A 57,671-nucleotide genomic window follows, 5' to 3' on the forward strand; every position below is an offset into this window, starting at 1 on the left:
GCAGGCCGCCCCGCTGCACGCGATACGGCAGGGGCGGCCTGCGGCCGCCCGCATTATGGAGGTCGAATCATGACGGAACTGGAATTGAAATACGGCTGCAACCCCAACCCAAAGCCCGCCCGTATCTTTATGGACTCCGGCGAGCTTCCCATCAAGGTTCTCAACGGCAGGCCCGGCTATATCAACTTTATGGACGCCTTCAATTCCTGGCAGCTGGTCCGGGAGCTCAAGGCCGCCACCGGCCTGCCCTCCGCGGCGTCCTTCAAGCATGTCTCCCCCGCCGGGGCCGCTGTGGGCACCCCCCTCAGCGACGTGGAGCGGAAGATCTATTTTGCCGAGGATATGGACCTTTCTCCCATCGCCTGCGCCTATGTGAAGGCCCGCGGCGCCGACCGGCTGTGCTCCTACGGCGACTGGGCCGCGCTCTCCGATGTGTGCGACGCGCCCACCGCCCGCTACCTGGCCATGGAGGTCTCCGACGGCGTGATTGCCCCCGGCTATACCGACGAGGCGCTGACGATCCTCAAGGGCAAGCGCAAAGGCGGCTATAACGTGGTGCAGATGGACCCGGACTACGTGCCCCGTACCATTGAGCGCAAGGATGTGTACGGCGTCACCTTCGAACAGGGCCGCAATCATTTTGAGATCAACGAGGCCCTGCTGGAAAACCTCGTCACGGACAACCGCGACCTGCCCGGGCAGGCCAAGCGTGATCTCGTTCTGGCCCTGATCACGCTGAAGTACACCCAGTCCAACTCCGTGTGCTACACCAAGGACGGCCAGGCCATCGGCGTGGGCGCCGGCCAGCAAAGCCGCATCCACTGCACCCGTCTGGCCGGCAACAAAGCCGACAACTGGCTGCTGCGCCAGCACCCCAAGGTGCTCTCCCTCCCCTTTGTGGAGGGGATCCGCCGGCCCGACCGGGACAACGCCATCGACGTCTACATCTCCGACGAGTACGAAGACGTGCTGGCCGACGGCGTGTGGCAGAACACCTTTAAAACCAGGCCCGAGGTGCTCACTGCGGCGGAAAAGAAGGAATGGATCGCCCGCCAATCCGGGGTCAGCGTGGGCAGCGACGCCTTCTTCCCCTTCGGCGACAATGTGGAACGCGCTCGCAAGAGCGGTGTGCAGTATATCGCCCAGCCCGGCGGGAGCATCCGGGACGATCATGTCATCGACACCTGCAACAAGTACGGCATCGTCATGGCCTTTACCGGGATGCGTCTGTTCCACCACTGATCGCCGGGCGTTCCCGAAGGCTTTGACCCCTGTCGATCCCAGACCGCCGTGCCGCGGGGCGTTTCGGGCGGTCTGCGCCCCCGCGCCCCTGTGCGGGAAGGCGAACATTCTTCCACGCAAAGCGAGGTTATATGATGAAAGTACTGGTTGTCGGCGGAGGCGGGCGGGAGCACGCCATCTGCTGGAAGCTGAAGCAGAGCCCGTCGGTCCATGAACTCTACTGCGCCCCGGGCAACGGCGGCATCGCCTCCATCGCCCAGTGCGTCCCCATCGCCGCCACCGATGTGGAGGCCATGGTGGCCTGGGCCCGGGAACACGCGATGGATTTTGTGGTGGTGGCTCCGGACGACCCGCTGGCCCTTGGCATGGTGGACGCACTGGAGGCGGCCGGCATCCCCGCCTTTGGCCCCTGGAAAAACGCCGCGGTCATCGAGGCCAGCAAGATCTTTTCCAAGAACCTGATGGCCAAGTATCACATCCCCACTGCCAAATACCAGGCCTTTACCGGCCTGGACGCGGCGCTGGCCTATGTGGAGGCCGAGGGCGCCCCGATCGTGGTGAAAGCCGACGGCCTGGCCCTGGGCAAGGGCGTGATCGTAGCCCAGACGGTGGACGAGGCCAAGGCGGCGGTGCGCGCGATGATGAGCGACGGCAAGTTCGGCGCCGCAGGCGCCAGGCTGGTCATCGAGGAGTGCATGACCGGCCCTGAGGTAACGGTGCTTGCGTTCTGCGACGGAGCGCATCTTCTGTGCATGCCCTCCAGTCAGGATCACAAGCGGGCCTTTGACGGAAACCAAGGTCCCAACACCGGCGGCATGGGCGCCATCTCCCCTTCCCCCCACTACACGCAAGCGGTGGCCCAGCGGTGTATGGACGAGATCTTTCTGCCCACCGTTGCGGCGCTCCAGGCGGAGGGACGGCCGTTCCAGGGCGTGCTCTACTTCGGCCTGATGCTCACCCCCAGCGGGCCCAAGGTGGTGGAATACAACGCCCGCTTTGGCGACCCGGAGTGTCAGGCGGTGCTCTCCCTGCTGGAAAGCGACCTGTTGGAAATTTTTCAGGCATGTCGGACGGGCACGCTGGATAAAGTGGATATCAGGTGGAAGTCCGGCGCGGCCTGCTGCCTGGTGCTGGCTTCCGGCGGGTACCCCGCCGCTTACCAGAAGGGGTACCCCATCTCCGGTCTGGAGCAGGCCGGCCGGTCCGCCGTGGTCTTCCACGCGGGGACCCGGCTGAGCGGGGACGGCACGGTCCTGACCAACGGCGGGCGGGTGCTGGGCGTGACTGCCACGGGCCTGGACCTGGAAGCCGCCATCCAGGCCGCTTACGCCGCCGCAAAGGAGATTTCCTTTACCGATATGCAGTTCCGCACCGACATTGGGCGGGTATAAGCAACGCTTTCGGCGGGGGCAGGCCCCCGTCCTACGTGGGAAACCACTTGAAGTAGGGCGGCGGCCTGCCCCCGCCGCGTTTTGGAGGCAGATCCATGAAGAAAAAAATAACGCCGATGCAGATCTCCGTACTCTTTACGGGCAGTTTCCTGGGAGCGGGCTTCCTCTCCGGGCAGGAGCTGCTGCAGTTTTTCGGCCGGTTCGGCGCCTGGGGCCTGGCAGGCATGGTGCTGGCCATCGCGGCTTTCTGGCTCTTCGGCTGGATGGTGCTGGACATTGCCAAACGCACGGGATATACAGCCTTTGACAAAATCATCCTCCACGGAACGCACCCCGTCCTGCGCGGCTTTTTTTCCGCTGTGTTTCTCCTGTTCCTGTTCGGCTGCATGATGGGGATGATCGCCGGGTCAGGCGCCCTGCTGGAGCAGCTGTTCGGTATCCCCGCCCTGTTGGGCGACGCGGCCATGACGCTTCTCGTGCTGCTGGTAGCCGTGACCGGCGCGGCCGGACTGGTGGCCGCCTTTGGCGTGGTGGTGCCCCTGCTGGTGGGCGCCGCCGTTGTGGTGGGCGCCCTTGCCGTCCTCCGGCTGCCCACGGAAGGGCTTCCCGCCCTCCCCTTCGCCAGCGGCAACCCCCTGCTGGGCAACTGGCTGTTTTCCGCCGTATCCTTTATCTCCTACAATATGATGGCCGCCATTACCATCCTGGTCCCCCTGACCCAGGAGATGGAGGATACGCGCGCCATCCGCAGGGGCTTGGGGCTTGGCAGCCTCCTGCTGGCGGTCATTTTCATCTGCATCCTGCTGCCCATGATCCTCTTCCGCGCCCTGGTGGGGGGTGCGGAACTGCCGATGCTGGCTCTGGCCTCTCAGGTCTTTCCCGCCCTTGGCGTGCTCTATGCGCTGCTGCTGCTGTGCGGCATGTTTACCGCCGCCCTGTCCAGCCTGTTCGGTATCACCTCCCGGCTGGAGGTGCGGCTGGGCGGCCGGCTGTCCCGGCGGTTTCTGGCCCTGCTGTGCGCCCTGGCCTTTGTGGGGAGCATCTTCGGCTTTAAGAATGTGGTCAGCTACGTCTACCCGCTCTGCGGCTATGTGGGCTTTTTTGCGCTGATCGGCGTGGCCCTCCATTTCCGCTTTTTGCACAAAGCCAGCGTGGCAGAGAACGCGCCCGCACCATAAATGTACCAAAATATTGCACTGCCTCCGCTTGTATGATAGAATCAGAAGGAGATACAACAAAATTGGGGATCCCCGCAGAGGACAAGGAGGCTCCGTCATGACGCTGCAGAAACAGATCCTGATCGTAGACGACGATCCGGTCAACCGCGCCGCCCTCCGTACCATTCTCACGCCGGAGTATCGGGTGCTCGAGACGGAAAACGGCGCCCAGGCGCTTGGCGTACTGCGGGAGCGTCCGGATGAGATCGCGCTGATTCTGCTGGATCTGGTCCTGCCCGGGATGGACGGGTGCGCGTTTCTGGCCCAGGCAAAGGCGGAGCAGGCGCTCGCCTCCATCCCCGTGATCGTTACCACCCGTCAGGACAGCGAAGCCGCCGAGATAGCGGCTCTCTCCGGCGGCGCGGCGGATTTTGTGGTCAAACCTTACCGGCCTCAGGTCATCCTGCACCGGATCGCCAACATCATCCGCCTGCGGGAGACCTCCGCCATGATCCGTCAGGTGCAGTACGACCGGCTGACCGGTCTCTACAGCAAGGAATTTTTTTATCAGCAGGTCAAGCAGCTGCTCCTGCTGCACCCGGAACAGGAATACGACATCATCTGCTCTGACATTGAAAATTTTAAGCTGATCAACGATATGTTCGGCGTCCCCACCGGCGATTGTCTGCTGCGGGGCGTGGCGGAGCTGTATACCGGCCTGGTGGGAGACCAGGGCATCTGCGGCCATTTCAACGCGGACCGCTTCGCCTGCCTGCTCAAGCGTCAGGCGTGCTACACCGACGCGCTGTTCCTCCGGTTTGGCGCCCAGGTCAACACCCTTTCCAACGCCAAAAACGTGATCATGAAGTGGGGCATCTATCCGGTGACGGACCGGACGCTGCCGGTGGAGCATATGTGCGACAGGGCCCTGCTGGCCGCCCGCAGCATCCGGGGCCAGTATGGGAAGCATTTCGCGCGCTACGACGACGCTCTGCGCAGTCCCCTTCTGCGGGAGCAGGCCATTACGGACAGCATGGAGGCGGCGCTTGCCCAGGATCAGTTCCAGATCTATTTGCAGCCCAAATACAACATCAAGGACGACCGGCTGGCCGGGGCGGAGGCATTGGTCCGCTGGCAGCACCCGGAATGGGGCCTTCTGCTGCCGTCGGAGTTCATCCCTCTGTTTGAAAAAAATGGTTTTATTACCAAGCTGGACCAGTATGTGTGGAACAAGGTCTGTTCCGTACTGCAGGCGTGGAGCGGCGCGGGCGGGGTACCGCTTTCCATCTCGGTCAATGTATCACGGGCCGATGTGTATCAGGCGGATCTGATCGAGCTTTTGACAGCCACCCTTGAAGCATACGGCCTTCCCGCCTCCAGCCTGCATCTGGAGATCACGGAGAGCGCCTACACGGAGCATCCGGACCAGCTGGCGGCCACGGTACGCCGGCTGCGGGAGCTGGGCTTTGTCATTGAAATGGACGACTTTGGAAGCGGCTACTCCTCCCTGAATATGCTCAATCAGATGCCGCTGGACATTCTGAAGCTGGATATGAAATTCATCCAGAGCGAGACGGCCAAGCCCGTGGATCAGGGGATCCTGCGCTTTATCATGGATCTGGCCCGCTGGATGAATCTGAGCGTAGTGGCCGAGGGCGTGGAGACCCGGGCGCAGCTGGAGCGTTTGCAGGAGATCGGCTGCGACTACGTACAGGGCTACTATTTTGCAAAGCCCATGCCCTGCTCCGCGTTTGAGGCGCTGCTGCGCAACCAGCAGGAGGCCCCGCCCCCCGCGGCTGCAAGCGCCGCTCCTTCGGAACGCCGCACCCAGATCCTGTTGGTGGCGGACGAGGATGCGGCCTACCGCTCCCAGGTACGCAAAACCTTTGGAGAGAGCTATCATGTGATTGAAGCCGCCGACGGCCATACGGCGATGGGCTGTATCGCCCACCGGGAACAGCAGATCGCCGCCGTTGTTCTGAGCCTGACTCTGCCCAGGGCCGAGGGGTTTTCCGTGCTGGAAGTGCTCCAGCGGGAAAAGGCGGTGTGGAAGATCCCCGTGGTGGCCACCGCTCCCGGAGACGCCCGGCTGGAAGAACGGGCCCTGGAACAGGGCGCGGACGACTTCGCCGCCAAACCGCACACGCAGAGGAGCCTGTGGAAGCGGGTCATGCGCGCGATGGGCGTCACCTCCTCCCGGGAGCGGGAACGGGCGCTGGAGGATGCCGCCTGCCGGGACTATCTGACCGGCCTGCTCAACCGCCGCGGCCTGCACACCGCGGCGCTGGCCCTGCGGCGGGAGGATTTGCCCGCGGCCGTCTACATGTTCGACCTGGATAATCTCAAGCAGATCAACGACACCTTCGGCCACGCGGAGGGGGACCGGATCCTCAAACGCTTCGCCTCCGTGCTGCGCAGGCAGACCCGCGGCAGCGACATTCTCGTCCGCCTGGGCGGCGACGAATTTGTGGTGGTCATGAAGCAGATGCCCTCGCCGGAAACCACCCTCAAAAAGGGCTGCTCCATCTGCCGGGCCTTTCGGCAGGAGGAGGGCTGCGGCCCCTTCCCCGCCTCCTGCTCGGCCGGCGCGGTCATCTGCACCCGGGCGGAGACCCTGACGGCGGAGACCCTCGCCTATGCCGACGAGGCCCTGTACCGTGCCAAGTCGAACCAGAAGGGCGGCTGCTGCCTGTGGACGGGAACGCACGCATGATGCATCCAAACGGCCGCCGGGCGGAAGGCTCATCCAGCCAGGCCCACCCCTCCGGACAGTCTCAGTCAGGCTCGCTCGGATCGTATGCTCTGAGCAGAGCGGTGAAAGCAGAGGTGCGCAAACTATGACGCAGCAAGGCGTCTCTCCTGCCCCCTCCACCGGTCAGTTGTCCGCCGTACTGGACCACGCGCCCGTGGCGATCTGCGTCAGCGCGGCGGACAGCCGGGAGCTGCTGTATGCCAATGCGCTGGCAAAGCGGCTTTTTCCGCACGAGGGTACCCTTCAGGGGATCACCTGTTATCAGGCCGCAGGCTTTGACGCCCCCTGCCCCTTCTGCCAGGCCGACCGTCTGAGCGACACGGAGCTGCCGGTGCGCCGCTTCCGCCACCCAGACACACAGCGTCTGTATCAGTTCAGCGGCAAACTGATCGACTGGGCCGGCCGGAGCGCTTACATCGAATACATTCTGGACGTGACGCAGACGCAGCGGGAGGAGGAGCAGTCCAAGGCCCTTCAGGCCGAGCTTTGGGCTATCTTCAGCAATATCCCCTGCGGTCTGTGCGTCTACCGGTCCGACGGCGCCCGGCTTATCCCGGTATTCCGCAACCCGGCTTTTTATGAGATCATCGGCTGCAGTCAGGAGCATATCCAAACGCTGGAGGACCGGGTCGGCGTTCTGGGCGTTCACCCGGAAGATCGGTCCGCCCTCTATCGGGTCATGGAGGACGCCCTCCGGCAGGGGAATGCCGTCCTCCAGCATACCTACCGGCTCTGGAATGACCGCAGGCAGGAGTACCGCCGGATCCGCCTGGACGGCTCGGTCAAGTCCCAGCCGGATGGCAGTCGGCTTTTGTACGGCGTATACAGCGACATCAGCCCAACGATGAACCTGGAGCTGGAGTTGACGCGCGCCAGCGAAAAGCTCCAGGACATCGTCAACGCCATTCCGGGCGGCGTGGTGATCTACAGGGCCTCGGACCGCTTCGAGGCCGTGTACTTTTCCGACGGCGTTCCAGCCCTGACCGGCCATACTCCGGCGGAATACGCCCAGCTCATCCAACGGGATGCCACGGAGCTGGTTTACCGGGAGGATGCCCCCATGGTGATCGCTCAGGCCCGGATGGTCCTCGAGACCCATCAGCTCTCCACCTTTGAGTTTCGCAAGCTGCACCGGGACGGCCACATCGTATGGGTCCGGGTCCTGGTCAAATGGCTGGGCGAAGAGGGGGGGCTTCCACTGCTCCACTGTGTGTTCCACAATATCTCCGACCTGAAGGAAGCCCAGCTGGAGATGGATCATCTGGTCAATTCCATCCCCGGCGGTATCGCCAGCTACCGGCTGGAGGGGACACGCCTGATCCCCACCTTCTTTTCAGACGGCGTCCCCGCGCTCTCCGGGCACACGCGTGAAGAATTTGCGGCGATGGTCCGGGCGGACCCCCTGGGCACGGTCTTTGAATCCGACCGCCCCCGGGTCTTGGCCGCCGCCAGGGACGCGCTGGAGCGCGGTAAGCTGCTGGATATCTCCTATCGGATGCGCCACAAAAACGGCGAGCTGATCTGGCTCCATCTCAACGCACGCAGGTTGGACCCGCTGGCCGAAAGCATCCGCCTTTACGCGGTCTTTACCGGCATGTCGCCGGAGACCCGCCTGTTTCAGAGCATCACAAACGAGGCGGCGGACGGTGTCTACGTCATCGACCGGGAAAATTACGACCTGCTCTACGTCAACGAGTCCCGGCGGCTGTTCGGCAGCGGTCAGATCTGCATCGGTCAGAAATGCTACGCGGCCCTTCACGGACGCGTTTCTCCCTGTGAGTTCTGCACGCTGCAGGGCCACGCGCCGGATGGCGTCGACCACGAGATGGTGGTTGGAAACCGGTTCTACAGCACCCGCTTCCGGGAGACCGTTTGGTACGGCATCCCGGCCTACGTGAAATACGTCCGGGACGTTACGTGGACCGTGCGCGCCCAGCGGGAAAAAGACCGGCTGGAGCAATATTTTCAGACGATACTCAAGCACCTGCCCGGCGGCGTGGCCGTGGTGCGTCTGCATCCGAACGGGCATATGACGCCGGAGTTTCTGTCCGAAGGCTTTGCCGCGATGACCGGCATGACGCCGGAGCAGGCCTGGCAGCTGTACCGGGACGACGCTACGGCCGGGGTGCATCCGGACGATCTGGGCCGATTGGAGGAACTGACCTCCAATTTTCTGTCCAGCCGGAACAGCCATTGCCAAGCCGTATACCGCCTGCAAAAGGGCGGCGGCGGCTACCTCTGGGTCAAAATCAACCTCACCCTGATCCAGAGTTCCGACGGCGAGCGCCGGATCTATGCCGGCTATCACGATATCACCCGGGAGCGCGAGGAGCAGGAACGGCTTCGCCAGCAGTACAACGAACTGATCCTGCAGCACTACCGCACCCCCGGCCCAAATACCCTGATCGCAGGTCACTGCAATTTGACCCAAGACCGGCTTGTAGAGCTCATCGACTATACGGACGCCGGCCTGTCCGTCTCCACAGGCCCGACCCGCGAGGATCTGTTTCGCGCATTGGCCCGCTTTATCATGGATGGCGAGGAGCGATGCGACTTTCTGGATACATACCGGAACGCGCCTGCCCGCGCGGCATTTGCCCGGGGAGAGACGGAGTTGGTACGCACCTGCTTTATCCGGTTTCCTCAGGAACGCCAGGGACGTTACGCCCAGTTCAAGGTCCATCTGGTGGAGACTCCGGACACGGGAGACCTTACCGGTATTCTGACCGTCACCGACGTCACCGAACAGACGGTATCCGAACGCATTCTGCATCAGCTCTCGGTGGCCAGCTATGATATGGTAGCGGACGTGGATCTGCAAAACGACCGCTATACCATCCTGACCGCCGCCGAAAGCGCCAGCGATCTCTCCGCCCGCAGTGGCTGCCATTCCGAGCAGGTGGCGCATATGCTGGCCCACCAGGTACTCCCCAAGGATCAGGCCCGCACGGAACAGATGCTGACTCCGGCTTATCTGCTGGGCCGGCTGGAACGGGAGGGCACCTATTCCTTCCCCTATTCTATCTTGAGCGAAAGCGGCGCGCTTCTGACCAAAAACATGACGGTCTTTGCCGCCGACCTGCGGCTGAAGCGGATCTGTCTGGCCCGGACCGACATTTCGGATTCGGTCCGGGAGCAGCAGGGCCTGCTCAACGTGATCGCCTACACCTTTGAGCTTCTGGCCCTGGTCAGCCTTGACACGGGACGTCTTACCCTGTATACCCGTCAGACGATATTGGAAAACCTTCCGCCTCTGGTTCTGGAGGATTACAGCAGCGCGGTGGAGCATTTTTTCACCGCGCATGCCCCCGACGCGGAACGCGAGACCGTGAGACGCCAGCTCCAGCTGGATCCCCTGCTGCAGAGACTGGCCCGGACTCCTCTGGGCTACGACTTCGTCATGCCTTACCAAACCAAGGGCGGGCTTCGGTACAAGCAGATCAATGTTTTGTGGGGGGACGCCAACCGCAAAACGCTGTGCATGGTCCGGGCGGACGTGACGGACATGCTCTCAGCCGAGCGCCGGAGCAACGCCGAGCTGGAAAAAGCCCTTGCGCTGGCCGAGGCGGCCAACCGGGCCAAAAGCGAGTTTCTTTCTTCCATGAGCCACGACATCCGCACCCCCATGAACGCCATCATGGGGATGACCGCTCTGGCTTCGGCTCATCTGGACGACCATACGCGGGTGGCAGACTGTCTGCGGAAGATCGACCACGCCTCCCAGCATCTTTTGAGTTTGATCAACGATATCCTGGATATGAACAAGATCGAACACGCCAAACTCGCCCTCAGCATCACGCGGGTCTCCCTCCCAGACCTGGTAGAGCAGCTTTTTGCCATGCTGGAACCTCAGGCGCAGGCGGCAGGACTGCACTTCGTCCTGCACAGCGCCTCGATCCGTCACTCGTATTTTTATGGGGACGCGCTGCGGATCAACCAGATCCTGATCAATCTTCTGGGCAACGCCATCAAATTCACGCCGGAGGGCGGACAGGTGGATTTCCAGGTGGAGGAGGTACCTCCGCTCCGGCCGAAGGGACGCTGCCGTTACCGTTTCACGGTCCGGGACACGGGCATCGGGATGCCGGAACCGTTCCTGCAGCATCTCTTCGAACCCTTTACCCGCGGCCGCTGGAGCGCCCATGTGGAGGGTTCCGGGCTGGGGCTGAGCATCACCAAAGGGCTGATCGACCTGATGGGCGGCACGATCTCCGTGGAGAGCCAGGTACGCCGCGGAAGCGTTTTCCGGGTCGAGCTGGAAGGGGAAGTCGCCGCGCCGCCTCTCTCCGCCGTCCCGGAGCTTCCCGCGGGCGGCGCGGAACCCGCCCTGGCCGGACGCCACTTCCTGGTGGCAGAGGACAATCTCATCAACGCGGAGATCCTCTGTGAACTGCTTCAAATGTATGGGGCCCAGTCCATCCGAAAGGCGGACGGCATCCAAACGGTACGCGCCTTTACCGAGGCCCCGCCGGGGACGTTCGACGCGATCCTGATGGATATCCGAATGCCCGGAATGAACGGGTACGAGGCGACCCGCGCCATCCGGGCGCTGGAGCGGTCCGACGCCGTAGGCATCCCCATCATCGCCATGACCGCCAACGCCTTTCCGGAGGATGTTCAGGCTGCGCTGGATGCCGGGATGGACGCCCATGTGGCAAAGCCCATTGACTTTCCCCTGTTTTTGGCCACGCTGTCCCATCTGCTGAACGGGTGAAGCGGCTGCGGCGCCTGTCCTGTCCCATCGTTTCTCTGCGTTTGTATCCCTTCAAACCAAAGGGCGCGGGATTCTTCCCGCGCCCTTCGCCGTTCCGTTTAACCCTGCCCCCAAAAAGCGCGCACCTCGGCCAGACGCTCCCGGCCCTGGTCGCAGCCGTCCTGCCACAGCGCACGGATCTTTTCCACGTCCCGCTCGGTACGGGAAAAGCCCCGGGTGCTGTGCGGGGCAAACACCAGCGCCCGCCCCTCCCGTTCCAGCTGAAACAGCTTCTCCCGTGCCGCATTGTAGGTCTCCGCCCGACGGCGCATCGTGTCGCAAAAACGGGGGTATCTCCGATAGGTCTGCTCCAGCAGGGTCTGGAGCTTCTCAGGGGCGCGCCGGTAGTCCCGCTCCCGGGTAAGCACTACGACCACCCGGTCGCAGCCCTGGTCAAACGCACGTTCATAGGGGATGGCATCCGCCGCGCCGCCGTCCAGGCAGGGCCTGCCGCCGATCGTGTAGACCGGGAACAGAAGCGGCAGGGCGCAGGTCGCCTGCAGGACCTTATCCTCGTCGTGCCCAGGAGGCACCGGCAGATATTCCGCCCGCCCTGTATCCAGATTGGTCACCACGGCCTCCACCTGCCCGGGATAAGCGGCATAGGCATCGTAGTCAAAGGGCACCAGCTCATCCGGTATGGTCGTATAGATGAACTCCAGCCCGAAATAAGAGCGGTTACCCCGCCGCAGCAGGTTGTAAAACCCCATATAGCGCTTGTCGTTGACAAAGCGTGTGAGGATCTCCAGGTTACGCCCCCGCTGCCGGGAAACATAGCTCACGCCATAGGCGATGCCCGCGGAGACGCCGACTACGTAATCGGGCAGCGCCGTATCCAGCAGCGCGTCGCACACGCCGCAGGAAAAAATGGTACGGAAGGCGCCGCCCTCCAGCACGATTCCCGTCTTCAAGCCAATCACTTCCTCTTTTTGATTATACGTCCGGGTATCTCCATGTGTAAAGACTCTTTTGTACGGCACGGCGCAGCTGCACCCGCGCCGCAGTACCGGTTTGCCCGGCACAGGTCTTGACTTTTGGTGGAAAAGGGTTATAATAGTTCTCGTTTGAATCGTTCTTTTTTGAACTACACGGAGGTGCGCCATGTCCGACCCCTGCGACCTGCTGCAGCTGTTCCAGCTCTGCCGCCGCCGCTATGCCGCCGCCCTGCACCCGGTGGAGCGGACCTGGGGGCTGACCCGCAATGAAATCGATGTGATCCTCTTCCTCTCCAACCATCCGGGGCTGGACACCGCCCGGGACATCGTGGCGCTGCGCTCCCTGTCCAAATCCCACGTCTGCAAATCGGTGGACCGTCTGACCCGGCGGGGCTTTCTGGCCGGAGCACAGGACGCGCAGGACCGGCGTTACATCCATCTGCGCCTGCTGCCCGCCGCCGCCGGCGCAGTGCGGCAGGCCCAGCAGGCCCAGCGGAGCTTCTTTCAGGCGCTGTTCCAGACGGTAGCCCCGGAGGACCGGCAGGTCCTGAACCGGGTGATCGGGCAATTTTTTCAAAATATGAAGGAGGCCTCTGACGTATGCTCCTCAAATTGATCGTCTGTATCATCGCCGGCCTGGGGGCCGGTGTCGGAACGGGACTGGCGGGCCTGTCCGCCGCCGCGGTCATCTCCCCGATGCTCATCACCTTTCTCGGCTTTCCGGCCTACGAGGCAGTGGGTATCTCTCTGGCCTCCGATGTGCTGGCTTCAGCGGTGTCCGCCTATACGTACGGAAAACATAAGAATCTGGACATCAAAAACGGGCTGGTCATGCTGCTGGCTGTTCTGGTGTTCACGCTGGTGGGCAGCTGGGCCGCCTCCCGGATGCCCAATACCGCCATGGGCGGTTTTTCCGTGCTCATGACGCTTCTGCTGGGCATCAAATTTATCGTGCGCCCTGTCATGACCACGAAGGAGACCCAGGAGCATAAGACTCTGCGGCAGAAAGTGGTCCAATCCATCCTCTGCGGAATCCTAGTGGGCTTCATCTGCGGCTTTGTGGGCGCGGGCGGCGGCATGATGATGCTGCTGGTGCTTACCAGCGTGCTGGGGTACGAATTGAAGACCGCCGTTGGCACCAGCGTATTCATTATGACCTTTACCGCCTTCACCGGCGCGGCCTCCCACATGGTCATCGGCGGCGCGCCCGATCTGTCCGCCCTGATTCTCTGCGTCATCGCCACCCTGGCCGGAGCCCGCGGCTCCGCGCTCTTTGCCAACAAGGCCGAACCCAGAACCCTCAACCGCATTACCGGCGTGGTCCTGGCCGCCCTGGGCGCGGCCATGCTGATCGTCAAATTTCTGACCTGATAGGCGTTTGCTCCCCCAAACACAGGCAGACGCCGCATCCCATGGCGCAGGCGCGGAAAACGTCCGGCGGACCATACACAGGTCCGCCGGACGTTTTTTACAGAGCGAGCAGATGCCTGCGTCTCCAGGCCCGTCTGTGCCAGCGCCAGAGAAACAGTAGCGCCCGCAGGCACTCGCCGCGGGCCATGGCGATCCACAGCCCCGCCGGTCCTGGTATGGATCCGGGGTAGTCGATCCCTTCCCGGGCCAATGTTGCGCGGATATGGGGCCTGCTCCTGCATGGAAGCGGCGATAAACAGCTCACGCCGATTGAAAATGGTCGGCACCGCGCGGCCCTCCCCGCTGGGATCCATTCAGTTTCCCGTCCCGAATTCGCTGAAGAAGCGGTCGTGGATGACCTGGACCGCCCGGTCGGCATCGGCCAGATCCACCAGCACGGAGACCTTGATCTCACTGGTGGAGATCATATTGATATTGATGCCGGCGTTATACAGGGCCTCAAACATCTTGGCGGCCACGCCGGGGTTGTGGACCATGCCCGCGCCCACGATGGAGATCTTGGCGATCCGGTCGCTCACGTCGATGTGGTCGAAGCCCAGCAGCTCCACATGATCCTCCAGCAGCTTCTTGGTGCGCTCCATATCCTGCTTGCCCACGGTGAAGCTGATGTCCTTGGTATTGTGGCGGCCGATGGACTGGAGGATAATGTCCACGTTTACGTTTTCCTTGGCCAGCAGGGAGAAGATCTTAAAGGCGATACCGGGCTGGTCGGCCAGGCCCACCACGGCCAGACGGGCCACGTTTTTATCCTTTGCCACACCGCTGACGTGCATTTTTTCCATGGTTTTTGCAACCTCCTTGACTTTGGTGCCGGGCTTTCCGGAAAAGCTGGAGAGCACCTCCAGCTTGACGCCGTAGCGCTTGGCCATCTCCACGCTGCGGTTGTGGAGCACCTGGGCGCCCAGGGTGGCCAGCTCCAGCATTTCATCGTACGTGATCTCGTCCAGCTGGGCCGCGCCCTCCACGCTGCGGGGATCGGCAGTGAAGACGCCGTCCACGTCGGTATAGATCTGGCACAGATCCGCGTGGAGCACGGCCGCCAGGGCCACCGCCGAAGTATCCGAACCGCCCCGGCCCAGGGTGGTGATATCGTCGTATTTATTGATCCCCTGGAAGCCGGTGACGATGACGATGGCCTTTTTGTCCAGCTCGGCCAACACCCGCTCGGTATCGATGCGCTTGATGCGTGCGTCGCTGTAGACGGAGTTGGTGCGGAAGCCCGCCTGCCAGCCGGTCAGGGAGACCACCGGATAACCCATCGCCTCGATCGCCATGGCGCACAGGGAACAGGAGATCTGCTCGCCGGTGGACAGGAGCATATCCATCTCCCGCTTGGAGGCATGCGGATTGATCTGAGCCGCCTTGGCAATCAGGTCATCGGTGGTATCCCCCTGGGCGGAGAGCACCGCCAGCACGTTATGGCCCCGGCGGTAGGTCTCGGTAATGATGCGGGCCACGTTGCGGATGCGGTCGGCATCCGCAACGGAGGTGCCGCCGAATTTCTGTACAATGAGTCCCATTGGTATATGTACCCCCTATTAGGAAAATGTGATCGTCTTTACGGGGCCCGGCATACGCCGGGCCTTACGCCATCTTATGCCCTCAGTCCAGCACCCGGAACACGCAGACGCAGTCCAGGCCGCACAGGGCCTGGTCCAGCATTCCCCGGGTCAGGGCCGTTCCGGTGAGGAAGGCGCACTCCCCCTCCGGCGCGCCGGGACGGGCCAGGAAAACGGCCCCGGGGAACGCGGCGCGCACCTGGTCCGAAGCGGCGTTGGCGCGGACGTACCACACGCTCTCCACCCCGGCGGGCGGCACGGCCACCTCGGCCCCGCCCGGCCCCCAGCCCAGGTATTTCTTGGTCTTCATGTGCTTTGCCGCGTCGATCACATCGGCCACTACAGCGGACGCGGTGGGCAGCTTGCCCGCGCCCCGGCCGTAGAACATCACGTCTCCGATGGCGTTGCCCCGGACGGTGATGGCGTTGAACACGTCCTCCACTCCGGAGAGCGGGTCCTCCAGATCCACCAGATGCGGGGCCACGAAGGCGCAGACCCTGCCGTCGGGGCGGTGGATGGCGCGGCCCAGCAGCTTGATTTTTTTGCCGCAGGACTCGGCATACGCCACGTCGGCCAGCGTCACGCCGGTGATACCCTGGGTAGGCACCTGATCGGGATACACGTGGCGTCCAAAGGCCAGCGAAGCCAGGATGCAGATTTTGCGGCAGGCGTCGTGCCCTTCGATATCGGCGGTGGGATCCTGCTCGGCATAGCCGTTTTCCTGGGCCTCCTTCAGCGCCGCAGCAAAGCTCAGCCCCGCCCGGATCATGCGGGTGAGGATATAGTTGGTGGTGCCGTTGAGGATGCCGCAGATCTCGGTGATCTCATTGGCGGCCAGGCATTGATTCAGCGGGCGGATGATGGGGATACCGCCCCCCACGCTGGCCTCAAAGAGATAGCTCACGCCGTGCTCCTCCGCCAGCTTCAGCAGGTCATAGCCGTGCTCGGCCACCAGCTCCTTGTTGGAGGTCACCACGCTTTTGCCCGCCTTCAGCGCCCGTTCGGTAAATTCCCTGGCCACCCTGGCCCCGCCGATGGTCTCCACCACGATATTGACCTCGGGGTCGTTCTCAATGATGGAAAAATCGTGGATGACCTTGTCCGCAAAGGGGCTGTCCGGGAAGTCCCTCACATCCAGGATGTACTTCAGCCGGATCAGGTCCTCCACCTTGTGATCGATATGCTCCCCATTGGTAGCCAGCACCTCCGCGACGCCGGAGCCTACCACGCCGAAGCCTAAAATCGCCACATTGACCATTTCTCGTTTCCTCCCTTTCGTCTGCGGGACGTCCTTATCCCGCCAAAATCTCACACCGGAGCACACCCTCCACCTGAAGCGCCAGCTGGAGCAGTTCCTCCATGGACACCGTCAGGCCCGAGGTCTCCGCCCCGATGGTCACCGCGGCACAGCCGCTGACCGGAATGCCCTGATTGATGGTCAGAATATTCCCGCCCTGTTGGGCAAAGATATTCAGGACCGAGGAGAGCACGCCCGGTTCATCCTTCAACAGGATCTGAAACGTGACGATGCGCCCGTGGAGCATGTCGTTGAAGGGCCGCACCGTGTCCTTATACTTATAAAAGGCGCTGCGGCTGATCCCCACCCGCCGGGTGGCCAGATTCACCGTATCCACCTCACCGGTCTCCAACAGGCGCTTGGCCTCCGCTACCTTGAGAAAGACTTCCGGCAGTGCACCGGCTTCCACGATAAAATATGCGGGTGTTTTGCCCATCTTATGCACTCCTCCCTCCGCATGTCCGTGCTGGAAAGTCATTTGTTTACCGTGTGAAGCCTATTGTAGCACACCCACCTGCCCGGCGCAAGCCAAAATCCGCCCTCGTTCCCCCCAATTTCGTCGATCCTGCCAAGGGAATTCCCGTCATTTTGTACATATTTTTCGGAAGGGGGGCTTTTATGCCGAAGGACAGGCACGCGCGCTTCCTTCTGGGGCTGCTGTATGCCGGGTTGGGCGTGGGCGCGCTTTGGCTGTGTATGCGTTTCCTGCTGCCCTGGCTGGCGCCTTTTCTGATTGCCCTGGCATTGGCCGCCCTGCTGGAGCCCGGCGTACGGCTGCTGTCCCAGCGGCTGCATCTGCCCCGCTGGGGCGCCTCGGCCCTGTGCGCCGGGCTGCTCTCCCTCCTGCTGCTGGCCGGGCTGGGGCTTCTGCTCTGGCGGCTTGGTTATGAGGCCGCATTGCTGCTGGGCCGTCTGCCCACGCTGCTCTCCGGTCTGCCCACCCTGACCCGCCGGCTGGAGGGATGGCTCTACCGCTTTCAGGTCGCCCTTCCGGTACCGTTCCAGGAATACGCACAGCAGCTGATGGAGCGGCTTTTGGAGCAGGGCATCGCCCTGCCCAACCGTCTTTACGACACGCTGTCCGGAGCGGTGAGCAGCGCGCTGGCCGCCCTGCCTGCAGCCGGGCTTTTCCTGTTCACCACGCTGCTTGCCACCTATTTCATCAGCGCAGGGCGGCCGGAGCTGTGCGCCGCCCTGAAGCGCTCGATCCCGGAACGCTGGCGGGAGCCGGCCGCCCGGGGCGCCACCAGCCTGAAACAGGCCCTGGGCGGCTGGCTGAAGGCGCAGGGCCTGCTCATGCTGATCACCTTCGGGGAGCTGGCGCTGGGCCTGCTGCTGCTGCGGGTGGATCTTGCCCTGGTGCTCTCGGCTCTCATTGCCCTGGTGGACGCGCTGCCCGTATTGGGCACCGGGACGGTCCTGGTTCCATGGGCCCTGGTCTCCCTGCTGGGCGGGAACTGGAAGCTGGCGCTGGGACTTGCGGTGCTCTACGGGGTGATCTGGCTGGTACGCAGCCTCCTGGAACCCCGGCTGATCGGCTCCCGGGTCGGCCTGCCGCCCCTGGCCGCCCTGCTGAGTCTGTACGTCGGCTTTCAGGCGTTCGGCGTGGCCGGAATGATCCTGGCGCCCCTGCTGGCTGTGTTGGTACGGCAACTGTGGAGCGCGCTGCGCCCGCACGCCGCGAGGCCCCCGGCGTAGGGCGCCGGGGGCCTCGCCTTGTCCGCCTTTCAGCAATGCCCGCAGCCTGTTCGGCCGCCGCAGCAAAGCGGAGCCCCCGGCGTTCTGCGCCGGGGGCTCCGCTTTGCTGCGTTTTAGTGCGCCCCGTCCGCGGGGACGTAAGGCTCGTCCGGGGGCGGCGTCTCCGGCTCCGACGGTCCCAGCGGATAGTCGGGCTGCTGCGGGGGCTCCGATGGCTCCGGTGACTCCGTTGCCGGGGGCGCAGTGGGAATGGTGGGATAGGTGCTCGGGTTGGCCGGATCAAAGCCCGGCCACTGTTCCTGGGTCGGCCAGGTGGAAGGATCGGTCACATCGAAGAGATACGGATCATACTCCTCCGGCGGCGCCTCGATGGCCGACGTATGCACATCACAGGTCCCCTGGGCCTCCAGATAGCCCAACAGATACTGCCCATCGGCGGCCGCCTTGCCGCCCATGTTCTCCCGTACATAGTCGAGCACGCTCACGGTTTTCACCGAGGCCTGCTGATCCAGCCCCCCGCTGCCTTCCCGGGGGCAGAATTCGCCCGCCAGATGGTACAGTCCTGCGATCGGGCTGCCGCTGTCGTCCAGAATAGGACTGTCGGTGCAGACCTCCACATCGGCATGAAGGCTGCAGTCCTCCAGCGGCGCATCGCTGCGCAGGATAGTCGCCGTGGCCACCCGGCTGCCCCGTACATCGTGGGTGCAGGCCTCGGTGGCCCGCATGCCGCTGTCCAGACAGTACTGCACGGTGATCAGGTCGTCGGGCTTGCTGCCCAGTTCCCGGTTCTCCAGGCCCGCGTGGACCTGGCTCATGACCTTCTGCCACAGGACCGCCGCCGGGTTGCTGCCGCCCGCCCGGATGCGCTCGGGCAGTTCATACCCCACCCAGACGGCGGCGGTATAATAGGGGGTGTAGCCCACAAACCAGCGGTCGTTATTACTGGTGGTGGAACCGGTCTTGCCCGCCACGGTCATGCCGGAGATCTTGGCCTGGGTGCCGGTGCCGCTCTGGACCACCTGTTTGAGCAGATTGTTGATATACCAGACGGTAGAGGTCTTGAGCACCGGCGTGTCCTCCCGCTGGCTGTTGTCCAGCAGGATATTGCCCGCATCGTCCGTCACCCGCAGGTAGGTGCGGGGCCGGACATACAGCCCGCCCCGCTGGAAGACCGAGTACGCCCCGGCCATCTCGATGACCTTCACGCCGTCGGTCAGGCCGCCCAGGCCCAGCTGGGACAGACCCAGGTCGCTGACCGTCTTTCCGTTCACCTCGCGGCCCTGCTCCAGGGTGGTGATGCCGAAGCGCTGGGTCATATACTGGTAGGACTCAGCGGGCGTGACTTCCTGGAGCACGCGCACAGCCACCGGGTTGGAGGAGTCCTCCACCGCCTCGGTCACCGTCATCCTGCCCCGGTAGCTCAGATAGGAATTGGCCGGCCACGCGGTCCCGCCGAGCATCTGCACAGGATAGTCGTCAAAGGTGGAGATCGGGGAGATCAGCCCCATCTCCAGGGCGGGAGCGTAGACCGACAGAGGCTTGATGGAAGAGCCGGGCTGCCGGGTGGAACGGCTTGCAAAGTTCCATACCCGGTTGCTCTCCTTCTCCCCCATGGCGCCCGCCAGGCCCACCACGTTTCCGTCGGAATCAATGATGACGATGGCAGACTGGATCTGCTGTCCGGAATCGGAGGTGAGCACCAGGTTCTCCCGGTTGGTGTAGACCTCCTCCACGACAGCCTGGATGTCCGGGTCCGCGCAGGCGTAGATCTTCAGTCCGCCCGAGGTGACCATATTGGAGGCCAGGGTATCGGAATAGCCGTACTTGGCCGACAGGTCCTGGATCACATCGGTGATCACCTGCTCGTCGTACCAGTTGTAGATCACCGCGGGCTTCTCCTCGTCCACGCCCAGGGTAAAGTTCAGCTCCTCGGCCACGGCCGAGCGATACTCCTCCTCGGAGATCATGCCCAGATCCCACATTTTCCAGAGCACCAGTTCCTGCCGCTCCTTGTTGAAGTCCCGGGCGGTCTTTACCGCACCGGTGTCCGGGTCGGTAACACGGAGGTTGGAATTGGGGCCGTATTTGGAGGGGTTGTTGGTGATGCTGATGAGACTGGCGCATTCCGCCAGAGAGAGCTCGTCCAGTTCCTTGCCGAAGTAGTTCTGGGCGGCGGTAGCCACGCCGTAGCAGTTGTCGCCCAGATAGATATAGTTCAGGTACCACTCCATAATCTGTTCCTTGGAGTAGGTCTTGTCAAACTCCAGCGCCCGGAAGATCTCCAAGATCTTCCGCTTGACCGTCACATCGTCATACTGGGTAAAATTTTTGATGAGCTGCTGGGTAATGGTGGAGCCGCCCTGGATATCCTTGCCGGTAAACATCAGCAGCACGCCGTTGATGGTGCGCTTCCAGTCCACGCCGGGGTGGGTCCAGAACCGCTCGTCCTCAATGGCCACAGTGGCGTTGACCAGATTCTGCGGGATCGCTTCGAACTCCACCAGTTCCCGGTTCTCCGTTCCGTGGAGGGAGAGATGCTCCACATACTCCCCGGCGGAGTCCTTGTAATAAATGGTACTGGTCAGGTTCATGTCGAAATTGCCGTCCAGATGGGCGTTTGGAATGATGTAGGTCTGCACGTAGACCACGGCGAAGCAGGCCATGATGGCGCAGGTGATGACGCCGATGAGCACGAGGGTACCCAGCACCTTGCCCACCACGGCGGCGGCGGCAAATCCCGCGCTTCGCTGCCGCCGGTGTTTGCCGTGCTCCGGGTGATTGGTCGTTGCCAAAAAAACACCTCCGAATTCTGGTGGAAAACAGCTTCCAAGACGAGTGCCGAAAACAGCATCTAAAATAACAGCTTATATTATAACATGAACTTCCAACTTGTCCACCCTAATATTTTACATTTTCTGGTCTTTGCCCCTTTCGTAAAATTTTGGCACGTCCTGCCCTTGCATTTTGCCGCCTGTGCGGTTACAATATGGATGAGAAAAACAGTCATTCAAGAAAGCGTGGTATGCGGAATGAGCGAGGGATTCGGACCGGATTTCATTACCATTACGGATGAGGACGGCAATGAATTCGAGCTGGAGCACCTGGACACAATAGAATATAACGGTCAGACCTACATGGCCTTTTTCCCTGCCGTGGAGGACGAAGGCGGCGAGGCTGTGGAGGATGTGGACCTGGACGAGGAATACGGTCTCATCATCCTGAAGGTGGTGGACGTGGACGGCGAGGAACAGCTCTCCACCCTGGACAGCGAGGAAGAGTTGGAGCTGGTCTATCAGCAGTTTATGGATGTTTTGTTTGACGAAGAGGGCGAATGATCGTTCCCCTTCCGCCGAGGTTTTTCCTGCTCGGTGCGTGACGGGCCCTATTTAAACCCACATCTCTGAAACGGGACGCCCCCTCACAGTGCGGACCGCAGGCCTCCCGGCCCCCTTCGCGGGGCGGCCGGAAGTTGGAAGCGACGAAACACCGTGGAGGCGACCCACCTGCCGATTTCGTGCAGGTTTTAAATCGGGCTCGCACGGCCAGAGCGGGGTCACCCCACGAAACATTGTTTCGTGGGGCTTTCTTTTTTCCCGGGGCTTTTGTTTGAACAAACTGTAAAACATCGTTTGGGGCTTGAAAGCCGGGCCAATTTCCTGTATAATGTCAAAATGCTATCGTGTAAGCAACATTTACGAGAGGACTGAAGCTACAAATGAGCGCATCCAGAGAAAAGAAACAGCGCCAAAACGACCCCAATCAGGGTCTGTCGCAAAAGCAGCGGAAGGAGCTTGAGGAACAGAAAGCCGCCAAGCACAAGGCCATACTATATACGGTCATCGGGATCGTGGTCGCTGCTCTTGTGGTCGTGCTGCTGGTGTGGCACTCCGGCTTCTTCCAGAGCCGTACGACCGCCGTCAGCGTAGGCGGCCGGGATTACAGTCCCGCCGACGTGGAATACTATTACCGCAGTCTGGTGCAGTACGAGTACTACCAGACCTACGCCTTTGACCCCCAGAGCGATCTGCGCACGCAGTACGTGGACGCCAACCAGACCCAGAGCTATCATGACAAGTTCCTTCAGACCACTCTGGAGACGCTGACCGAGGTGGCCGCCGTGGAAAATGCCGCCGAGGCCGAGGGCTTTACCCTCACCCAGGAGGAACTGGATCATGTGGCCGCCTCCGTGAACACCATGAAGGAGAACTCCTCCTCCAACGGTTACACCTATGCCACCTATCTGAAGGCGGTCTTCGGGCCCTATATGACCCCCAGCCGCTATGAAACCTGCATGAAGCGCGCGGCCCTGGTCAACAGCTACACCACCAAGATCTCCGACTCCTTCGCCGTCTCCGACGAGGAGATCCAGACCTACTATGAAGCGCACGCCGCCGAGCTGGACAGCTACGACTATCGCTACCTCTTTATCAGCGGCACCGCTCCCAGCGGCACTGATTCCGAGGGCAATACCGTGGAGGCTACGGAGGAAGAAAAGGCCGCCGCTCTGGCCGCCGCCAAGGTCAAAGCGGACGAGCTGGTCTCCAAGGTCTCCGCGGCCGACGACCGCAGCGCCGCCTTTGCCGAACTGGCCCCCGATTATGTGGCCGAGAGCAGCCGCGCGTCCTATGAGAGCGACCCCGACTACTCCCTGCGCACCGGCACCTCCGGCTCCAGCCTGTCCTCCTATTCCACTTACGGCAGCTGGCTGACCGACGCGGACCGCAAGGCCGGCGACGTGGAGGTCATCGAAGGCAGCGGCGGCTATTATGTGGTGCTCTTCCTGGACCGCTATCTGGACGAGACCCCCACCGCCGACATCCGCCATATCCTCATCAAAGCCGAGCTGACCCAGGAGGATGACGCCGCCACCAGCGATGTGGACGAGTCCGCCGTGCCCACGCAGGAGGCCCTGGACGCCGCCAAGGCCGAGGCCGAGGACCTGCTGGCCCAGTGGGAGAGCGGAGAGCGGACCGCCGAATCGTTCGGCGCCCTGGCCGAAGCGCACTCCGACGATACCGGCTCCAATACCAACGGCGGCCTGTATGAAGCGGTCTACGACGGCCAGATGTTTGCCGGCTTCAACGACTGGATCTTCAACGATGAACACACCCAGGGCGATACCGGCCTGATTGAAAATACCCAGAGCGGCCAGCAGGGCTGGCATGTGATCTACTTCCAGTCCTGGAACGACCCCAAGTGGACGATCAGCGTGCGCAACACCCTGCTCAACGATCAGCTGACCGCCTGGGTCAACGGTCTGACCGAGGGGCTGGAGGTCGTCGAAGGCAGCGGCCTCTCCTACGTGGGCTGATCCGGTAATCCGGCTCGGCCGTCTGGCGGCATCCCAGCTCCGCACCGGGTTGCCGTTGCCCGCTTTGCTGTTTTCCGGACGCCGCGCTCCCCGCGCGGGGAGGCGGCGGGACAAAAGGCAACTCCGTCCGTTCCGGCGGTATGCACGTCGGAACGGACCCTTCCCATGACGGCCGGGGCGGCGATTGCACAAGCAATCGGGCCCCGGCCGTCATGCAGATGATGGGGAAGCAGGCGCCCTGCCTGTTTCGATCCGCCGGCCGGATGGGGCCGCTCCCCCTTCGGCCGGCACAGTATGGGAGGCCTTTGCGATGGACGAACGATTTTTACGCACGGAAATGCTCCTGGGCCGGGAAGGCATGGCGCGGCTGAACGCCGCCCACGTGGCCGTATTCGGCCTGGGCGGCGTGGGCAGCTGGTGCGCCGAGGCCCTGGCCCGCTCCGGCGTGGGCGCGCTCACCCTCATCGACCATGACGAGGTGGGCCTTACCAACCTGAACCGGCAGGCGGAAGCCACGGTCTCCACCCTGGGCCGGCCCAAGGCCCAGGCCATGGCGGAACGTGCGGCGGACATCAACCCGGAATGCCGCCTCACCGTTCTGGCCGAAAAATACGAGCCGGAGACCCGGGAGCGGTTTTTCGGGACGCGGTACGACTATGTGGTGGACTGCATCGACCTGGTTTCCTGCAAGCTGGACCTGATCGAGACCGCCCTGAGCCGCGGCCTTCCCATCCTCTCTTCCCTGGGCACCGGCAATAAGCTGGACCCCTCGCAGTTCCGCATTGGGGACCTGGCCCAGACCGAGGGCTGTCCCCTGGCCCGGGTGGTGCGCAAGGAGCTGCGTAAGCGGGGCATCCTCCACCACCGGGTCCTATGGTCGCCGGAGGCACCAAAGGCCGCCGAACAGCGGGAAGCTCCCCCGCCCGGCCGCCGCAGTGTTCCCGGCAGCGTGGCCTGGGTTCCCCCGGTCGCCGGCCTTATGCTGGCGGGCGACGTGGTCATGGCTCTGACCGGTCTGCAGCCGTAAGCGCCGGCGGGCGCATCGTCCGCCTCCCTGCTTTCGCGCATAAAAGATCCCTCCATTGGCAAACTAACGCCAATGGAGGGATGCTTTTTGGAAAAACAGACTTCGTCCCGGCTGCGCAGCGCGGCAGCCGGAGGCGCCGCCGGCCTTGCCAACGGCTTTTTCGGCGGCGGCGGGGGCATGATCCTGGTGCCCCTGCTCACCCGCTGGTGCGGATTGGACCAGCGCCGGGCCTTCGCCACGTCCATCGCCATCATCCTGCCCCTGTGCGCACTCTCCTCGGCGATCTACTTCCTCCGGGGCGGGCTGGATCTGACGGCCGCCCTTCCCTATCTGGCCGGCGGGCTGGCAGGAGGCTTTCTCGGCGGGCGGGTGTTCAAGCGTCTGAATATGACCTGGCTGCGGCGGGCCTTCGCCCTGCTCATCCTCTACGGCGGCGTCAAGGCCCTCTTGTTCTGATGGGCTGGCTCGTTCCGCTCATCGCCGGGGCGGCCACCGGCGTACTCTCCGGCTTCGGTATCGGCGGCGGCACGCTGCTGCTGATCTATATGACCGCCTTCGCCGGCATCCCCCAGACCCTGGCCCAGGGGATCAATCTGCTCTACTTTCTCCCCACCGCGGCCACGGCCCTGCCCGCCCACATCAAAAATGGATATATCGACCGGGGCGCCCTGCTCCCGGCCATTCTGACCGGACTGGCCGGGACCGCGCTGGCCGCCTGGGCCGCTACCGCCCTGGATGTGGAACTGCTCCACCGATGCTTCGGCGGCTTTCTCATCGTCATCGGCCTGCGGGAACTGTTCAGCAAACCGGCGCAGGGGGATCAAACCGCTGGATGACGCACTCCGCCACATAAATGCGCTTGAGCTCCTGCAGCTGCGCCATGTGCTTCGTCCCCCTGTGGCGCTCCACCGCCGCCTGATCCGCCCAGTGCTCCAGCAGGAAGAGACGGTCCGGATCATCCAGCGCCGCAAAATACTCATATCGGAGGCACCCCGCCTCCGCCCGGGTCTCGCTTAAGATTCCGTGCCGCGTTACTTCTTCCACAAACCGCTCCCGCATGCCGGGCTTCGCCTGATAGATCACGTTCACCACAATCGCATTTACCGCCATTTTGACCGTTCTCCTTTTCCTCTGTGCCGTAATCAGGGCTTCTGTGTTCTCTTGTAGGTCAGATAGCCCTCCAGGATCAACGTAGCCGCCACTGCGTCCACCGTCTTTTTGTGCTCTTTCATCCGCTTGCCGGAGGCATGGAGGATGTTGTGGGCCTCCACCGTGGTCCGGCGCTCGTCCCAGAGCACCGGCCTGCGGCCCACCGCCTCTTCCACCCGGTCCGCAAACGCACGATAGCGCTCTGCCCGGGGCCCCTCGGTGCCGTCCATGTTTCGTGGAAAGCCCATCACCAGCTCCTCCACGCCGTGTTCCGCCGCGATCCGCGCCAGCTCTTCCGCCACAAACTCCGGTTTGCGGCTGCGGATCACGGCAGTGTGTCCGGCCAGAAGGCCGGTTGGATCCGAAATGGCCACGCCCGTTCGGGCGTCGCCGTAATCAATGGCCATAATGCGCAACGATATCCTCTCCTCTGCTCTCACAGTGAAACGCTCCCGCGAAGCGGCCGCACGGCGGCGGCTTCGTACGCTACGCATTATACAGGGAAACCATGTAAAAAACAAGGAAAAAGCCTTGACTTGCCGGAACAGCTATGATAAACTATTTTCACCTATGAAAAAGGGCTCTTTTTTTGTGGGCATTTTTACGGTGTGATGACGCATGAAACCCTTTCCCTTCCAACGGAGGACATAGGGAGGCAAGCTTGCCGGATCCGCACCGTAACGTAGATCGGGGCGCGCAAAGCGCGCCCGTGCGTTGCTGGATTCGGCCCACAGGCCGCGTCCGGCATTTTTTATGTCCGCGGCCAACAAATGAAGGAGGTGCCGAACACATGGCAAAGGTTGGTTCCCGGGTGAAGATCACCCTGCGCTGCGCCGAGTGCAAGCAGAGAAACTACGTCACCAACAAGAACAAGAAGAATACTCCCGACCGTCTGGAGCTGAACAAGTACTGCCCCTTCTGCAGGAAGCACACGGTTCACAACGAGACCAAGTAATGAGTGCTGAAACGGCTCAGAAGAAAGAAGGGTTAAACGGAATGTCTGAAAACGAGAAGCTCGAGCAGGCCTCTGTCGAGGAAGAAGGAACGGCCGCCCCCGAAAAGCCCGCCAAGGCGGACAAAAAGAAGGACGCTAAGCCCGACAAGAAAAAGGACGCCAAGCCCGGCATCTTCGCCCGCATCGGCAAGTGGTTCAAGGAAATGAAGAGCGAGCTGAAGAAGGTCGTCTGGCCCACCGGCAAGCAGACCCTCAACAACACCATCATCGTCATCGTCTGCTGCATTATCGTGGGCATTTGCATCTGGCTGTTCGACTGGCTGGCCAGCTCCGTGATCAGCGCCCTGCTGGCCCTGTTCGGCAAGGGTTAGGGTGCGAAATGGCTGACAACGCGAAATGGTATGTGGCCCATACCTATTCCGGCTATGAGAACACTGTGGCCGCCAGCATCGAGAAAGCCGTGGAAAACCGCGGCATGCACGAGCTGATCCACGAGGTCAACATACCCATGGAGACTGTCACCGAGATCACCGACAACGGCCCCAAGACCGTGGAACGCAAGGTATTTCCCGGCTACGTGCTGGTTAAGATGGTCATGACGGACGAGACCTGGCACCTGGTGCGCAACGTCCGCGGCGTCACCGGCTTCGTAGGCTCGGGCAACAAGGCGATTCCCCTCACGGACGAGGAGATCGCCGCCCTGGGCGTGGAGAAACGCGAGATCGTCGTGGGCTATCAGGTGGGTGACAGCGTGAAGATCACCGACGGCGCTCTGGAATCCTTTCTGGGCACCGTGGAGGAGATCGACCTGGACCGCAGCAAGGTCCGCGTCGTAGTCTCCATGTTTGGCCGCGAGACCCCGGTCGAGCTGGAGCTCGACCAGGTGGAGCCGGTCAACCGCTAAGGGCCGCCTGGCGGCCTTATCCCCCGCACGTGGGAGGGACCCGGAACGGGTTCCGCTTCCAACCACATTTTTCGTAGGAGGTGCTGTTTCAAATGGCACAGAAAGTTACTGGTTACGTCAAACTGCAGATTCCGGCCGGCAAGGCGACTCCCGCTCCCCCCGTGGGTCCCGCCCTCGGCCAGCACGGCATCAATATCGCCGCTTTTACCAAGGAATTCAACGAGCGCACCAAGAACGACGTGGGCCTGATCATCCCCGTGGTCATCACCGTCTACGCCGACCGCTCCTTCACCTTCATCACCAAGACGCCTCCCGCCGCCGTCCTCATTAAGAAGGCGTGCAGCATCGAGTCCGGCTCCGGCGTCCCCAACAAGACCAAGGTGGCCACCATCAGCAAAGAGGACGTGCGCAAGATCGCCGAGACCAAGATGCCCGACCTGAACGCGGCCAGCATCGAGGCGGCCATGAGCATGATCGCCGGCACCGCCCGCTCCATGGGCGTTGTGGTCGGCGAGTAAGGCGAAGGAGGGTAAGTGTAATGTTTAGAGGCAAGAAATATCAGGAGAGCGCCAAGCTCATCGACAAGGCCGCCCTGTACGATACCGCTGAGGCCATGGAGCTGGTGGTCAAGACCGCTCCCGCCAAGTTCGATGAGACCGTAGAACTGCACGTGAAGCTGGGCGTGGACTCCCGCCATGCCGACCAGCAGGTCCGCGGCGCCATCGTCCTCCCCCACGGCACCGGCAAGACCCAGCGCGTGCTGGTCTTCGCCAAGGGCGACAAGGCCGAAGCCGCCAAGGCAGCCGGCGCCGACTTTGTGGGCGAGATGGACATGGTGGAGAAGATCCAGAAGGAAAACTGGTTTGACTACGACGTGGTCGTGGCTTCCCCCGACATGATGGGCGTCGTGGGCCGCCTGGGTAAGATCCTGGGCCCCAAGGGCCTGATGCCCTCCCCCAAGGCGGGCACGGTCACGCCCGACGTGGCCAAGGCCGTCACCGAAATCAAAGCCGGTAAAGTGGAGTACCGTCTGGACAAGACCAACATCATCCACTGCCCCATCGGCAAGGTCTCCTTCGGCGCGGAGAAGCTCACGGAGAACTTCAACGCTCTTATCGGCGCCATCGTCAAGGCCAAGCCCTCCGCGGCAAAGGGACAGTACATCCGCTCCTGCGTATGTGCTTCCACCATGGGCCCCGGCGTGAAGATCAACTCCGCCAAGCTGATGTAATTACGGGGCGCTCGGGCGTGTGGAGCCGTGCGGATGGACCGGTGTAAGGACGCGTATCGCACATCCGCCGGAGCGTGACGAACTCTTCCCGATTAGGTTGTGTTTCCCTGTGGTAAAAAATGCCGTGCCGCCCAGAAGCGGCACGGCATTTTTGATCCCCCCTGCCGCCGCATGGTCGCTGCGTCTTTGCCGTCCTATGGGCGGTCTACGCCTTGCGAGTGGACCTCTGTCCCACTTCGCGGCGTTCCCCCGCAGCTGTGTATGATAGAGACTCCCATGCGCGCCGCTGCGTCCGGTCTCGGGAATCAAGGATATACTCCGGGAGCTTGAGCCGCGCCTCGCGGATACGCTCGCCGCAATCCTTATCTTTCGCACATTTTTCTTGACTTCAGCATCGATTTTGACCGTCCCTTCCAAAGCAAAAGGACATCCGAACGGATGTCCTTTTGCTTTGGGCTCCGAGCGTGTCAGCCGTGCCACTCTTTGGCGATAGTCATGCGAAGCCGGAGCCGAGACTGTCGGCGCAAAGGGGATGGGCTGCGCGTTCAGATTGAATGAGCACTCAACCAAAAGCCCGGAGCAGCTTAAGCTGCTCCGGGCTTTTGTGGAACAAAGTGAGAGGAAATGGTCTCCTGCTCGACCACAAGCTGCGGTAGGGAAAGCTTACTTCAGCTCTACCTTAGCGCCGACTTCCTCGAGCTTCTTCTTCAGTTCCTCGGCCTCGTCCTTGGAGACACCTTCCTTGATGGCCTTGGGGGCAGCCTCGACCGCGGCCTTGGCCTCAGCCAGGCCCAAGCCGGTGATCTCGCGGACAGCCTTGATGACCTTGATCTTCTCAGCGCCGATTTCGGCCAGCACGACGTCGAACTCGGTCTTCTCCTCGGCGGCGGGAGCGACAGCGCCGCCGGCAGCGGGAGCGGCCATAGCGGCGGCGGAAACGCCGAACTCATCCTCCAGGGCGTGAACGAGCTCGGAAAGCTCCAGAACGGTCAGGCCCTTAACCTCTTCGATGAGGGCAGTAATCTTCTCAGAAGCCATGATATGTTACCTCCTAATAAATGTTGTGTTTTGAGAAAATGGGGTGGGACTTACTCGGCGGCGGCGGGGGCCTCGGCCTCTACCGTACCGCCCTTCTGCTCGCAGATCGCCTTCAGGACGATCGCCAGACTGGTGATGGGGGCCAGCATGGTGCCCAGGACCTGAGCCTGCAGGGCCTCCTTGGAGGGCAGCTCGGCCAGGGCCCGGATCTCGTCCATGGAGAGCACCTTGCCGTCCATGAAGCCGGCCTTGATGGTAAACTTGGCGCCGTTGAACTGCTTGGCGAACTTGTTGATCACGCGCATGGGGGCGATGGGATCGCCGTGGGACAGGGCCATGGAAGTGGTGCCGTTGAGAACGGGATCCATCTCCTCCATACCCACGTTGTTGATGGCGAAGCGCACCAGGGTGTTTTTCACCACGGCGTAGTCCAGCTCATTCTTGCGGCACTCGGCGCGCAGAGCGGTATCCTGGGCCACGGTGATGCCCTTGTAGTCCACCAATACGCCGCTGGAAGCGCTCTTGAGCTTCTCGGTCAGCTCAGCCACGATGGCCTGCTTCTCACTGAGAACCTTTGCGTTAGGCATTTGGAATTCACCTCCGTTGGATTTGAGTTCAACTTTCCCGATGCAGACGCAACAAAAAAGCTGCTTTCGCATTCAAAGCAGCGAAAACAGCACAAAAAAATCTCGTTCGTTGTGGCTGCATTCTCGGCAGGAGTTACGGCTTACGCCCCCTGCTGTCTTTGAACACGACTGATAGTATATCATCCCAAACGGGACATGTCAAGCGTGATTTACCAAAAAAACAAGGGTACCTTGTAAGAGTACAATACATATTGGACTCTTACAAGAAGATCATCCGCATCATGCCGAACACGCCCTGCACCGTGGGCGAGGGGATGATCCTCCTGTGCCGCAGCGTCTGCTTCGACGCGGTCGAGGCAGCATACCAGAAGGCGAAGCAGCTCGGCTGAGCTTTTCTGGCAAACTGAGGCCTCCGGCTAAGTGAGGCTGTAAGATCAAGGCAGACGCATGGAAACCCACCATGTGCCTGCCTTTTCTTTGTACCAAAAAATGACGGGGGTGTTGATTCCATCCAATAGCGCAGCGCTCCCGCTTTTCGGTTTTGTTCCCGCCTACGCAGACACGGCAGAATGCACAATTCAGGTCAAGTCCACTTGTACGATTCACACAGAAAGTTATTTTTGTGGATTTTCAACACAAAACCCGATTGACACTTCCGGCTTGCTATGCTACTATGTCAATGACTTAATTTATTTAATTAATAAATTGAGATAAGAAGAAGTAACGGAGTATACGCTTATGTATGATATTTGTGCGCTGGGTGAAGTCCTGATCGATGCGATTGCGAGTGCGGATACGTGCATACAGATTACTGGCAACGCGGGCGGCGCCCCGGCGAATGTGCTGACCTGCGGCACGCGGATGGGTCTGAAAACGGCCTTCCTCGCCAAGGCCGGCGGCGATTTCATCGGGAACTGGCTCAAGGGCGTTCTGGATGAGGTCGGCATCGACACGGCGGGCATGATTCTGGATCCGTCGAAAAACACCACGATCGCCATGGTCTCGCTGGACGAAGCCGGCAACCGCAGCTTTTCCTTCTATCGGATCGGCTGCGCCGATGTGAGCCTGACAAAGGAAGAGCTTCGGCTGGACCTGATCGAGCAGTCCCGCATCTTCCATTTCGGATCCGTTTCCATGACGGAAGAACCGGCCCGCTCGGCGACGCTCGCCGCGGCCCGCTATGCCAGGGAAAAGGGCCTACTCGTTTCCTACGATCCCAATCTGCGCCGGAATCTCTGGTGCGACGAGCAGACCGCGGCAAAGTACATCAAAGAGGGCCTTACGCTCTGCGACGTGGCAAAGCTGTCGGATGAAGAGTGCCGTTTCCTCTACGGCGACCAAGACATCCCGTCGCAGGGCCGTCAGATGCTGCGTGACTATCCGAGCCTGCGGCTTTTGTTCGTGACCTGCGGCGGCGCGGGCAGCTACGTTTTCTGCGGCGATCAGATGCAGTATGCGCCCGGCTATTCAGTCAAGGTCGCCGACACGACCGGCGCCGGGGACACCTTCATGGGCGCCGTGCTCTATCAGCTTCTGCAGCACGGCGGCGCAGACTGGTCCTCCGCGGAGCTGCAGTCGCTCCTTCGCTTCGGCAACGCCGCCAGCGCGCTCTCCGTGCAGCGCTTCGGCGCCATTCCCGCCATCCCCGGCAAGGCCGACGTGGAAGCGTTTCTGGCGGAACACCCCGCTCCCGAAGGCTCGGGCCAGACGCTTCATACCCCGGCATAAAAAGAAGTTTGATACCGAAAAAGGTATTAAATAGAAATGGAGGATTGTTATGAAAAAGGTAATCGCAACGCTCCTGGCCGTACTGATGATTGGCTCTCTTGTCGCCTGCAGCGGCACCCCGTCAACCAACGAGACCCCCGCTCCGGCCAATGAAACCAAAGACGTCGCCGTTTCCGCTGACACCAACGGCGAAGACGTCACCATCCGGATGTGGACCTTCCTGGACCCCACCAACACCAGCAATGGCCGTTCCATCGCTCTGCAGAAAATGATCGACCGCTTTGAGTCGGAGAATCCCGGCGTGAAGATCGTTGTCGAGCCGCAGCAGTGGGACACCATGACCGGTAAGTTCATGGCAGCCGCCACCACCGGCGAAGCTCCCGACATCATGTGGTGCGCCCGCGACGAGCTGTTTGGCGTTCTGAACGCCGGCCTGCTGGAGCCGCTGGAGAACCTGTTCATGGGCAGCTGGACCCAGGATCAGATCGACGACGTCGATGACGGCTTCTTCCGCTTCGGCGAGCGCGACGGCAAGCACTACACACTCTGCCTCAACAAGAACTGCACCGGCTTCTTCTACCGCGAAGACCTTCTGGAGGCCGCGGGCCTGGAAGTCCCCACCACCTTCGATGAGCTCTACAACGCCGCCCAGGTGCTGACGAGGGAGATCGACGGCCAGCAGGTCTACGGTCTCGGCATGAGCTTCTCCACCGAAAGCAACGACGCCCAGGCGATCGTCAACTGGCTGCTCCAGGAGCAGGGTACCCTCTTCAACGAGGACGGCACTGCCAAGTGGGCTAACGAGAGCGGTGTTGCCGCTCTGGAATGGATCAAGAAGTGCATCGACACCGGCGTCACCCCGGCTGACTCCGTCAACAAGACCATCGAGGACATCTACACTGAGTTTGCCTCCGGCAAATACGCCATGACCATCGCCTCTGCGGTCCGTCTCGGCACGTCCCGCACCAACGCCTCCTTCGACGGCTCCACCATCCAGTTCGCGCCCCTGCCCGGCGGCACGATCATCGACGGCTGGTTCGCCGGCGTCTACAGCGGCTCCAAGAACAAGGAGCTCGCCGGCAAATTCCTTGAGCTCATGTACGACAACGAATCCGACCTGCTGTGGATCAACGACGGTGCGCAGGCTCCGAACCGCAAGTCCACGGTGGAGCAGATCACCATCGATGACAGCAACAAGTACCTCAACAGCATGCTTGAGGCCTTCTCGGACGGCTGGCTGCCCTCCAACACCCAGGCGTTCGTCGGCTGGAAGCTCGACCTCAACCGCCCGGTCCAGGCCATCCTGACCGGTGAGACCGACTACATGAAGGCGCTCAGCGATGCAGAGACGATCTTCAACACCAACAACAACCGTTAAACATCCCCGCTGTTTTCTCCCTGCGGGAGCCCCTGACGCTGATCAGGGGCTCCCGGACAGGGTGTCCCAATGGAAGGAAATGCGTTTTTGTGAAAAAAACGCATTTCCTTCCATTGGAACCGGCAAAACGGCCCGTGCACGGCCGCCGGCGGAGACTTTTCCGCCCTGCTGCGCAGTCTGCGCCAAAAATGATCTATCAACATTTTCCCTGAAAGGGGCAACCATGTGGAGGGCAAAACTTGTGAAACGGAAAGAAAAACGCACACAGCTCAGATCCATGGGATATGTGGCACCGGCCATGCTCGTGCTCATCTTCCTGCTGGTCATCCCTCTCTTTTATACGCTCTATTGCAGCCTTTATAATCTGGACTATCTGGTAAAGGGCGACTTTGTCGGCCTCGGCAACTATCTGCGGCTTCTGAAAGACGTCCGCATCAGCAAGTCCCTCCTGTTCACGTTTGAGATCACCATCATCTCCACACTCCTGTCGGTCGGCATCGGCCTGCTCCTGGCGCTCTGGGTGGACCGGGAACACGGCCTGTTCGCCTACCTCATCGAGATGTTCGGCCTGATTCCCTGGGTCATCTCCATGATGGTCGCGGCCCTCCTGTGGCGCTGGCTCTTCAACGGCGACCTGGGCCTGTTCAATATGATCCTCAAGGCACTCGGCCACAACCCCATCTACGTGGTGGAAAACAAGAACTCGGCGATCATCGCCCTGATCTTCGTGCTGACGTGGCGTCTGGTCGGCTACGCCATGATCATGATCCTGGCCGGCCTCAAGAGCCTGGACCCGGTCCTGCTCGAGGCGGCAAAGGTGGACGGCGCCACGCCCTGGCAGCTGCTCTGGCACATCAAGCTGCCGCTCATCAAGACGCAACTCCTGCTGTCGATCATCGTCCTGACCGTTTCCAACTTCACCAACAACACCGTGCCGAAGGTCCTGACCAGCGGCGGGCCGAACGACGCCACCAACGTCATCACGCTCTTCCAGTACAATCTCGGCTTCCGCTATTATCAGTTCGGCACCTCTGCGGCGCTTTCCATTCTCATCATGCTGATCACCTCGCTGATCATCGTGCTGTATATCAAAGTGAGCAATTACAAAATCTGAGTCGGAAGGGAGCGTATGAAAGCCATGAATAAAACCGCGAAAAAGGCGGCCAGAAAAACATGCAGCGCGCTGATGCTGGTGGTCCTCGCCTTTCTGACGACCCTTCCGATCTTCTGGTGCATCATCACCTCTCTGAAAACGCCGCAGGACATCTCGGCCTATCCGCCGAAGGTCTTCAACTTCACCGTCACCTGGAACAACTATAAGCAGGTCTTTGCCCAGAGCTTCCTGCAGACCGCCTGGAACAGCGTCGTCTATTCTCTTCTGACCATCCTGGCCTGCCTGGTCCTCGGGTACCTTGCCGCCTACGGCTTCGAGCGCCGCCGCTTCCCGCTGAAAAAGCTGCTCTTTTACATCGTGGTCATCGGCATTCCGCTCTCCACGGGCAGCTCCGTCCTGCTGATTCCGAACTACCTCATGATGATGAAGCTCCATCTGACGAACCACTGGTATACGCTTCCGCTGCTCTACACGGCCTATAACCTGCCGCTCGTCATCTGGATGCTCATCTCCGGTGTACGCGGCCTGCCCCGGGAGATCGAGGAAGCGGCCCGCATCGACGGCTGCAGCCAGGCCTACATCATCACCCGCATCATCCCGCCGGTCATCCGTCCGTCCTTTGCGGCGGCGGCCCTGTTTGCCTTCATCGGCGCCTGGAACGAATTCATCACCGCCACGGTCATGGTCAACGGCTATGCGCTGAAAAACATCCAGATGGCCATTTACGACTATATCGGCTTCTTCGGCCAGGAGTGGGGCCCCCTCTGCGGCGCAGCAACACTTGCGATCATCCCGATTCTCCTGGTGTTCACGTTCCTCGGCAAGCAGCTGGTCAGCGGTCTGACTGCAGGCGCGGTCAAGGGCTGATACCGGACCTTTGCAATCAGCGGCTGAGCTCCAGTCGCTTTTTGCCCATCTGCTCATCTTTTTTCGATGTGAGGTGCACAATGAAAGAATACGTTCACGAAATTCCGGATCACACGCAGCAAGCTCCCCAAAAACGGCATTTTGATGTCGTCGTGGTCGGCGGCGGCATGAGCGGCCTCTGCGCGGCCATGGCTTCCGCGCGGCAGGGTGCAAAGACCGCCCTTGTACAGGACCGCAGCGTTTTCGGCGGCAACGCCAGCTCCGAGATGCGGATGCACATCTCCGGCGCGTCCTGCCACTGGGGCAAGAGAGACGCGGCAGAGACCGGCATCCTGATGGAGCTTCAGCTGGAGAACAAATACCTCAACGACAGCTACAACTATTCCATCTGGGACGGCGTTCTGTGGAACGCCGCGCAGGAAACGAAGAACCTGACGCTCTGCATGAACACCACCATGTCCGCTGTACACTCCGACGGAAAGCACATCTCCTCCATCGACTGTTATCAGATGACGACGGAGCTCTGGATGGAGCTGACGGCCGACGTCTTTGTGGATGCGACCGGCAACGGCACGCTCGGCTATATGGCCGGTGCCGAATACAAGATCGGCCGGGAGGGCAGGGACGAATACCGGGAAGAAGACGCCCCCGACGTGCCGGACGGCAAAACCATGGGCAACACGATCTATTTCGTGGCGGAGGACCGCGGCCATCCGGTGAAATTTGTGAAGCCCTCCTGGGCCTATACCTTTGACGAATCCGACTTCAAGCACCGGTACCACGGCGACATCGTGGTCTACCACAGCGCCGACGACGTCGTGGTGCTGAAACCGGGCGAGGATTATGAAAGCCACTCCGACGAGCTGGTGGAAAAATACGACGTCAAGAGTGGCTATTGGTGGATCGAGCTGGGCGGCGACTGGGACGACATCATCAGGCAGTCCGAGGACATCCGCTGGGAGCTTTACCGCACGGTCTACGGCGTGTGGGACCACATCAAAAACGGCGGCGACCACGGCGCGGAGAATTATGAGCTCGTCTGGGTCGGCAATCTGGGCGGCATGCGCGAGAGCCGCCGCCTGATGGGCGACTACGTCCTGAAGGAGCAGGACATCCTCGCCAACCGGATCTTTGAAGATGCCGTGGCCTACGGCGGCTGGCCCATGGACGAGCATACCGCCGCGGGCTTCGGGGCCAAGGGCCAGATCCCGTCCGTGGTCCGCTCCTTCAAGGGCCTCTATTCCATCCCCTATGGCTGCTACTGCTCCAGGACCATCGACAACCTGATGATGGCCGGGCGCGACATTTCCGCCTCCAAGCTCGCCATGGGCTCCACCCGCGTGATGGGCACCTGTGCTGTCGGCGGCGAGGCCGTCGGTGTGGCCGCGGCGAACGCCTCCCGGAAAAAGCTGACGCCCGCGCAGTACGGCAAACAGTATATGCACGAGCTCCAGCAAAAGCTCCTGGCCTGCGACCTGTACGTCATGGGGCAGAAAAACGAGGATCCGAACGACCTGGCGCTCCGCGCCTCTGTTTCCGCCAGCAGCGAACAGCCCGGCTTCGCCGCAAAAAATATCATCTCCGGCGTCACACGCCGGGAGGGCGGGCAGAGCAATCTCTGGCGCTCCGGCGCCCTGCGCGAAAGCGGCGAAACGCTCACGCTGACCCTTGCGGAGCCGGCGCCTGTCCATGAAGTCCGGCTGGTTTTCGACCCGGACCTCAGCGAGGAACGCTGCATCTCCGTTTCCAAGGCCTTCCTCCAGAAAGAGCCGACGGGCGTCGCCCGGACGCTGGTGAAGGACTACCGCGTGGAGCTTCTCCGCGCAGGCGCGGTCGTTGCCGCCCAAACGGCCACGGACAACCACCAGCGGCGGAACACCGCCGCCTTCAGTGGCGAGCTCTGCGACAGTGTGCGCGTACACGTTCTCGCCACCAATGGCTGCGAAGATGCCCGGATCTATGAGGTCCGGATCTATTGATTCATTTACCGGTGAATTGTTTTCACGCAAAACGCGCAAAAGGAGATTTGAAACTATGCTGCAAGAAGTGATGACTGCCCCCGGCGTGATCGAATTTCAGGATGTCGCCATCCCGGAGATCAAAGAAGACCAGGTCCTTGTGAAAATGATGCGTCTCGGCATCTGCGGCTCGGACATCCACGTCTATCACGGCAAACACCCCTACACCAAATATCCCGTGACCCAGGGCCATGAGGTCTCCGGTCAGATCGTCAAAGTCGGCAGCGCCGTGACCAGCCTCTCGGCGGGACAGAAGGTCGTGCTGGAGCCGCAGGTCACCTGCGGAAAATGCTATCCCTGCACACACGGCAAATACAACCTCTGCAACGAGCTCAAGGTTATGGGCTTCCAGACCACCGGTGCCGCCAGCGAGTATTTTGCCGTCGACGCCTCCAAGGTGGACGTCATTCCGGATTCCATGTCCTATGACGAGGCAGCGCTCATCGAGCCGCTGTCCGTCACGGTCCATGCCGCGAAGCGGTTCGATGGCCTTGTCGGCGGAAACGTCGCCATCATCGGCTGCGGCCCCATCGGCCTCCTGCTTGCGCAGTCCTGCAAGGCGCTGGGCGCGGCCAAGGTGCTTATCACCGACGTCTCCGACTACCGGCTGGAGCTTGCCCGGTCCCTCGGCGCAGATTATGCGATCAACACCGCCAGGGTCAGCTATGCCGATGCAATCGAGCAGGTATTCGGCCCCGATAAGGCCGACGTCATCTACGAGTGCGCCGGAAACAACGCCACGATGGATATGGCCATCCAAAACAGCCGCAAGGGCGCAAAGATCATCCTCGTGGCCGTCTTTGCCGACTGGGCCAAGGTGGACCTCGCCCGCCTCAACGATTCCGAGCTCACGCTCGACACCGCGATGATGTACCGCCACGAGGATTACGTGGACGCGCTGCGCATCGTGGCCGAGGGCAAGGTGCAGCTCAAGCCGCTCATCACCCGGCACTTTGCCTTCAAAGACTTCCTCGCCGCCTACCGGTACATCGACGCCAACCGCGAGCACACCATGAAGGTGGTCGTGGATATTCAGGACTGAAAAGCCTGGGAAAGGTCAAAAAGCTATGGCTATCCATGAAAAAACAGCGTCCTTCGACGTCGTTGTCATCGGCGGCGGCTTTTCCGGCGTCTGCGCCGCGATTGCCGCAGCGCGCGAGGGCGTAAAGGTCGCGATCATTCAAAACCGTTCCGTTTTCGGCGGCACCGGCAGCTCTGAAACGCGCATGCACATCGTCGGCGCCAACTGCCACTCCTCCAAGCCCAACCTGCGCGAAACCGGCATCATCGAGGAGATTCTCCTGGACAACAAGCGCCGCAATCCCTACGCCGACTTCCCCATCTTTGACATGATCATCTGGGAGAAGGTCAAGATGGAGGAAAACATCACGGCCTTCCTCAACACCAACATTGAGGACATCGTCACGGAGGACGGCCGCATCCGCGCCGTCATCGGCCATCAGAACACCACCGAGACCCGCTGGACCGTCTGCGGAACCATCTTTGTCGACGCAACCGGCCACGGCACGGTCGGCGTGCTGGCCGGGGCGGAGAGCCGTGTCGGCTCTGAATCCAAATACGAATTCAACGAGCCCACGGCCCCCGAGCAGGCCAACAGCAACAAAATGGGCAACACCATCATGTTCGCCGCGACGGACCGCGGCGAACCGGTGACGTTTATCAAGCCGGTCTGGGCCAACACCTATACGGAAGAGGACCTAAAATACCGTCCCCACGTGGATCATGTCTGCGCCCAGGCGGACGGCGGCGGCCTTGTGACCGTTGACGCCGGCAAAAATCAGCTCCCCGAGTTCTCCAATGTCGACGCCGGCTATTGGTGGATCGAACTCGGCGGCGACTGCGACGACATCATCCAGGAGAGCGAGCAGATCCGCGACGACCTCCTGAAGGTGCTCTACGGCGTCTGGGACCACATCAAGAACCAGGCGGACCACGGCGCACAGAACCTCGATCTCGAGTGGGTCAGCATGGTGCCCGGCTACCGGGAGAGCCGCCGCCTCATCGGCGACTATATCCTCAACGAAAACGACGTCCGCGCCAACCGCGTCTTTGACGACGCCGTCGCCTACGGCGGCTGGCCGATGGATGTCCATGTGCCGGGCGGCGCAAAGGAGCTGGCCAGTGTCGGCTCCCGCGTCTATAATTTCGAAGGGCACTATTCCATCCCCTATCGCTGCTACTACAGCCGCAATGTCAAAAATCTGATGCTGGCGGGCCGGGACATCAGCACCTCCAAAATGGCGTTCTCCTCCTGCCGCGTCATGGGCACCTGCGCCGTCGGCGGCCAGGCCTCCGGCACCGCCGCCGCGCTGGCGGTCCGCCATGGCTGCGATCCGCGCGAGATCGGCGAAAAGCACATCCGCGAGCTGCAGCAGCTCCTTCTGAAAAATGACTGCTACATACCCGGCCACCGCAACACCGACGAGTCCGATCTGGCGCGCAGCGCCTCGGTCTCTGCCACCAGTGAGACAGCCGGCGGCGAAGCCGTCCACGTCATCAACGGCTATTCCCGCGCCGTCGGCAAGGCTTCCAACTGCTGGATCTCCGCGCCGCTGACGCAGCCGCAGAGCCTCACGCTCACGCTCTCCGGGGCGGCCCCGGTGCAGGAGGTGCGCCTCACCTTTGATACCGATCTCAGCCATGAGATTCAGCCCTCGCTGATCAAAAATGTAAAAAAGCGCCAGGTCAAGGGCCTCCCGCACGAGCTCGTGCGGGACTACGACGTCGAGCTCCTGCTGGGCGGCGCCGTCGTGGCCGGCCGTGAGATGCGGGACAATGGGCAGCGTCTGAACCGCCTCGCCTTTGACGGCACTGTCTGCGATGCCGTCCGCGTCACGGTCCGTGCGACGCACGGCTGCCCCGAGGCCCGTATCTTTGAGATTCGCGTCTACTGAGGAACTGCCATGAAATACGGAATTTATTACGCCTATTGGGAAAAGGAATGGGGCGGGAACTTCGTCCCCTACACCGAAAAATGCGCCCGTCTGGGCTTTGACATCTTGGAAGTCGCCTGCGGCGCCTTCGACCGGGAGGACGACCGCTTCTTCCGGGAGCTGGCTGCGGCTGCAAAGGCCAACGGCCTCCGCCTGACCGGCGGCTACGGCCCTCGCAAAGGGCATGACCTCGCCGGCACCGACCCCGCCCAGGTGGAGGCCGCTTTCCGCTTCTACGCCGACATGTTTCGGAAAATGGAGTTGGCCGGGATCGACCGCCTCGGCGGTGCGCTCTATTCCTACTGGCCGGCGCAGTGTACGCCGGAGACCGACAAGGCCGCCGATACGGATCGGAGCGTCGCGCGGATGCAGCGCCTTGCGGATCTTGCCGCCGATCACGGCATCACGCTCTGCATGGAAGCGCTCAACCGCTTTGAAGGCTACATGATCAACACCGCGGACGAGTGCCTCGCCTATGTCCGGGCGGTGAACCGTCCCAACGTCAAGGTCATGCTGGACACCTTCCACATGAACATTGAAGAGGATTCCCTGACGGACGCCATCCGCAAGAGCGGCCCGCTGCTGGGCCATTTCCACGTCGGCGAGGCAAACCGCCGCTGCCCGGGCCCGAACGGCCGCTTCGACTGGGCCGCCATCGGCCGGGCGCTGCGCAGCATCGGCTACGCGGGCGGTGTCGTCATGGAACCGTTCGTGCGCATGGGCGGCCAGGTCGGCCGGGACGTTTCCCTCTGGCGGGACCTCTCCGGCGGCGCAAGCAATGAACAATTGGATCAGGACGCCGCGACTTCTCTCACCTGGCTGCGCAGCGTCATGGAGGGAAAGGACACACCATGAAAGGAACCTATTTTCTGGGAAACGGCGAATTTGAAACGCGGGACATGCCGGAGCATCCCCTTGCCCCGCACGAGGTGCTCATCCGGGTAGCCGCCTGCGGCGTCTGCGGCACGGACGTCCATATCTACCACGGCGACAAGGGCTCCGCCGCGGTGACGCCGCCGGTCGTGCTGGGCCACGAGCTCTCCGGCACGGTCGCCGCCGTCGGCGCGCAGGTCACAGGGCTGCGCGTGGGCGACCATGTCACCGTTGATCCCAACTGCTACTGCGGTGCGTGCCACTACTGCCGCATCGGCAAAAAACAGCTCTGCACCAGCCTTTATGCCATCGGCGTGAACCGTGACGGCGGCTTTGCCGAATACTGCTACGCACCGGAGGCGCAGTGTTTCCTGCTCGCGCCCGATGTGCCGCTGGAGTTCGGCGCCCTGGGCGAGCCGCTGGCCTGCTGCATCCACGGCATCGACCGGGCCCAAATCCGCGTGGGCGACACGGTCCTCGTCATCGGCGGCGGTGCCATCGGCCTTCTGATGGTCCAGCTCGCAAAGCTGTCCGGCGCCTCCCAGATCCTGCTGAGCGAGCCGGTGGCCATGCGCCGCGACATCGGCCTGCAGCTCGGCGCAGACGCCGCGATCGATCCCATCCGTGAAGATCTGAGTGCGCGTATTCGGGACTGCACCGGCGTGGACGGCGTCGATGTCGTCATCGAGTGCGTCGGCAACACCGCTGCCACGGCGCAGGCCTTCGCCTCCGCCAAGCGCGGCGCCACCCTGCTGCTCTTCAGCGTCCCCAAGGCCGGCGCGACCCATCCGCTCACCCTTGAAGACGTCTATCAGAAGGAACTGAAGATCGTCGGCTCCATGATCAACCCCGACACGCACCAGCGTGCCGTCGACATGATCAACCAGGGCCGTATCCAGCTGGCCCCCATCATCACGCACCGCTTCCCGGTGGAGCAGCTCAAGGATGCCATTCTGATGCAGATGTCCAGCGAATCGCTCAAAGTCCTGGTCGGGAGCAGCTTCGGCTGATCAAAATTTCGGAAGGGCGGGGATGCCAATTCCCGCCCTTTTATGCTATACTGAAGAAAAACGACACGACGGAGAACACAACATGAAAACCTTCTCTCAGGTCGTCCGGAATTACTGGGTCGATCTCATCCTGCTGAATCTCGCCTTCCTTCTCGGCTGCATCCCGGTCGTGACCATCCCGGCCTCGCTGGCGGCGCTTTGCAGCGCGGTGCTCCGCATGCAGCGCGCACAGGACGTCCACATCTTCCGGGACTTTTTCCGTGACGTCAGAACCCGGTTCCTCCGCTCCATGCTGCCGGGCTGCATCGCGCCTGTCGGCCTTGCGCTCTTCTTCCTGGGCTGGAACGCCTGCATGGCCGCCGCTTCCGGCCGGGGCCGGCTCCCGCTGCTCGCCGCCCTGCTTTTGTGGCTCTACGTCGTTTTTGCCTTCAGCATGTACGCCGTTCCCCTTGCCGCACAGCTGGAGCTTCCGCTGCGCGCGGTATTCCGCAACGCGCTCATTCTTCTCCTGGCCCGCACCTGGCAGAATATCGCGGCGCTGCTGCTGGTGGGCGCATGCACCCTGCTGCTCCTGCTCACAAGTCCGTTTCTGCTGCCGCTGGTCCTGTTCACGCATTTTTCGCTCTGCGCGCTGATCTGCATGAGCTTTGCCGAGGGCGGCATCCGGCAATGCATTGCCGGATGAGCGTTTCCCGCCGCCGGATGTTGCAGATCCGGCGATCCTGTGTTACAATGGTCGCAAACAGGGAAGTGAGTGTGTGCCGTGGGAAAAATCGGAAAAAACAGCTTTGATATTCAGGAGAGCAACCGCGTCTCCGTCCTCCGCATTCTGTCCAAGGAGGACGTCCTGACGCGGGCGGACCTTTCCCGCATGACGGGCCTGAAGCAGGCTACGATCACCAATATCATCAACGATCTGCTTTCCTCCGGCGTCGTTTCCGAGACCGGCACACTGAAGGGCAATCTGGGCCGCCGTTCCATCGGCATCCGGCTCAACGCGGAGAACTTCAACGTGGTCGGCATCAAGATCGCCCGCCGCTCTTACAGCGTGGGCATCTTCAACATCAAAAACCAGCTTCTGGACAAGACCTATCAGAAGCTGGAACCGTCCACAGGCGCCTCCGCCGTGCTGCAGAGCCTTGTCGCCGACGCCAGGCGCCTGATCGACAAATACGGCAGCTGCTGCGCGATCGGCGTGGCCGTCCCCGGTCCCTACCTGCGCCGCGAGGGACGCATCGCCGTGATGACGGAGTTCGTCGGCTGGGAAAAGATCGACATCTACAAAAAGCTGAGCGACGCCTTCGAGCAGCCGGTCTTCGTGGAGCATGACGCCAACGCCGGAGCGCTCGGCGAATGGAACTGCAGCGCCAATATCGGAAGCGACGACGTTCTGGTCCATCTGCTGGCCAGTGAAGGCATCGGTTCCGGCGTCGTGATCGACGGGAAGATCATCAGCGGCTACCGCGGGATCTTCGGCGAGGTCGGCCACATGTCCATCAACGTCATGGGCGCGCGCTGCGTATGCGGAAACTGCGGCTGCCTTGAGATGTACTGCTCGGCGCTGGCCTTCGTCAAGGACGTGCTGGCGGAGCTGCCCAAGCATCCGGAGAGCACGCTGAATTCCGAAAAAAAGGTCACTGCGGATACCGTCTTCCACCATATGCGCCAGGGAGATTCCTTCGCGCTGTCCGCCGTGAAGCGGGTCGGCCGTTACCTAGGCTACGGCATCGCGAACATCGTGAACATCTACGATCCCAAAGAGATCGTCATCTCCGACATCATGTCCGGCGGCGGTGAAGTGATGATGTATGCCATCAAGGAGGCCGCCAAAGAACGGCTTCTGCCTGAAGTCTACAAAGACCTCATCATCCGCTATTCCAGTGTGGAGGACCTCATCCTCTACGGCGCCGCCACTGTGGCGATCGATAAGATTCTGGAAAAGATCGACGTTTTCTACCTGCAGAAGGAGGAATGATGCCGAAGCGCTCTGTAAAAAGGGGCGCAGCCCTTGGGGACAAGCTGAACTCCCGCTGTCCGGTCCGGACCGGCGGGAGTTCTCTTTTCGGGTATTCCTCCGATCTGGTATTCCATGCTTCTCAGGGACTTGCGGAATTGATAGCGGAACAGCGTCACCGTGAAGATCGCCGCAAGTCCGTCAGCAACCAGCTCGGCCAGATAGACGGCAGTGGTCTGATCGCCCATCAGGTGCGGCATCAGATTGATCAGCGGGATCGGCAGGAGAAACTTGCGCAGCACGGCCACAATGATGGAACTGAGCGCGTTCCCCGTGGAGATGAACGGCATCTGACAGGCCGTCTGCGCGCCAAAGATGAACCGTGCGCCGCAGTAGAGCCTCAGGTCATGGGCGGTAAAGTCGATCAGGGTGCTGTCGCTGGAGAAGATCTGGGCAAACAGTCGCGGGAACGCGATTACACCGGCCCAGAGCACAACCGAATCGATCATACTCGCCGTGAGCAGGAGCCGAAAACTCTTTTTTACGCGCCCGGTGTTCCCCGCGCCGAAGTTGTAGCTGGCGATAGGCTGTGCGCCCCCCAAGTCCGTGCGCAGCAGGGCAAACTGCATGACGCTCGGCAGAATCGTCCCCCGCCATAGCGCAGCAGCGAGGAGCTGAAGCACACCGTGATAATGCTCTCGCTCGACTGCATAACAAAGGAGGACATACCCAGTGCAATGCATGGCGGCAGCAGACTCAGTCCCTTCAGGAGATTGCTTCCGCTCAGACGCAGGACTGTTTTTCTTCCGCAGAGGAAGGCAATCACCCACGCACAGGAAAGGCCTTGGGAGAGCACCGTCGCAAGCACCGCGCCCTGCACGCCCAGTTTCAAGGCAAAGAGAAAGATCGGGTCGAGGACGATGTTGGCCACCGCCCCGATCAGGACGGTCGTCATGCCCATTTTGGCAAAACCCCGCCCTGTGATGAAGGCATTCGGGCCGAGGATGAGCTGCACGAAGACCGTCCCGATCGCACAAAGGCGCATGTCTTCCCCTTTCAGGTGATTTTCTTTTTTGCAGGTACTCGTTCCAATCCTTGCCGCTGCGGGGTTCCTCCACCGTCACGGCATGGCCCATTGCTGTGTAGGTTTCCTTGAGACGGCAGGCACCCTCCCGCCCCGGTGCATCTGTATCCAGACACCGGACAATGTTTCGGATCTGCAGATGATCTCGCAGCTAGACTCCCAGCGTACCATCGTAACGGCTGCAAAGTGCCACCGCGTCGGCCGTGTCCCGATGAAGCGTAAGATAACTCACACGGCCGATAGGGGCCTCGAACACGAACACCCGATCCGGCCTGGGATCGTGCGAAATGGAGAACCCGGTGTTCTTATCGCTACCGGTCACATCTCCGCGAAAGCCTTTTCCATCCCGGTCATAGGCCCCACGCAGACCGGCGTATTTTGCCTGTCCTGCGCTGCCTTTACCTACGAACACGCAGTTATGGTGAACGGCGTCCTCATACAGAAGGCCAGCGTTCCAAAACTGGCGGATCACCTGCGGGGCGATACCAAGCTTGCGCAGGTAGGCAAACACCCTGCGGTCATCCTCGTTCCGGGGCGGTAGGCCAAAGGGCTTGGAGGACTCGTCCCGCTTGATGGGTGATATGGCATTGGTGGGGGGATCTCTTGCTCTGCCATGGAAGGCCAACAGGTACTCCACGGCTTCTGGAAAGGATTTGCCGTAAAACTGCTGCAGGAAGGTGATGGCGTCTCCGCCGATATTCCAGGAGTACCGGCCCATGTGCGCCGGTCCTTGATTCGCAGGCTATCCATCTCGACTGTGGTGTGGTATCTGCCGATCCGCAGTACCTGATAGCCCAGATGACTCAACAGCTCCGGCAGATCTGTTCCTCTGGCAATTTGCATTTCAGCGTCTGTAAAGCGATTTCTGATTTTGCTTGACATGATGTCTACCTCCTTTCTCATGAAACGCAAAAAGCCGCCCAGGGGCATCCGAGGTGTTCGGATGCCCTGGGCGGCTTTTTCCCAGCCAGTATTTTCTTATGTGGCGCTTGCGGGGCTTACACGGCCTCGTCCATCTGGGGGGCGCGTCCGTGTCTGTTATGCCCTCAGAATGCGCCACACGGGCCGCGACAGGGGCCGTGTGGGGATCTCTGCTCTGCTGCTGGTGATCATAAAATGAAACCGGCACTCTATGCCTTGGCGGGAAAAGTCTATATCGGGATAGAAATTCTCCTTGCGGTGACAGATGTTAGGTTGCGGATGTCTATCCAAATTATGCGTCAGTCACCGAACGGAAAAAGAAAACCGCCGTTTCTCCGCTCTGTAAGAGAAGAGAGAAGCACGGTTGCAGATTTTTCTTCTTTTTTTTGAGGCCGGTGTGTCCGAATCACACCAGACCGTGAAAACGGCTGGGTGCATCTCAAAAATGACGCCTCTCGCGGGGCAATACCAGGGTTTTGAAAAACTCGTTTTTTTGCAACTTTTCAAGTGAAAAAGCAACGGAAAATACATAAAAACGTCGCACTTTCGTGCGACGTTTTCGGTGTTGCATCTTTCATCAACACATTTTGGTGCGGATGACGGGACTCGAACCCGTACGTCCATGGGACACTAGCACCTCAAGCTAGCCAGTCTACCAGTTCCAGCACATCCGCATACATCAGAAGAAAGCCTTGCCGGAAAAGCTACTTGACTATTATAGCGGTACCGCACTGGTTTGTCAACCGTATTTTTCCCGCAGCGGGCTCCCCTGTTCAAGCATCCGCGGCTTCCTGCGCGCTTTATCCGGCGCCTTCCGCGCGCAGAATATGAGGTGGAACTCCGGTCCCTCCGGGTGTATACTACGAATGCCGAAAAGTTTTGCTTGACCTTCCATCCGGTGGAGGGTATATCTTAGACCAGTGGGAGGTGAAACGATGAAAATCAACGAGGTGGAACAACTGGTCGGAGTGACCAAACGCAACATCCGCTTCTATGAAAAAGAGGGGCTTCTCTCCCCCGGCCGCAATAAGGAAAACGGCTATCGGGATTACGGGGAGGCCGACGTGACCGTGCTGCGTCAGATCAAGCTGCTGCGCAAGCTGGACGTGCCCTTGGAGGAGATCCGCCGGATGCAGCAGGGCGCTCTCACGCTGACCGACGGCCTGCGGCGGCATATGATCCAGCTGGAACGCCAGCAGCAAAATCTGGCCACGATGCAGCGCCTGTGTCAGGAGCTTGCGGATGCGGGCGCGCAGCTGCCCGGTCTGGAGGCAGACGACTGGCTGGGGCGCATGGAACGTATGGAACAGGAGGGAACGAGATTTGTGAACATCCGAAAAAAAGATACCATGGCCCGCTACCTGGGCCCAGTGACCGCGGCACTGGTCTTCGTGGGCCTGATGGGGCTGACCATCGCCTTTCTCGTATGGGCCTGCACCGTGGACCCTGTAGACCGGCCGCCCTTGGGCCTGCTGATCTTTCTGATTGCCGCGCCGATGGTGGTCATTGTCGGCGTGGTGCTGGCCCTGATCCAGCGCATCAAACAAATACAAGGAGGAGAAGAGGATGCTGCTTCTCAATATTGATTCCATCCCCGGGAAAAAAATCGAGGCCCTGACCATCGTCAAGGGCAGTGTGGTCCAGTCCAAGAACTTCGGCAAGGATTTTATGGCCGGCATGAAGACCCTGGTAGGCGGCGAGATCGAGAGTTACACCCAGATGCTGGTGGAGGCCCGGCAGATCGCCACCAAGCGCATGGTGGATGAGGCCCAGGCGCTGGGTGCAGACGCCGTCATCAACGTGCGCTACGCCTCCGCCTCGGTGATGCAGGGGGCGGCGGAGGTGACCGCCTACGGTACCGCAGTGAAGATCGTGGGCGAGGCATAGATCCATATGCTGAAGATCGAACATTTTTCCAAGACCTATCCCGGCGGAAAGCGGGCGGTGGATGACCTGAGCCTGAACGTTGCACCCGGTGAAATCTTTGGCTTTATCGGCCACAACGGAGCGGGCAAGACCACCACTCTGCGTGCGGTCGCCGGGGTGATGGACTTTACCGAGGGGACCATCGTCATCGACGGCCACGATATCCGCCGCCAGAGCATCGCCGCCAAGGCGGTGACCGCTTTCCTGCCGGACAATCCGGACCTGTACGACTTTCTCACCGGGATCCAATACCTGAACTTTATCGCCGACCTGTATGAGCTCCCCGGCGGAGTGCGTCAGGAGCGCATCGCCAAGTACGCCGACGCCTTCCAGCTCACCGGCAGCCTGGGCAGCGCGGTGGGCGGGTATTCCCACGGCATGAAGCAGAAGCTCGCTCTCATCTCCGCCCTGATGCGGAAGCCCCGTCTGCTGATCCTGGACGAACCCTTCGTGGGCCTGGACCCCGCCGCCTCCCACCTGCTCAAGGGCTATCTGGCGGAGCTGTGCGCGGCAGGCGGCGCCGTGTTCTTTTCCACCCACGTGCTGGAGGTGGCTGAAAAGCTCTGCCACCGGATCGCCATCATCAAGGACGGCCGCCTGGTGCGCCAGGGGGCCACTGCGGAGTTGGTGGGCGACTCCACACTGGAGGAGGTCTTTTTGGAACTGGAGGGAGCGAGCCAGCCATGAGGAAATTCCGCTCGCTTCTCTCCCTCAACTTTCGGGCCATGCTCACCACCTTCCGGTTCGGCGGGCGAAAATCCGGCCGTCATGCGACGGGCGCCGGCGCCCTGCTTCTGCTGGCCGGCCTGTCCCTCTATCTCTCCGGCGTATACAGCTTTCTCTTTGCCGCTCAGCTGGCCCAGGTGGGGCAGCTCTCGCTGCTGCTGCCCATCATGTCCCTGCTGGCGGTGGTCATGGGGGTGCTCTTCTCCCTCTTCGCCGCACAAGGCGTGGTCTTCGGGACCCGGGACAACGACTTGATGCTGGCTCTGCCCGTATCCGCCTTTACGCTGATGCTCTCCCGTACGCTGGCGCTCTATCTGGAGAATCTGGTCTCGGTATTTTTTATGCTGCTGCCCGCCGGGGCGGCCTATCTGTGGCACGGAGGCGGGGGCGGCGTGGTCTTCTTCCTGCTGCTGATCCTCTCGGCCCTGTTTCTGGCCTTGCTGCCTACCCTCATTTCCCTGACGGCCGGATACGTGCTGGCCGTGCTCTCCGGTAAAACGGCCCGGCGGGCGCTCTGGTCCAATCTGTTTTATCTGCTCTTTTTCCTCCTGCTCTTCTGGGGACTGTTCCGCTTCAACCGCATCCTGACCCAGATGGGGCAGGCGGCCGGGAGCATCCGCACCGCCCTGTCGGGCTGGGCGCTGCCCCTGCTGCTGATGGAGCGGGGCCTCTGCAGCGGGGACGCGTTGGCTTTGCTGGGCTTCTTTGCCCTGTGCCTGCTTCCCTTTCTGCTGGTGGTACGTCTGTTTGCCATGCGGTACAAGCAGATCGTCACCCGGCTCTCGGCCCGCTCGGTACGCTCGGACTACCGGCTGGAGCGTCTGTCCTCCGCCGGACCGCGGCGCGCCTTGCTGAAGCGGGAGGCGCTGCGCTTTTTCGGCACCCCCGTCTACCTGTTCAACGCCGGCTTCGGCCTGCTCCTGCTGCCGGCGGCAGGCGTGGCGGCGCTGTTCCAGCGCGCCCGGCTGGATGCGCTGCTGGCGCAGGTGGAGGCCGGGGGTCTGACGCTCCCCCTGACCGGCCTGCTGGCGGCGGGGATATGGTTCGTGCTCTCCACTGCGGCGGTGACCGCCTCCTCCATCAGCCTGGAGGGAAACCGGCTGTGGATCCTGAAAGAGGCTCCTGTGGGCACCGCCACGCTGTTTCGGATTAAGGCCGGTTTCCAGCTGCTGCTCACCCTCCCCTGCCTGCTGACGGGTACCGCGCTGCTCTCCCTGGCGCTGGGCCTTTCCTGGCTGGACGGACTGCTGGTGGCGCTCTCCGGGATCGCCTTCGCGCTCTTTACCGCCCCATTCGGACTTTATGTCAACCTCTGCTTCCCCAAGCTGGATGCACTCAGCGACGCGGCGGTGGTCAAGCAGTCCGCCGCCTCGCTCATCGGCGTTCTGGTCCCCATGGCCGTCTCTCTGGCGGGGCTTTTGCTGCAGATCGCTCTGGGCGGCCTGGTGGGCGAGTCCCTGCTCCTGCTGGTATGCACCGCTGCGCTGCTGGTGTGCGCCGCTCTGATGGAGCGTCATCTGCTCCGAGCGGGGGCCGCGCGCTTTCAGGCGCTGTGATCGTCGAAACAGCGGCAAAGCCGCTTTTCCGAGAGGGCTGACGCGGGCTTTGGGGGCCAGCGGACGCCCGGCCTTGCCCCTGCTCCGGCATCCAAAAATGACAAATGGAAACAAATCGGGAACGGGCCTTGCGTCCGCTCCCGATTTGTCGTACAATCAGGTGACATAATATTTTGTCCTTTGAGGAGGCCCCTCTATGAACCGAACACACCGCGCCCGCCTGCTGGCCGTTCCGCTGGCCCTGTCTCTGCTCCTCCCTCCCGCCGCCCAGGCCCTGGACCTGGACCAGGCCCGGATGCTGTTGGGCACCTATTACATCGACCCCATTCCGGAAGAAATTTTATATCTGCCCACACTGGAGGAGATCCTGGGCGCGCTGGGCGACCCCTATACCTACTACTTCACGCCGGAGGAATACCGGCAGTTTACCGGCTCCATGAGCGATCAGGCCCTTGTGGGCATCGGCGTGGCCTACCGTCTCACTGCGGAGGGCCTTTCCCTCCAGCGGGTATATGCGGATACCCCGGCGGAGGAGGCCGGACTGATGGCCGGGGATGTGATCGTAGCCGTGGAAGGCCGGCGCCCCGGCGCGGGAGAGAGCCCCGAACTGCTCTCCTCCTGGCTGCAGGGGGAGACGGGCACCCAGGTCGCTCTGACCTACCTCCGCGGCGGAACGGAGTATACGCTCACCGTACAGCGGCGGGCCATCGTACTGCCCGCCACCGTCAGCGAGCTTTGGGACGGCCACATCGGCTACATCGACTGCGATACCTTCGGAGGCGAAACGCTGGCGCACTTTACCCAGGCCATCGACGCCTATGGAGCGCAGGCCGACGTGTGGGTGGTGGACCTGCGCGGCAACGGCGGCGGCGAAGTCAACGCCGCCATCCAGTCCACCGCCTGCTTTACCGGCGCGGGTGTGCTGGCCTGGCTGCGGGACAGCGGCGGCCGTTACCAGGGCTACGGTGCGGAGGAGGCGGCCCGCACCGATTCCCCCGTCATCCTTCTGACCGACAGCGAGACTGCCAGCGCCTCCGAGCTGTTCGCCGCGGGGGTGCGGGATACCGGGGCGGGCCTGATCATCGGGGAACGCACCTTCGGCAAGGGCGTGGGGCAGAACGTATTCGACCAAACCTCCTATCCTCTGCTCTTTGCCGAGGGGGACGCCATCAAGATCACCGCTTTCCGCTTCTTCTCCCCCGGCGGCAGCACTACCGACACGATCGGGGTGATCCCGCATCTGCTGGTCGCGCCGGGCCATGCCGCCGCAGTTGCCCGGCTCCTGTCCTCCCCCGCGCCGGAGGGGGACAACCGCGGTATGCTGCGCATCGACTTCGGCCGCAGCTGGTATGTGGACCTGGAGCAGGCCCTCTCTGAGGACTACCGCGCCGCCTTTCGCGCTCTGCTGGAGGCCCTGCCCTCCGCCGTGCGGGTCTTTCAGGGCAGCGGAGCCGATTGGAACACCATCTCTCCCGCGGACCTGGCCGCCCGGTGCGGCCTGGAGGCGTATCAGCGCCGCGGCTTTTCGGATACGGCCCAATCCCGCTTTGCCGCCCAGATCGACGCCTTGGCTGCCTACGGCGTGGTGCAGGGCTCCGGCGACGGGTTCTTCCGCCCCTTCGACACCCTGACCCGGGCCCAGCTCTGTGCCCTGCTGGCTCAGGCGCTCCACTGCGACGTGCCTTCCGGCGAAAGCCACTTCTCCGACGTAGCGATGGACGCGTGGTATGGCCCTGCCGTCAACGCCCTGGCGGAAATGAGCCTGGTCAACGGTGTGGGCGGCGGCTTGTTCCGCCCCGACGACCTTGTGACCCACGAACAGTTCATCGCCATCATGGGCCGCCTGGGCCGGCGGCTGAACATGTATCTGGACAGCTCCGCCCGTCAGGTCCCGGACACCCTGGCGCTCTATGAAGCCCTGGCCCCTTACGCCGACTGGTCCCGGGAGGGCGCGTGGCTGCTGGCCATGAGTCAGACCGATGCGAGCGGCAAAACGGGCACCCTGCTGTGGGACAGCCTCTATGCCATCGCCCCCGGCGAGGCTACTACCCGGGATGAGGCCGCCTACCTCACCTGTTCCCTGCTCTCCTACATCGGCGTTCTCCCGGTCTAGGCCTCCTGCCTTTTTCCGCAGCCCGGCGATTTTTCGCCGGGCTGCGGCTCGTCTTCAGACTGATTTCAGGTTTCCGTGCTATACTTCGCTTACTACAAAAGGTTGGGATGTGATTTTTTATGGGTAAAAAGCTGTTTTCGCTTCTTTTGACCGCAGCCCTGCTGCTCAGTTCCGGCGTGACCGCCTGCGCGGCCTCCGCCAGCAGCGGCGAGGTGCTCATCACGCTCTCCGACAGCGGCGTCAAGGTGGATGGAACGCCTGCCTCCGCCGATCCCGCCGACGCAGTCTATACCGGGGCGGATATCATCTATTATGCGGACGGCACCGACAGTACCTACGGCGAGGGCTCCGCAGAGGAGATGCACTCCGCTGAGGAGGCCGGCGCCCACACCCGGGTCACCATCACCCGGCCGGGCACCTACCGCATCACCGGAACGCTGTCCAGGGGACAGATCTTCGTGGACCTGGGCGACGGGGCCAAAACCGATCCCGGCGCGGTGGTCACCCTGATTTTGGACAACGTCGATCTCACCTGCACCGTGGCTCCGGCCGTTTTCTTCTACCGGGTCTATGAGTGCGATACGGACTGGGCGGCCTACGATGCGGGCGGTGCAGAGGATTACGCCGCCTCCGGCGTGGCGGACACCTCCGCGGCCGGCGCCAACGTGATCCTCGCTGCGGGCAGTGAGAACAACATCACCGGCTCCCACGTGGCCCGTATCTACAAGGAGGGCACGACCAAGAAGCTGCACAAGTACGACGGGGCCTTTTATTCCCGCATGAGCATGAACCTCAGCGGCGACAACGGCGACGATACCGGCGTGCTCAACATCGTGGCCGACAACGAGGGTCTGGACTCCGAACAGCACCTGACCGACAACGGCGGCACCATCTGCATCGAAAGTCAGGACGACGGCATCAACACCAACGAGGACGGCGTATCCGTGACCACCATCAACGGCGGCAGCCTGACCGTCAACGCCGGACTGGGGTCTGAAGGCGACGGCATTGACTCCAACGGATATCTCACCATCAACGGCGGCACCATCTGGACCATGGCCAACGAGACCTCTCCGGACGGCGGCATCGACGCCGATGGCGCCATCACCATCAACGGCGGCACGCTGTACGCGTTCGGCACCCGCAACGACGCGGCGGACAGCGACTCGGCGCAGCCCTATCTGGAGCTCTCCTTTGCCTCCACGCTCCCGGCGGGCAGCCAGGTCACGCTCACCGACGCCGAGGGCAGCACGCTCTGGAGCGCCGTCACCCGGAAAACGTGCCAGTCCATTACCCTGACTGCGCCCACGCTGGCGCTGAATACCGTCTATTCCGTCTCTGTGGACGGCGTGCTCCAATGCTACAGCGGCAACCAATCGGGCATGATGGGCGGCTTCGGGGCAGGCCAGCGGCCCGGAGCGGGGCCCCTTCCCGACGGCTTTGAACCACCGGAGAACTTCCAGCCCGGCGCGGAGGGCCAGCCCCCCGCGCTGCCCGAGGACTTCGACCCGTCTCAGATGGGGCAGCGCCCGGAAAACGGCGGGGCCGGGACCCCGCCTGAGGGCGGCCAGGACATGGAGCGCCCTCAGGGCCAGGGCTTTGGCGGCGGTATGGGCGCACAGCAGGGCCAGGCCGGCGGCTCCGGCTCCACCGAGTTTATTCTGACCGAGGCCGTCAAGAGTTTCTCCGGGGTCTGTGATTCCGACGCCTCCGGCAAGACCCGGGTCAGCTTCACCGTCAACGGCGGCGCGGGCATGTCCAGCATCGCCTCCGGCCAGAGCGTGGCCCTCGCCGACATCCAGGCCAGTGTGGAAGATCTGGACGACAGCCAGATCCAGCTCACCATCACCGACGTTCCCAGCGAAAATTACGCGGAATCCTGCCTGCTCTCCGACGGTGCGCAGGCCATTGCCGCTATCCTGCCCACCGAGGACGGCGTCTATCAGCTCACCGTGGCCGTACGCAGCGGCACGCAGCAGTATGTGGGCGCCAGTCAGTGGCAGTTCACTGTGGGCGCGCCGCCCTTCCGGGATGTGCCGCAGAGCAGCGATGCGTATGAGGCGGTCAAATTCGTCTATGACAGCGGCCTGATGGAGGGCACCGGCGGGAACCGCTTCTCCCCCGACGCCGCCGTGACCCGCGCCCAGGCCATTACGGTGCTGGCACGCATGGCCGGCGCCGTGCAGGCGGAGAGCGACGCCTGTTCCGACGTCTCCTCCGGCTCCTGGTACAGCGGTTATGTGGGCTGGGCCGTCACGAACGGCATCGTGGAAGGGGATGGCCAGGGCCGCTTCCTCCCGGACGAAGCCGTTACCGGGACTCAGATGGAGCAGATGCTCACCCGCTGCGCCGCTTTGGCCAATCTCTCCTATGACGCCTCCAACGCTTCTGCCCAGCCCCTCACCCGGGCCCAGCTGGCCCAGATGCTGCTGGCCTTCTCCCAAGCCGAATGACAGAACTGCAGCAAACCGGCCGCGGATCATAAAGATCCGCGGCCGGTTCTCTCTGTTCCGGTCCCGCCTTCCTGATGCCGGGACGGCGCATCCCTCTTCGGGCGTGCCGGCCCGCGTCAGCCAAAGGTATATTTGCGGTAGAGCGTTAAGATCTCCTGCTGTACTCTGGCCGGGATCGGCCGGACTTCGAAGTCCGGCCGGGCAATGTAATAGCCCTGGATGTAATCCACACCGCAGGCAATGACCGTCTCCAGCTCCGCCGCGGTCTCCACGCCCTCCGCCAGCACCTGGATATTCCGCGTGCCGGCATAGCCGATCAGGCTGTTGAGCAGATCCCGCCGGTCCGGGTCTGCGTCGATGCCCCGAATAATGGACACGTCTACCTTGACCAGGTCGGGGGCATACTCCATCAGCACCGCCTCGCTGTTGAAGCCGGTACCGTAGTCGTCCAGCGCCAGCTGGGCGTTCCACAGCTGCGCCCGGTGCTTTTTCCGGCTGGTGATGTTCCCCACGGACGCCTCCCCCTCCGTGATCTCGATGACCACCCGGGAGAGCAGGCGGCCGTAGCGCTGCTCCAGGGCCGCCAGATCCTCGTCGGTAAGGCATTGGCTGGCCACGGAGTTGATGAATACTCTTTGCCCGGGCGCGATCATCCCGGTCCGATCCAGCCGGTCGAAAGCGGCCAGCGTCTCAGCCCAGGTCAACTCCTCGATCTGCAGCAGCTTGGACTCCGCCTTCGCCAGCAAAAACAGGGAACGAAGGTCCTTCAGCTGCTCCAGCTGGGGGCGCATAAGCATCTCATAGCCATACACACCCCCGTCCGCTACGGAAACGATGGGCTGCAGAGCATAGCGCACCAGTCTGCCGTCGATCATGCGGTTCAGCGCGTCCTGGCCCTGGATCAGGATGGAATTGCGCTCGTAATCCTCCCGGTCAAATTCCTGAATCCGGCCTTTGACCGTGTGCTTGATGGAGTACATGGCAAAATCCGCCATACGCAGCAGTTCCTCATAATTCCCAGCGTCCCGCGGGTACCAGGCAAGCCCGCCGGACGCCCGTACCCGCATCCGATCCCCCGTGGACAACACCAGGCTGGCCTCGCCCACCTCGTCCCGGAATCGTTTCAGGCAGGCACGAACCGCCTCCTGATTCTCGTAGCCGTACAGGAACACGTTGAACTCGTCTCCCGAACGGCGGCCCACCACGCTGCGGCAGCAATAGAAGGACTCCAGACACTTGGCGAATGCCTGGATGTAGCGATCCCCATAGTCGTGTCCATAGGTATCATTGACGTATTTCAGATTATCCAGATCCAGCATCAGCAGCGCGGCCACCTGCAGCCGGCCCCGCCGCGCAGGAGAAAAAAGCTTGCGCAGCTGCTGGTCGAACGCCCGGCGGTTATAGAGGTCGGTCAGGATGTCGAAATCCCGCTCGTACTCGATCCTCCGCTTCTCCTCCACGTCCCGGGTCACATCCTCAAAGGCGCCAAGGATCGTGTCTCCCTCCTCCCGCCAGGTCAGCTGCACCCAGCGGTTCCCGCTGCCTTCGCCGGGCAGGCGGTAGATGGCCGGCTCCCCGCTGTATTGATAGGCCCGCAGGTGCTCCATCCGGCCCCGAAATTCCGCCGAGGTCAGATAGGTGTCCTCCTCCGGCACCGGCCAGCCCATCAGCTCGCACAGGCTGCGGCTGCAGAAAACGCTCTGGCCGTCCTTCTGATACTTGAAAACGCCGATGGGGATGTGGATCATGGCAAGGATCTTGGAGGTGCGGGAGGCCGACTCTGTGGCCGAATTGGACAGGTTTTCGATTGCGCCGGTAAGGGCGTCGATTTCCGACATTCCCAGCCGCGGCAGCCGGATGGGCTTATCCGGGTCGCTCTTCTCCAGCGCCGAGACCAGGTTGGTCAGCGGCTTGGTCAGATAGCGGGCCGCCAGCAGCATCAGGCATACCCCCAGGGCCAGGCACACCAGGGCGCTGACCAGGATCAACCGCTGGATGCGCTGCGTGCTGGCCAGCAAATGCGCTCCGTTCTGCAGGCCGACCAGCGCCCACTGTTCCTTTTCGAAGGGCGTATTGACGTTGTAAAGCTTCAGCGGCTGGACCACGCCGTACAGGGTGCGCGTCCCCTGCCGAAAGCACACCACCCCCTCCTGGTCGGTCTGCTGCGGGGCGATGGACGGCGCCTGACCGAACCATGCGATGAAATTGGCGCCGCTGGTGCATACCGTGGTATAGGTCGTTCCGCCATCCCGGCTGATCCCCAGGAAGTACGCCCCCGCCGTACCGTCTCCCAGCTCCTGATACCGCAGCTGTCCGGCCACGTAGTCGCAGCTCACGTCGATGCCCAGCACGCCCAAAAGGGTCCCGTCTTCCCAGATCAGCGGGACGGAATAAGTGATCACGTCCCGGTCCAGTTCGCTCAGCCGGAACCGGCCGCTCCAGTGGTAAAAGTATTCCCTGCTGCGGTTCTCCGGCTCCACTGCGGCAGCCGCCTGCAGCGGTGCAAAAAAATATTGGTTTTCCGGCGCAGGCGCATCATCCAGGTCAAAAAAAGCGCTCCAATAGCTGTCCAGCGCCAC

General features: G+C 62.1%; 50 protein-coding genes, 1 tRNA gene, 1 other RNA gene, 1 pseudogene and 1 other annotated feature (1 of these 54 running past the window's edge). Of the genes and pseudogenes, 38 read left to right on the top strand and 15 right to left on the bottom strand.

All coding sequences use genetic code 11. From position 1 onward, the window contains the following. Positions 1-69: 69 nt before the first annotated feature. The 5 genes from MR825_RS03910 (at position 70) to MR825_RS03930 (ending at position 11,256) form a co-directional block, all read left to right on the top strand. On the top strand, positions 70-1,242 hold the full coding sequence (locus MR825_RS03910; protein ID WP_287879018.1) for a phosphoribosylaminoimidazolecarboxamide formyltransferase: 1,173 nt from the start codon (positions 70-72) through the stop codon (positions 1,240-1,242). A 134-nt stretch (positions 1,243-1,376) separates the two neighbouring features. After that, positions 1,377-2,633, top strand: coding sequence for a phosphoribosylamine--glycine ligase (gene purD / locus MR825_RS03915; protein ID WP_287879020.1), 1,257 nt, complete (start codon positions 1,377-1,379; stop codon positions 2,631-2,633). Between the two features lie 95 nt (positions 2,634-2,728). After that, positions 2,729-3,811, top strand: coding sequence for a YkvI family membrane protein (locus MR825_RS03920; protein ID WP_287879022.1), 1,083 nt, complete (start codon positions 2,729-2,731; stop codon positions 3,809-3,811). Between the two features lie 97 nt (positions 3,812-3,908). Continuing rightward, positions 3,909-6,503 (top strand): EAL domain-containing protein, encoded by a 2,595-nt coding sequence (locus tag MR825_RS03925; protein ID WP_287879023.1) that lies wholly within the window; start codon positions 3,909-3,911, stop codon positions 6,501-6,503. 124 nt (positions 6,504-6,627) lie between these two features. After that, positions 6,628-11,256, top strand: a complete 4,629-nt coding sequence (locus MR825_RS03930) for a PAS domain-containing protein (RefSeq protein WP_287879025.1) — start codon at positions 6,628-6,630, stop codon at positions 11,254-11,256. A 98-nt stretch (positions 11,257-11,354) separates the two neighbouring features. On the opposite strand, the gene MR825_RS03935 is transcribed toward MR825_RS03930, so the two are convergent. Further along, a complete protein-coding gene (locus MR825_RS03935) occupies positions 11,355-12,215 on the bottom strand; it encodes a patatin-like phospholipase family protein (RefSeq protein ID WP_353845864.1) in 861 nt (286 codons plus the stop codon). A gap of 181 nt (positions 12,216-12,396) precedes the next feature. Between MR825_RS03935 and MR825_RS03940 the strand changes: the two genes are divergently transcribed. Together MR825_RS03940 and MR825_RS03945 are read left to right on the top strand one after the other, a co-directional pair. Next, on the top strand, positions 12,397-12,846 hold the full coding sequence (locus MR825_RS03940) for a MarR family winged helix-turn-helix transcriptional regulator (protein WP_287879027.1): 450 nt from the start codon (positions 12,397-12,399) through the stop codon (positions 12,844-12,846). Beyond that, positions 12,831-13,601 (top strand): sulfite exporter TauE/SafE family protein, encoded by a 771-nt coding sequence (locus MR825_RS03945; RefSeq protein ID WP_287879028.1) that lies wholly within the window; start codon positions 12,831-12,833, stop codon positions 13,599-13,601. The genes MR825_RS03940 and MR825_RS03945 overlap by 16 nt, the downstream gene beginning before the upstream one ends. Before the next feature lie 353 nt (positions 13,602-13,954). Here MR825_RS03945 and MR825_RS03950 read toward each other — a convergent pair whose 3' ends face one another. From MR825_RS03950 to MR825_RS03960, 3 genes are all read right to left on the bottom strand, one after another. Continuing rightward, positions 13,955-15,181: an aspartate kinase gene (locus MR825_RS03950; RefSeq protein WP_287879029.1), complete on the bottom strand. Its 1,227-nt coding sequence runs from the start codon at positions 15,179-15,181 to the stop codon at positions 13,955-13,957. A gap of 82 nt (positions 15,182-15,263) precedes the next feature. Further along, positions 15,264-16,478, bottom strand: a complete 1,215-nt coding sequence (locus MR825_RS03955; RefSeq protein WP_287879030.1) for a homoserine dehydrogenase — start codon at positions 16,476-16,478, stop codon at positions 15,264-15,266. A gap of 34 nt (positions 16,479-16,512) precedes the next feature. Then, positions 16,513-16,953, bottom strand: coding sequence for an ACT domain-containing protein (locus tag MR825_RS03960; RefSeq protein WP_186907049.1), 441 nt, complete (start codon positions 16,951-16,953; stop codon positions 16,513-16,515). A 182-nt stretch (positions 16,954-17,135) separates the two neighbouring features. Between MR825_RS03960 and ytvI the strand changes: the two genes are divergently transcribed. Then, positions 17,136-18,215: a sporulation integral membrane protein YtvI gene (gene ytvI, locus MR825_RS03965; RefSeq protein WP_287879032.1), complete on the top strand. Its 1,080-nt coding sequence runs from the start codon at positions 17,136-17,138 to the stop codon at positions 18,213-18,215. Positions 18,216-18,328: 113 nt separating this feature from the next. Here ytvI and MR825_RS03970 read toward each other — a convergent pair whose 3' ends face one another. Further along, entirely contained in the window at positions 18,329-21,007 is a 2,679-nt protein-coding gene (locus MR825_RS03970) for a transglycosylase domain-containing protein (RefSeq protein WP_256176095.1), read from the bottom strand. A gap of 237 nt (positions 21,008-21,244) precedes the next feature. Here MR825_RS03970 and MR825_RS03975 point away from each other — a divergent pair, with 237 nt between their 5' ends. From MR825_RS03975 to MR825_RS04000, 6 genes are all read left to right on the top strand, one after another. Next, positions 21,245-21,550 (top strand): DUF1292 domain-containing protein, encoded by a 306-nt coding sequence (locus MR825_RS03975; RefSeq protein ID WP_207723709.1) that lies wholly within the window; start codon positions 21,245-21,247, stop codon positions 21,548-21,550. Positions 21,551-21,570: 20 nt separating this feature from the next. Further along, positions 21,571-21,773: non-coding RNA, 6S RNA (ssrS, locus tag MR825_RS03980), on the top strand. 157 nt (positions 21,774-21,930) lie between these two features. Further along, positions 21,931-23,526 carry a peptidylprolyl isomerase gene (locus MR825_RS03985; protein ID WP_287879033.1) on the top strand — a complete coding sequence of 532 codons (1,596 nt, stop codon included), beginning with the start codon at positions 21,931-21,933 and terminating at the stop codon, positions 23,524-23,526. A 310-nt stretch (positions 23,527-23,836) separates the two neighbouring features. Continuing rightward, positions 23,837-24,553, top strand: a complete 717-nt coding sequence (locus MR825_RS03990) for a tRNA threonylcarbamoyladenosine dehydratase (protein ID WP_186907045.1) — start codon at positions 23,837-23,839, stop codon at positions 24,551-24,553. An 87-nt stretch (positions 24,554-24,640) separates the two neighbouring features. Next, entirely contained in the window at positions 24,641-25,009 is a 369-nt protein-coding gene (locus tag MR825_RS03995; RefSeq protein ID WP_243204707.1) for a sulfite exporter TauE/SafE family protein, read from the top strand. Next, a complete protein-coding gene (locus MR825_RS04000) occupies positions 25,009-25,389 on the top strand; it encodes a sulfite exporter TauE/SafE family protein (RefSeq protein ID WP_186907043.1) in 381 nt (126 codons plus the stop codon). The genes MR825_RS03995 and MR825_RS04000 overlap by 1 nt, the downstream gene beginning before the upstream one ends. On the opposite strand, the gene MR825_RS04005 is transcribed toward MR825_RS04000, so the two are convergent. Further along, entirely contained in the window at positions 25,352-25,663 is a 312-nt protein-coding gene (locus tag MR825_RS04005) for a putative quinol monooxygenase (RefSeq protein ID WP_186907042.1), read from the bottom strand. The two genes, MR825_RS04000 and MR825_RS04005, sit on opposite strands and share 38 nt — an antisense overlap. A 32-nt stretch (positions 25,664-25,695) precedes the next feature. Continuing rightward, on the bottom strand, positions 25,696-26,118 hold the full coding sequence (gene ruvX, locus MR825_RS04010; protein WP_186907041.1) for a Holliday junction resolvase RuvX: 423 nt from the start codon (positions 26,116-26,118) through the stop codon (positions 25,696-25,698). A gap of 374 nt (positions 26,119-26,492) precedes the next feature. On the opposite strand from ruvX, the gene rpmG reads away from it, so the two are divergent. The 5 genes from rpmG (at position 26,493) to rplA (ending at position 28,792) form a co-directional block, all read left to right on the top strand. After that, on the top strand, positions 26,493-26,657 hold the full coding sequence (gene rpmG, locus MR825_RS04015) for a 50S ribosomal protein L33 (protein WP_186907040.1): 165 nt from the start codon (positions 26,493-26,495) through the stop codon (positions 26,655-26,657). A 41-nt stretch (positions 26,658-26,698) separates the two neighbouring features. Then, positions 26,699-27,028, top strand: coding sequence for a preprotein translocase subunit SecE (secE, locus tag MR825_RS04020; protein ID WP_186907039.1), 330 nt, complete (start codon positions 26,699-26,701; stop codon positions 27,026-27,028). Between the two features lie 8 nt (positions 27,029-27,036). Beyond that, positions 27,037-27,561 carry a transcription termination/antitermination protein NusG gene (gene nusG, locus MR825_RS04025; protein ID WP_186907038.1) on the top strand — a complete coding sequence of 175 codons (525 nt, stop codon included), beginning with the start codon at positions 27,037-27,039 and terminating at the stop codon, positions 27,559-27,561. Positions 27,562-27,653: 92 nt separating this feature from the next. Next, positions 27,654-28,079, top strand: a complete 426-nt coding sequence (gene rplK / locus MR825_RS04030; protein WP_186907037.1) for a 50S ribosomal protein L11 — start codon at positions 27,654-27,656, stop codon at positions 28,077-28,079. Positions 28,080-28,099: 20 nt separating this feature from the next. Further along, entirely contained in the window at positions 28,100-28,792 is a 693-nt protein-coding gene (rplA, locus tag MR825_RS04035) for a 50S ribosomal protein L1 (RefSeq protein ID WP_186907036.1), read from the top strand. Between the two features lie 663 nt (positions 28,793-29,455). Here rplA and rplL read toward each other — a convergent pair. Both rplL and rplJ read right to left on the bottom strand, forming a co-directional pair. Beyond that, positions 29,456-29,830 carry a 50S ribosomal protein L7/L12 gene (gene rplL, locus MR825_RS04040; protein ID WP_287879038.1) on the bottom strand — a complete coding sequence of 125 codons (375 nt, stop codon included), beginning with the start codon at positions 29,828-29,830 and terminating at the stop codon, positions 29,456-29,458. Between the two features lie 50 nt (positions 29,831-29,880). Beyond that, complete coding sequence (gene rplJ / locus MR825_RS04045; RefSeq protein ID WP_186907034.1) at positions 29,881-30,417, bottom strand: 50S ribosomal protein L10; 537 nt, start codon at positions 30,415-30,417, stop codon at positions 29,881-29,883. Between the two features lie 44 nt (positions 30,418-30,461). After that, positions 30,462-30,597: a sequence feature (ribosomal protein L10 leader region), on the bottom strand. A gap of 71 nt (positions 30,598-30,668) precedes the next feature. Between rplJ and MR825_RS04050 the strand changes: the two genes are divergently transcribed. The 12 genes from MR825_RS04050 (at position 30,669) to MR825_RS04105 (ending at position 44,334) form a co-directional block, all read left to right on the top strand. Further along, entirely contained in the window at positions 30,669-30,806 is a 138-nt protein-coding gene (locus MR825_RS04050) for a hypothetical protein (RefSeq protein WP_186907033.1), read from the top strand. A 349-nt stretch (positions 30,807-31,155) separates the two neighbouring features. Further along, a complete protein-coding gene (locus tag MR825_RS04055; RefSeq protein ID WP_186907032.1) occupies positions 31,156-32,145 on the top strand; it encodes a carbohydrate kinase family protein in 990 nt (329 codons plus the stop codon). Between the two features lie 49 nt (positions 32,146-32,194). Continuing rightward, positions 32,195-33,523: an ABC transporter substrate-binding protein gene (locus MR825_RS04060; protein ID WP_256176099.1), complete on the top strand. Its 1,329-nt coding sequence runs from the start codon at positions 32,195-32,197 to the stop codon at positions 33,521-33,523. Between the two features lie 241 nt (positions 33,524-33,764). Then, the gene (locus MR825_RS04065; protein ID WP_287879040.1) at positions 33,765-34,637 is read left to right on the top strand and encodes a carbohydrate ABC transporter permease; all 873 of its coding nucleotides are present in this window, start codon (positions 33,765-33,767) and stop codon (positions 34,635-34,637) included. 15 nt (positions 34,638-34,652) lie between these two features. After that, the gene (locus tag MR825_RS04070; protein ID WP_243204706.1) at positions 34,653-35,504 is read left to right on the top strand and encodes a carbohydrate ABC transporter permease; all 852 of its coding nucleotides are present in this window, start codon (positions 34,653-34,655) and stop codon (positions 35,502-35,504) included. Between the two features lie 80 nt (positions 35,505-35,584). Then, positions 35,585-37,483, top strand: coding sequence for an FAD-dependent oxidoreductase (locus tag MR825_RS04075; protein WP_186907028.1), 1,899 nt, complete (start codon positions 35,585-35,587; stop codon positions 37,481-37,483). A 55-nt stretch (positions 37,484-37,538) separates the two neighbouring features. After that, the gene (locus MR825_RS04080) at positions 37,539-38,564 is read left to right on the top strand and encodes a zinc-dependent alcohol dehydrogenase (protein WP_287879042.1); all 1,026 of its coding nucleotides are present in this window, start codon (positions 37,539-37,541) and stop codon (positions 38,562-38,564) included. 25 nt (positions 38,565-38,589) lie between these two features. Beyond that, positions 38,590-40,437: an FAD-dependent oxidoreductase gene (locus MR825_RS04085; protein ID WP_287879043.1), complete on the top strand. Its 1,848-nt coding sequence runs from the start codon at positions 38,590-38,592 to the stop codon at positions 40,435-40,437. Between the two features lie 9 nt (positions 40,438-40,446). Next, positions 40,447-41,331 (top strand): D-psicose 3-epimerase, encoded by an 885-nt coding sequence (locus MR825_RS04090; protein ID WP_186907025.1) that lies wholly within the window; start codon positions 40,447-40,449, stop codon positions 41,329-41,331. Beyond that, positions 41,328-42,359, top strand: coding sequence for a zinc-dependent alcohol dehydrogenase family protein (locus tag MR825_RS04095; RefSeq protein ID WP_186907024.1), 1,032 nt, complete (start codon positions 41,328-41,330; stop codon positions 42,357-42,359). Before MR825_RS04090 ends, MR825_RS04095 begins: the two co-directional genes overlap by 4 nt. Positions 42,360-42,441: 82 nt before the next feature. Further along, positions 42,442-43,044 carry a YesL family protein gene (locus tag MR825_RS04100; protein WP_186907023.1) on the top strand — a complete coding sequence of 201 codons (603 nt, stop codon included), beginning with the start codon at positions 42,442-42,444 and terminating at the stop codon, positions 43,042-43,044. Between the two features lie 78 nt (positions 43,045-43,122). Next, positions 43,123-44,334: an ROK family transcriptional regulator gene (locus MR825_RS04105; RefSeq protein WP_186907022.1), complete on the top strand. Its 1,212-nt coding sequence runs from the start codon at positions 43,123-43,125 to the stop codon at positions 44,332-44,334. Here MR825_RS04105 and MR825_RS04110 read toward each other — a convergent pair. From MR825_RS04110 to MR825_RS04125, 4 genes and pseudogenes are all read right to left on the bottom strand, one after another. Beyond that, a complete protein-coding gene (locus MR825_RS04110; protein WP_287879045.1) occupies positions 44,313-44,942 on the bottom strand; it encodes an MATE family efflux transporter in 630 nt (209 codons plus the stop codon). The genes MR825_RS04105 and MR825_RS04110 overlap by 22 nt on opposite strands. Then, positions 44,855-45,328, bottom strand: coding sequence for a polysaccharide biosynthesis C-terminal domain-containing protein (locus tag MR825_RS04115; protein WP_287879046.1), 474 nt, complete (start codon positions 45,326-45,328; stop codon positions 44,855-44,857). The genes MR825_RS04110 and MR825_RS04115 overlap by 88 nt, the downstream gene beginning before the upstream one ends. A 121-nt stretch (positions 45,329-45,449) precedes the next feature. Beyond that, positions 45,450-45,548 (bottom strand): annotated as a pseudogene (locus tag MR825_RS14370) (hypothetical protein); the annotation flags it as partial. Further along, on the bottom strand, positions 45,549-46,115 hold the full coding sequence (locus tag MR825_RS04125) for a DUF3991 domain-containing protein (protein WP_287879048.1): 567 nt from the start codon (positions 46,113-46,115) through the stop codon (positions 45,549-45,551). Positions 46,116-46,513: 398 nt separating this feature from the next. Here MR825_RS04125 and MR825_RS04130 point away from each other — a divergent pair, with 398 nt between their 5' ends. Further along, positions 46,514-46,708, top strand: coding sequence for a hypothetical protein (locus tag MR825_RS04130; RefSeq protein WP_287879049.1), 195 nt, complete (start codon positions 46,514-46,516; stop codon positions 46,706-46,708). 198 nt (positions 46,709-46,906) lie between these two features. Here MR825_RS04130 and MR825_RS04135 read toward each other — a convergent pair. Beyond that, positions 46,907-46,992, bottom strand: a tRNA-Leu gene (locus tag MR825_RS04135). A 261-nt stretch (positions 46,993-47,253) separates the two neighbouring features. Here MR825_RS04135 and MR825_RS04140 point away from each other — a divergent pair. The 6 genes from MR825_RS04140 (at position 47,254) to MR825_RS04165 (ending at position 55,092) form a co-directional block, all read left to right on the top strand. Further along, positions 47,254-47,904, top strand: a complete 651-nt coding sequence (locus MR825_RS04140) for a MerR family transcriptional regulator (RefSeq protein ID WP_186907020.1) — start codon at positions 47,254-47,256, stop codon at positions 47,902-47,904. Then, on the top strand, positions 47,885-48,205 hold the full coding sequence (locus MR825_RS04145; protein WP_256176106.1) for a YbjQ family protein: 321 nt from the start codon (positions 47,885-47,887) through the stop codon (positions 48,203-48,205). The genes MR825_RS04140 and MR825_RS04145 overlap by 20 nt, the downstream gene beginning before the upstream one ends. A gap of 6 nt (positions 48,206-48,211) precedes the next feature. Continuing rightward, positions 48,212-48,931, top strand: coding sequence for an ABC transporter ATP-binding protein (locus tag MR825_RS04150; protein WP_186907018.1), 720 nt, complete (start codon positions 48,212-48,214; stop codon positions 48,929-48,931). Beyond that, on the top strand, positions 48,928-50,526 hold the full coding sequence (locus MR825_RS04155) for a hypothetical protein (RefSeq protein WP_287879052.1): 1,599 nt from the start codon (positions 48,928-48,930) through the stop codon (positions 50,524-50,526). The genes MR825_RS04150 and MR825_RS04155 overlap by 4 nt, the downstream gene beginning before the upstream one ends. Positions 50,527-50,722: 196 nt before the next feature. Next, on the top strand, positions 50,723-52,639 hold the full coding sequence (locus MR825_RS04160; RefSeq protein ID WP_287879054.1) for a S41 family peptidase: 1,917 nt from the start codon (positions 50,723-50,725) through the stop codon (positions 52,637-52,639). Between the two features lie 119 nt (positions 52,640-52,758). Further along, entirely contained in the window at positions 52,759-55,092 is a 2,334-nt protein-coding gene (locus MR825_RS04165; protein ID WP_287879056.1) for a carbohydrate-binding domain-containing protein, read from the top strand. 116 nt (positions 55,093-55,208) lie between these two features. Here the strand turns inward: MR825_RS04165 and MR825_RS04170 are convergent, their stop codons facing one another. After that, positions 55,209-57,671: the 3' portion of a bifunctional diguanylate cyclase/phosphodiesterase gene (locus tag MR825_RS04170; RefSeq protein WP_287879058.1), read on the bottom strand. The gene runs 543 nt beyond the window's last position; only the last 2,463 of its 3,006 coding nucleotides appear in the window; its start codon lies beyond the right edge, outside the window — the gene reads right to left on this strand; it ends in the stop codon at positions 55,209-55,211.

The organism is Lawsonibacter sp. (assembly GCF_022777125.1).
Taxonomy (GTDB): Bacteria; Bacillota; Clostridia; order Oscillospirales; family Oscillospiraceae; genus Lawsonibacter_A; species Lawsonibacter_A hominis.

Excerpts from the sequence above, each read along its gene's own strand:
- MR825_RS03910 (WP_287879018.1), top strand. The coding sequence starts at position 70 with ATGACGGAACTGGAATTGAAATACGGCTGCAACCCCAACCCAAAGCCC.
- purD (WP_287879020.1), top strand. The coding sequence starts at position 1,377 with ATGAAAGTACTGGTTGTCGGCGGAGGCGGGCGGGAGCACGCCATCTGC.
- MR825_RS03920 (WP_287879022.1), top strand. The coding sequence starts at position 2,729 with ATGAAGAAAAAAATAACGCCGATGCAGATCTCCGTACTCTTTACGGGC.
- MR825_RS03925 (WP_287879023.1), top strand. The coding sequence starts at position 3,909 with ATGACGCTGCAGAAACAGATCCTGATCGTAGACGACGATCCGGTCAAC.
- MR825_RS03930 (WP_287879025.1), top strand. The coding sequence starts at position 6,628 with ATGACGCAGCAAGGCGTCTCTCCTGCCCCCTCCACCGGTCAGTTGTCC.
- MR825_RS03940 (WP_287879027.1), top strand. The coding sequence starts at position 12,397 with ATGTCCGACCCCTGCGACCTGCTGCAGCTGTTCCAGCTCTGCCGCCGC.
- MR825_RS03945 (WP_287879028.1), top strand. The coding sequence starts at position 12,831 with ATGCTCCTCAAATTGATCGTCTGTATCATCGCCGGCCTGGGGGCCGGT.
- MR825_RS03950 (WP_287879029.1), bottom strand. The coding sequence starts at position 15,181 with ATGGGACTCATTGTACAGAAATTCGGCGGCACCTCCGTTGCGGATGCC.
- MR825_RS03955 (WP_287879030.1), bottom strand. The coding sequence starts at position 16,478 with ATGGTCAATGTGGCGATTTTAGGCTTCGGCGTGGTAGGCTCCGGCGTC.
- MR825_RS03960 (WP_186907049.1), bottom strand. The coding sequence starts at position 16,953 with ATGGGCAAAACACCCGCATATTTTATCGTGGAAGCCGGTGCACTGCCG.
- ytvI (WP_287879032.1), top strand. The coding sequence starts at position 17,136 with ATGCCGAAGGACAGGCACGCGCGCTTCCTTCTGGGGCTGCTGTATGCC.
- MR825_RS03975 (WP_207723709.1), top strand. The coding sequence starts at position 21,245 with ATGAGCGAGGGATTCGGACCGGATTTCATTACCATTACGGATGAGGAC.
- MR825_RS03985 (WP_287879033.1), top strand. The coding sequence starts at position 21,931 with ATGAGCGCATCCAGAGAAAAGAAACAGCGCCAAAACGACCCCAATCAG.
- MR825_RS03990 (WP_186907045.1), top strand. The coding sequence starts at position 23,837 with ATGGACGAACGATTTTTACGCACGGAAATGCTCCTGGGCCGGGAAGGC.
- MR825_RS04000 (WP_186907043.1), top strand. The coding sequence starts at position 25,009 with ATGGGCTGGCTCGTTCCGCTCATCGCCGGGGCGGCCACCGGCGTACTC.
- MR825_RS04005 (WP_186907042.1), bottom strand. The coding sequence starts at position 25,663 with ATGGCGGTAAATGCGATTGTGGTGAACGTGATCTATCAGGCGAAGCCC.
- rpmG (WP_186907040.1), top strand. The coding sequence starts at position 26,493 with ATGGCAAAGGTTGGTTCCCGGGTGAAGATCACCCTGCGCTGCGCCGAG.
- secE (WP_186907039.1), top strand. The coding sequence starts at position 26,699 with ATGTCTGAAAACGAGAAGCTCGAGCAGGCCTCTGTCGAGGAAGAAGGA.
- nusG (WP_186907038.1), top strand. The coding sequence starts at position 27,037 with ATGGCTGACAACGCGAAATGGTATGTGGCCCATACCTATTCCGGCTAT.
- rplK (WP_186907037.1), top strand. The coding sequence starts at position 27,654 with ATGGCACAGAAAGTTACTGGTTACGTCAAACTGCAGATTCCGGCCGGC.
- rplA (WP_186907036.1), top strand. The coding sequence starts at position 28,100 with ATGTTTAGAGGCAAGAAATATCAGGAGAGCGCCAAGCTCATCGACAAG.
- rplL (WP_287879038.1), bottom strand. The coding sequence starts at position 29,830 with ATGGCTTCTGAGAAGATTACTGCCCTCATCGAAGAGGTTAAGGGCCTG.
- rplJ (WP_186907034.1), bottom strand. The coding sequence starts at position 30,417 with ATGCCTAACGCAAAGGTTCTCAGTGAGAAGCAGGCCATCGTGGCTGAG.
- MR825_RS04055 (WP_186907032.1), top strand. The coding sequence starts at position 31,156 with ATGTATGATATTTGTGCGCTGGGTGAAGTCCTGATCGATGCGATTGCG.
- MR825_RS04060 (WP_256176099.1), top strand. The coding sequence starts at position 32,195 with ATGAAAAAGGTAATCGCAACGCTCCTGGCCGTACTGATGATTGGCTCT.
- MR825_RS04070 (WP_243204706.1), top strand. The coding sequence starts at position 34,653 with ATGAAAGCCATGAATAAAACCGCGAAAAAGGCGGCCAGAAAAACATGC.
- MR825_RS04075 (WP_186907028.1), top strand. The coding sequence starts at position 35,585 with ATGAAAGAATACGTTCACGAAATTCCGGATCACACGCAGCAAGCTCCC.
- MR825_RS04080 (WP_287879042.1), top strand. The coding sequence starts at position 37,539 with ATGCTGCAAGAAGTGATGACTGCCCCCGGCGTGATCGAATTTCAGGAT.
- MR825_RS04085 (WP_287879043.1), top strand. The coding sequence starts at position 38,590 with ATGGCTATCCATGAAAAAACAGCGTCCTTCGACGTCGTTGTCATCGGC.
- MR825_RS04090 (WP_186907025.1), top strand. The coding sequence starts at position 40,447 with ATGAAATACGGAATTTATTACGCCTATTGGGAAAAGGAATGGGGCGGG.
- MR825_RS04095 (WP_186907024.1), top strand. The coding sequence starts at position 41,328 with ATGAAAGGAACCTATTTTCTGGGAAACGGCGAATTTGAAACGCGGGAC.
- MR825_RS04100 (WP_186907023.1), top strand. The coding sequence starts at position 42,442 with ATGAAAACCTTCTCTCAGGTCGTCCGGAATTACTGGGTCGATCTCATC.
- MR825_RS04110 (WP_287879045.1), bottom strand. The coding sequence starts at position 44,942 with ATGCAGTTTGCCCTGCTGCGCACGGACTTGGGGGGCGCACAGCCTATC.
- MR825_RS04125 (WP_287879048.1), bottom strand. The coding sequence starts at position 46,115 with ATGGGCCGGTACTCCTGGAATATCGGCGGAGACGCCATCACCTTCCTG.
- MR825_RS04130 (WP_287879049.1), top strand. The coding sequence starts at position 46,514 with ATGAAACCGGCACTCTATGCCTTGGCGGGAAAAGTCTATATCGGGATA.
- MR825_RS04140 (WP_186907020.1), top strand. The coding sequence starts at position 47,254 with ATGAAAATCAACGAGGTGGAACAACTGGTCGGAGTGACCAAACGCAAC.
- MR825_RS04145 (WP_256176106.1), top strand. The coding sequence starts at position 47,885 with ATGCTGCTTCTCAATATTGATTCCATCCCCGGGAAAAAAATCGAGGCC.
- MR825_RS04150 (WP_186907018.1), top strand. The coding sequence starts at position 48,212 with ATGCTGAAGATCGAACATTTTTCCAAGACCTATCCCGGCGGAAAGCGG.
- MR825_RS04155 (WP_287879052.1), top strand. The coding sequence starts at position 48,928 with ATGAGGAAATTCCGCTCGCTTCTCTCCCTCAACTTTCGGGCCATGCTC.
- MR825_RS04160 (WP_287879054.1), top strand. The coding sequence starts at position 50,723 with ATGAACCGAACACACCGCGCCCGCCTGCTGGCCGTTCCGCTGGCCCTG.
- MR825_RS04165 (WP_287879056.1), top strand. The coding sequence starts at position 52,759 with ATGGGTAAAAAGCTGTTTTCGCTTCTTTTGACCGCAGCCCTGCTGCTC.